The organism is Pseudomonas sp. IT-93MI4 (assembly GCF_949767635.1).
GTDB lineage: Bacteria > Pseudomonadota > Gammaproteobacteria > Pseudomonadales > Pseudomonadaceae > Aquipseudomonas > Aquipseudomonas putida_A.
The window spans coordinates 402,110-459,592 of sequence record NZ_CATKPP010000033.1 but is presented as its reverse complement, the minus strand read 5'-3'; the positions used below and the strand labels follow the sequence as shown (position 1 = coordinate 459,592).

Annotated in this window: 50 protein-coding genes, 3 tRNA genes, 1 other RNA gene and 1 pseudogene (2 of these 55 only partly in view); 39 read left to right on the top strand and 16 right to left on the bottom strand. The window is 59.3% G+C overall.

What is annotated here, in order from left to right; genetic code table 11:
* Window positions 1-231, bottom strand: the 5' portion of a protein-coding gene (locus tag ACM6I7_RS16660) for a hypothetical protein (RefSeq protein ID WP_027614119.1). 693 nt of this gene lie to the left of the window's left edge; only the first 231 of its 924 coding nucleotides appear in the window; its start codon is at window positions 229-231; its stop codon lies off the left edge, out of view.
* A 205-nt stretch (window positions 232-436) separates the two neighbouring features.
* On the opposite strand from ACM6I7_RS16660, the gene ACM6I7_RS16655 reads away from it, so the two are divergent.
* Both ACM6I7_RS16655 and ACM6I7_RS16650 read left to right on the top strand, forming a co-directional pair.
* Entirely contained in the window at window positions 437-1,477 is a 1,041-nt protein-coding gene (locus ACM6I7_RS16655) for an EamA family transporter (RefSeq protein ID WP_414888891.1), read from the top strand.
* An 81-nt stretch (window positions 1,478-1,558) separates the two neighbouring features.
* A complete protein-coding gene (locus tag ACM6I7_RS16650) occupies window positions 1,559-2,188 on the top strand; it encodes a hypothetical protein (protein WP_047291136.1) in 630 nt (209 codons plus the stop codon).
* Between the two features lie 177 nt (window positions 2,189-2,365).
* Here the strand turns inward: ACM6I7_RS16650 and ssrA are convergent.
* From ssrA to ACM6I7_RS16610, 8 genes are all read right to left on the bottom strand, one after another.
* Window positions 2,366-2,755, bottom strand: a transfer-messenger RNA (tmRNA) gene (gene ssrA / locus ACM6I7_RS16645).
* Between the two features lie 96 nt (window positions 2,756-2,851).
* Window positions 2,852-3,127, bottom strand: coding sequence for a hypothetical protein (locus tag ACM6I7_RS16640; RefSeq protein ID WP_027610765.1), 276 nt, complete (start codon window positions 3,125-3,127; stop codon window positions 2,852-2,854).
* Between the two features lie 197 nt (window positions 3,128-3,324).
* Window positions 3,325-3,606, bottom strand: coding sequence for a hypothetical protein (locus tag ACM6I7_RS16635; RefSeq protein ID WP_027610766.1), 282 nt, complete (start codon window positions 3,604-3,606; stop codon window positions 3,325-3,327).
* A gap of 132 nt (window positions 3,607-3,738) precedes the next feature.
* Window positions 3,739-6,549: an FAD-binding and (Fe-S)-binding domain-containing protein gene (locus ACM6I7_RS16630; RefSeq protein WP_414888889.1), complete on the bottom strand. Its 2,811-nt coding sequence runs from the start codon at window positions 6,547-6,549 to the stop codon at window positions 3,739-3,741.
* Window positions 6,546-7,217, bottom strand: a complete 672-nt coding sequence (locus tag ACM6I7_RS16625) for a LutC/YkgG family protein (RefSeq protein ID WP_097090466.1) — start codon at window positions 7,215-7,217, stop codon at window positions 6,546-6,548. The genes ACM6I7_RS16630 and ACM6I7_RS16625 overlap by 4 nt, the downstream gene beginning before the upstream one ends.
* Window positions 7,217-8,671 carry a LutB/LldF family L-lactate oxidation iron-sulfur protein gene (locus ACM6I7_RS16620; protein ID WP_285373938.1) on the bottom strand — a complete coding sequence of 485 codons (1,455 nt, stop codon included), beginning with the start codon at window positions 8,669-8,671 and terminating at the stop codon, window positions 7,217-7,219. Before ACM6I7_RS16620 ends, ACM6I7_RS16625 begins: the two co-directional genes overlap by 1 nt.
* Window positions 8,668-9,492 carry a (Fe-S)-binding protein gene (locus ACM6I7_RS16615; RefSeq protein ID WP_346651667.1) on the bottom strand — a complete coding sequence of 275 codons (825 nt, stop codon included), beginning with the start codon at window positions 9,490-9,492 and terminating at the stop codon, window positions 8,668-8,670. Before ACM6I7_RS16615 ends, ACM6I7_RS16620 begins: the two co-directional genes overlap by 4 nt.
* Window positions 9,493-9,642: 150 nt before the next feature.
* Window positions 9,643-11,337: a lactate permease LctP family transporter gene (locus ACM6I7_RS16610; protein WP_027610771.1), complete on the bottom strand. Its 1,695-nt coding sequence runs from the start codon at window positions 11,335-11,337 to the stop codon at window positions 9,643-9,645.
* A 261-nt stretch (window positions 11,338-11,598) separates the two neighbouring features.
* Between ACM6I7_RS16610 and ACM6I7_RS16605 the strand changes: the two genes are divergently transcribed.
* Window positions 11,599-12,366 (top strand): GntR family transcriptional regulator, encoded by a 768-nt coding sequence (locus ACM6I7_RS16605; RefSeq protein ID WP_027610772.1) that lies wholly within the window; start codon window positions 11,599-11,601, stop codon window positions 12,364-12,366.
* Between the two features lie 103 nt (window positions 12,367-12,469).
* Here the strand turns inward: ACM6I7_RS16605 and smpB are convergent, their stop codons facing one another.
* Window positions 12,470-12,952, bottom strand: a complete 483-nt coding sequence (gene smpB, locus ACM6I7_RS16600; protein WP_003221505.1) for an SsrA-binding protein SmpB — start codon at window positions 12,950-12,952, stop codon at window positions 12,470-12,472.
* Between the two features lie 119 nt (window positions 12,953-13,071).
* On the opposite strand from smpB, the gene ACM6I7_RS16595 reads away from it, so the two are divergent.
* From ACM6I7_RS16595 to ACM6I7_RS16585, 3 genes are read left to right on the top strand one after another with little or no spacing between them, the layout of a single operon-like run.
* Entirely contained in the window at window positions 13,072-14,475 is a 1,404-nt protein-coding gene (locus ACM6I7_RS16595; protein WP_007961408.1) for a sodium-dependent transporter, read from the top strand.
* Between the two features lie 7 nt (window positions 14,476-14,482).
* Window positions 14,483-14,917, top strand: coding sequence for a type II toxin-antitoxin system RatA family toxin (locus ACM6I7_RS16590; protein ID WP_003221509.1), 435 nt, complete (start codon window positions 14,483-14,485; stop codon window positions 14,915-14,917).
* Window positions 14,910-15,224, top strand: a complete 315-nt coding sequence (locus ACM6I7_RS16585; RefSeq protein WP_183784723.1) for an RnfH family protein — start codon at window positions 14,910-14,912, stop codon at window positions 15,222-15,224. Before ACM6I7_RS16590 ends, ACM6I7_RS16585 begins: the two co-directional genes overlap by 8 nt.
* Before the next feature lie 61 nt (window positions 15,225-15,285).
* On the opposite strand, the gene ACM6I7_RS16580 is transcribed toward ACM6I7_RS16585, so the two are convergent.
* Window positions 15,286-15,813: an outer membrane protein assembly factor BamE gene (locus tag ACM6I7_RS16580; RefSeq protein WP_027610774.1), complete on the bottom strand. Its 528-nt coding sequence runs from the start codon at window positions 15,811-15,813 to the stop codon at window positions 15,286-15,288.
* Window positions 15,814-15,910: 97 nt separating this feature from the next.
* Between ACM6I7_RS16580 and fur the strand changes: the two genes are divergently transcribed.
* Window positions 15,911-16,315, top strand: coding sequence for a ferric iron uptake transcriptional regulator (gene fur, locus ACM6I7_RS16575; RefSeq protein ID WP_003221515.1), 405 nt, complete (start codon window positions 15,911-15,913; stop codon window positions 16,313-16,315).
* Between the two features lie 75 nt (window positions 16,316-16,390).
* On the opposite strand, the gene recN is transcribed toward fur, so the two are convergent.
* Window positions 16,391-18,064 (bottom strand): DNA repair protein RecN, encoded by a 1,674-nt coding sequence (recN, locus tag ACM6I7_RS16570; RefSeq protein ID WP_346651665.1) that lies wholly within the window; start codon window positions 18,062-18,064, stop codon window positions 16,391-16,393.
* A 240-nt stretch (window positions 18,065-18,304) separates the two neighbouring features.
* On the opposite strand from recN, the gene grpE reads away from it, so the two are divergent.
* From grpE to ACM6I7_RS16530, 8 genes are all read left to right on the top strand, one after another.
* On the top strand, window positions 18,305-18,871 hold the full coding sequence (grpE, locus tag ACM6I7_RS16565; RefSeq protein ID WP_414888888.1) for a nucleotide exchange factor GrpE: 567 nt from the start codon (window positions 18,305-18,307) through the stop codon (window positions 18,869-18,871).
* A 102-nt stretch (window positions 18,872-18,973) separates the two neighbouring features.
* A complete protein-coding gene (dnaK, locus tag ACM6I7_RS16560; RefSeq protein WP_003221521.1) occupies window positions 18,974-20,890 on the top strand; it encodes a molecular chaperone DnaK in 1,917 nt (638 codons plus the stop codon).
* Between the two features lie 297 nt (window positions 20,891-21,187).
* A complete protein-coding gene (gene dnaJ, locus ACM6I7_RS16555) occupies window positions 21,188-22,312 on the top strand; it encodes a molecular chaperone DnaJ (RefSeq protein WP_003221522.1) in 1,125 nt (374 codons plus the stop codon).
* Between the two features lie 9 nt (window positions 22,313-22,321).
* Entirely contained in the window at window positions 22,322-23,128 is an 807-nt protein-coding gene (dapB, locus tag ACM6I7_RS16550; RefSeq protein WP_003221523.1) for a 4-hydroxy-tetrahydrodipicolinate reductase, read from the top strand.
* A 257-nt stretch (window positions 23,129-23,385) separates the two neighbouring features.
* Window positions 23,386-24,522, top strand: a complete 1,137-nt coding sequence (carA, locus tag ACM6I7_RS16545) for a glutamine-hydrolyzing carbamoyl-phosphate synthase small subunit (protein WP_414888887.1) — start codon at window positions 23,386-23,388, stop codon at window positions 24,520-24,522.
* Window positions 24,523-24,648: 126 nt separating this feature from the next.
* Window positions 24,649-27,870, top strand: a complete 3,222-nt coding sequence (carB, locus tag ACM6I7_RS16540; protein WP_007961429.1) for a carbamoyl-phosphate synthase large subunit — start codon at window positions 24,649-24,651, stop codon at window positions 27,868-27,870.
* A complete protein-coding gene (greA, locus tag ACM6I7_RS16535; RefSeq protein ID WP_003221530.1) occupies window positions 27,867-28,343 on the top strand; it encodes a transcription elongation factor GreA in 477 nt (158 codons plus the stop codon). The genes carB and greA overlap by 4 nt, the downstream gene beginning before the upstream one ends.
* Window positions 28,344-28,371: 28 nt before the next feature.
* On the top strand, window positions 28,372-28,776 hold the full coding sequence (locus tag ACM6I7_RS16530; protein WP_027610778.1) for a hypothetical protein: 405 nt from the start codon (window positions 28,372-28,374) through the stop codon (window positions 28,774-28,776).
* A 9-nt stretch (window positions 28,777-28,785) separates the two neighbouring features.
* Here the strand turns inward: ACM6I7_RS16530 and ACM6I7_RS16525 are convergent, their stop codons facing one another.
* A complete protein-coding gene (locus tag ACM6I7_RS16525; protein WP_003221534.1) occupies window positions 28,786-29,094 on the bottom strand; it encodes a YhbY family RNA-binding protein in 309 nt (102 codons plus the stop codon).
* A 101-nt stretch (window positions 29,095-29,195) separates the two neighbouring features.
* Here ACM6I7_RS16525 and rlmE point away from each other — a divergent pair, with 101 nt between their 5' ends.
* The 17 genes from rlmE to ACM6I7_RS16440 all read left to right on the top strand — a co-directional run bounded on the left by rlmE (window position 29,196) and on the right by ACM6I7_RS16440 (window position 45,215).
* Window positions 29,196-29,825 carry a 23S rRNA (uridine(2552)-2'-O)-methyltransferase RlmE gene (rlmE, locus tag ACM6I7_RS16520; RefSeq protein WP_003221536.1) on the top strand — a complete coding sequence of 210 codons (630 nt, stop codon included), beginning with the start codon at window positions 29,196-29,198 and terminating at the stop codon, window positions 29,823-29,825.
* A 202-nt stretch (window positions 29,826-30,027) separates the two neighbouring features.
* Entirely contained in the window at window positions 30,028-31,935 is a 1,908-nt protein-coding gene (gene ftsH / locus ACM6I7_RS16515; protein WP_027610779.1) for an ATP-dependent zinc metalloprotease FtsH, read from the top strand.
* Between the two features lie 8 nt (window positions 31,936-31,943).
* Complete coding sequence (gene folP, locus ACM6I7_RS16510; protein ID WP_414888886.1) at window positions 31,944-32,795, top strand: dihydropteroate synthase; 852 nt, start codon at window positions 31,944-31,946, stop codon at window positions 32,793-32,795.
* Between the two features lie 16 nt (window positions 32,796-32,811).
* Complete coding sequence (gene glmM / locus ACM6I7_RS16505) at window positions 32,812-34,149, top strand: phosphoglucosamine mutase (protein WP_183784707.1); 1,338 nt, start codon at window positions 32,812-32,814, stop codon at window positions 34,147-34,149.
* A 65-nt stretch (window positions 34,150-34,214) separates the two neighbouring features.
* On the top strand, window positions 34,215-34,970 hold the full coding sequence (gene tpiA, locus ACM6I7_RS16500) for a triose-phosphate isomerase (RefSeq protein ID WP_008088336.1): 756 nt from the start codon (window positions 34,215-34,217) through the stop codon (window positions 34,968-34,970).
* Window positions 34,971-34,974: 4 nt separating this feature from the next.
* On the top strand, window positions 34,975-35,361 hold the full coding sequence (gene secG, locus ACM6I7_RS16495; protein ID WP_414888910.1) for a preprotein translocase subunit SecG: 387 nt from the start codon (window positions 34,975-34,977) through the stop codon (window positions 35,359-35,361).
* A gap of 22 nt (window positions 35,362-35,383) precedes the next feature.
* Window positions 35,384-35,469: transfer RNA gene (locus ACM6I7_RS16490), tRNA-Leu, on the top strand.
* Window positions 35,470-35,566: 97 nt separating this feature from the next.
* Window positions 35,567-35,643, top strand: a tRNA-Met gene (locus tag ACM6I7_RS16485).
* Between the two features lie 138 nt (window positions 35,644-35,781).
* Window positions 35,782-36,240, top strand: a complete 459-nt coding sequence (gene rimP, locus ACM6I7_RS16480) for a ribosome maturation factor RimP (RefSeq protein WP_007915250.1) — start codon at window positions 35,782-35,784, stop codon at window positions 36,238-36,240.
* 47 nt (window positions 36,241-36,287) lie between these two features.
* The gene (gene nusA, locus ACM6I7_RS16475) at window positions 36,288-37,769 is read left to right on the top strand and encodes a transcription termination factor NusA (protein ID WP_003221546.1); all 1,482 of its coding nucleotides are present in this window, start codon (window positions 36,288-36,290) and stop codon (window positions 37,767-37,769) included.
* 27 nt (window positions 37,770-37,796) lie between these two features.
* Window positions 37,797-40,316 (top strand): translation initiation factor IF-2, encoded by a 2,520-nt coding sequence (gene infB / locus ACM6I7_RS16470; protein WP_027610783.1) that lies wholly within the window; start codon window positions 37,797-37,799, stop codon window positions 40,314-40,316.
* Between the two features lie 160 nt (window positions 40,317-40,476).
* Window positions 40,477-40,875, top strand: coding sequence for a 30S ribosome-binding factor RbfA (gene rbfA, locus ACM6I7_RS16465; protein ID WP_047597925.1), 399 nt, complete (start codon window positions 40,477-40,479; stop codon window positions 40,873-40,875).
* Window positions 40,876-40,879: 4 nt separating this feature from the next.
* Window positions 40,880-41,797 carry a tRNA pseudouridine(55) synthase TruB gene (truB, locus tag ACM6I7_RS16460; protein ID WP_024011571.1) on the top strand — a complete coding sequence of 306 codons (918 nt, stop codon included), beginning with the start codon at window positions 40,880-40,882 and terminating at the stop codon, window positions 41,795-41,797.
* Between the two features lie 115 nt (window positions 41,798-41,912).
* Complete coding sequence (gene rpsO, locus ACM6I7_RS16455) at window positions 41,913-42,182, top strand: 30S ribosomal protein S15 (protein ID WP_003221553.1); 270 nt, start codon at window positions 41,913-41,915, stop codon at window positions 42,180-42,182.
* Between the two features lie 193 nt (window positions 42,183-42,375).
* Window positions 42,376-44,481, top strand: coding sequence for a polyribonucleotide nucleotidyltransferase (pnp, locus tag ACM6I7_RS16450; protein WP_007961443.1), 2,106 nt, complete (start codon window positions 42,376-42,378; stop codon window positions 44,479-44,481).
* A 129-nt stretch (window positions 44,482-44,610) separates the two neighbouring features.
* A tRNA-Thr gene (locus ACM6I7_RS16445) sits at window positions 44,611-44,686 on the top strand.
* 229 nt (window positions 44,687-44,915) lie between these two features.
* Complete coding sequence (locus ACM6I7_RS16440; protein ID WP_027610784.1) at window positions 44,916-45,215, top strand: DUF6388 family protein; 300 nt, start codon at window positions 44,916-44,918, stop codon at window positions 45,213-45,215.
* A gap of 51 nt (window positions 45,216-45,266) precedes the next feature.
* Here ACM6I7_RS16440 and nadC read toward each other — a convergent pair whose 3' ends face one another.
* Window positions 45,267-46,115 (bottom strand): carboxylating nicotinate-nucleotide diphosphorylase, encoded by an 849-nt coding sequence (gene nadC / locus ACM6I7_RS16435; RefSeq protein ID WP_027610785.1) that lies wholly within the window; start codon window positions 46,113-46,115, stop codon window positions 45,267-45,269.
* A gap of 291 nt (window positions 46,116-46,406) precedes the next feature.
* On the opposite strand from nadC, the gene ACM6I7_RS16430 reads away from it, so the two are divergent.
* The 6 genes and pseudogenes from ACM6I7_RS16430 to ACM6I7_RS16405 all read left to right on the top strand — a co-directional run bounded on the left by ACM6I7_RS16430 (window position 46,407) and on the right by ACM6I7_RS16405 (window position 52,983).
* Window positions 46,407-48,593, top strand: coding sequence for a DUF1631 domain-containing protein (locus ACM6I7_RS16430; RefSeq protein ID WP_414888885.1), 2,187 nt, complete (start codon window positions 46,407-46,409; stop codon window positions 48,591-48,593).
* Between the two features lie 64 nt (window positions 48,594-48,657).
* Window positions 48,658-49,218: a 1,6-anhydro-N-acetylmuramyl-L-alanine amidase AmpD gene (gene ampD / locus ACM6I7_RS16425; protein WP_115988237.1), complete on the top strand. Its 561-nt coding sequence runs from the start codon at window positions 48,658-48,660 to the stop codon at window positions 49,216-49,218.
* Window positions 49,215-50,054 (top strand): regulatory signaling modulator protein AmpE, encoded by an 840-nt coding sequence (ampE, locus tag ACM6I7_RS16420; protein WP_183784699.1) that lies wholly within the window; start codon window positions 49,215-49,217, stop codon window positions 50,052-50,054. The genes ampD and ampE overlap by 4 nt, the downstream gene beginning before the upstream one ends.
* Before the next feature lie 298 nt (window positions 50,055-50,352).
* A pseudogene (locus tag ACM6I7_RS16415) lies at window positions 50,353-51,444 on the top strand (methyl-accepting chemotaxis protein); the annotation flags it as partial.
* Entirely contained in the window at window positions 51,421-52,350 is a 930-nt protein-coding gene (locus ACM6I7_RS16410; protein WP_414888909.1) for a methyl-accepting chemotaxis protein, read from the top strand. The pseudogene ACM6I7_RS16415 and the gene ACM6I7_RS16410, both read left to right, overlap by 24 nt.
* 243 nt (window positions 52,351-52,593) lie before the next feature.
* The gene (locus tag ACM6I7_RS16405; RefSeq protein WP_336837775.1) at window positions 52,594-52,983 is read left to right on the top strand and encodes a hypothetical protein; all 390 of its coding nucleotides are present in this window, start codon (window positions 52,594-52,596) and stop codon (window positions 52,981-52,983) included.
* Here the strand turns inward: ACM6I7_RS16405 and ACM6I7_RS16400 are convergent, their stop codons facing one another.
* Window positions 52,984-53,760, bottom strand: coding sequence for a TatD family hydrolase (locus tag ACM6I7_RS16400; protein WP_414888884.1), 777 nt, complete (start codon window positions 53,758-53,760; stop codon window positions 52,984-52,986).
* 3 nt (window positions 53,761-53,763) lie between these two features.
* Window positions 53,764-54,759, bottom strand: coding sequence for a catabolite repressor/activator (gene cra, locus ACM6I7_RS16395; protein ID WP_027610792.1), 996 nt, complete (start codon window positions 54,757-54,759; stop codon window positions 53,764-53,766).
* A 306-nt stretch (window positions 54,760-55,065) separates the two neighbouring features.
* On the opposite strand from cra, the gene ptsP reads away from it, so the two are divergent.
* A protein-coding gene (gene ptsP / locus ACM6I7_RS16390; protein ID WP_096795321.1) for a phosphoenolpyruvate--protein phosphotransferase crosses the window boundary here: on the top strand, window positions 55,066-57,483 show its 5' portion. 444 nt of this gene lie beyond the right edge of the window; only the first 2,418 of its 2,862 coding nucleotides appear in the window; the start codon lies at window positions 55,066-55,068; its stop codon lies beyond the right edge, outside the window.

Genomic DNA, 57,483 nt, shown 5'->3' with positions numbered 1-57,483 from the left:
GTTGAAGTAAGCGGAGGTGTTGGACGGTTTGAAGTCGACGGTCAGTATCTGGCCGGCTTTGGCGTTGAATGTGTACTGCGCGGTCTGGTCCCCCTTGATCGACTGTTTGCGCTGGATGCTGTCGGCACTGGTTGTGAACGCGATCGGCTCGACGCGCACGGTGGGGGCGTCGGCCGCATGGACGGACAAGGAAATCAGCGCGGCCAGCGCTACGGCAATCCAGCTCTTCATCTTCAACTCCATTACATCTCGATGTTCGCAGCATAGAGCCTGCTTCGAGTGACCGCCCAGAGATTGCGCGGATTAAATGTTGCTGGATTTGAGCACGTGCCAGAGTTGATGTTCGCTGACACGAATCAGCTGTTCACATAATTCTCACCTGAGTTTTGCGATGATGGGCGTCGGTATTCCATCGGCCCCAGCGAGTGATCCCAGCATGAATGTGAGCGTTCTCCACGCATTGATTGCGGCGGCGCTGTTTGGCGCCAGTACGCCTCTCGCCAAACTGTTGGGGGTACAGGTTTCGCCGATTCTGCTGGCCGGGTTGCTCTATCTCGGTAGCGGTCTGGGCTTGAGCGCCCTGCGTTTTGTCCGCGATCGTGGCTGGAAGCCTTCCGGGCTCGGCACCGGTGAATGGCCATGGCTGCTCGGCGCCATTGGCTTCGGCGGAGTGCTGGCGCCGGTGGCGCTGATGTTCGGTCTGACCCGAACGTCCGGCGCGAGCGCGTCACTGATGCTCAACCTCGAGTCCGTGCTCACGGCGCTGCTGGCGTGGGTGGTGTTCAAGGAAAATGCCGACCGACGAATCGTGATCGGCATGCTCGCCATCGTCGCCGGTGGCGTCGTGCTGTCCTGGCCACAAGAGGCCGTCTCGGCGCAAGACTGGAGCGGCCCGTTGGCCGTCGCTTTCGCCTGCTTCTGCTGGGCCATCGACAACAACCTGACGCGCAAGGTGTCTGCCTCGGATGCACTGTTCATCGCCGGCAGCAAAGGCCTCGTGGCCGGTCTGGTCAACTGCATACTGGCCCTGTTCATTGGCAGCCAACTACCCGCCGCCACCTCGCTGGTGCCGATCATGCTGGTCGGCTTTCTCGGCTACGGCGTCAGCCTGGTAATGTTCGTCCTCGCCCTGCGCGGCCTCGGCAGCGCACGCACCGGCGCCTACTTTTCCACCGCACCGTTTCTCGGCGCAGGCATCTCGATTCTGCTGCTCGGCGAGTCGATATCGCTGATGTTCCTGCTCGCAGCGGCGTTAATGGCCGTGGGGGTATGGATTCATCTGATGGAAAACCATGTTCATGAGCATCAGCACGAACCGCTTGAGCATGATCATCGGCATACACACGATGAGCATCATCAACATACGCATGGGGTTGAGTGGGATGGGGTGGAGCCGCATAGCCATCCGCATGTGCACACGCCGATGCGGCACAGTCATGCGCATTTTCCGGATGTGCATCATCGGCATCGGCATTGATTGAAACTCTGAAGTCTGTCGATTGATGTCATTGTGATATCGTCGCTGTCGATTTCTTCAGTCTTTCATTCGAGTCATTCCATGAAACCAATTTTCCTGTTGTTGCCCATTGCGGCCCTTTTTTCTGCTTTCAGCGTTGCCGCTGCACCTTCGCCGGTGGCGTCGTTTGCCGCTTGTGACGATCACTCCCTGGCAGTCGTGCAATCACCTTTGTTCAAGGATCTGGTGCCGAGCACGGTCGAAAATGGCCAGATCAAATTGTCCGGCGGCACCAAGAGCGATATGGGGCAGCGCTGGATGTTCGCCAAGCCGGTCGAAATTGACGGCATGTCGTTGACCGGCTTCTACGCCGAAGATACAGACCTGATGGGCACTCGCATCATCAGTTGGGGGTTCTACGCCAAACAGACGCCGAATGAACTCCACACCCAGTTGGAAAAAGCGGGCGGGCCGCGTATGGACATGTCGCAGGGACTCTACGCACGCGCGGAAATCTGGTCCCACGGCAAATCCAACTGGCAGCCGGAAGACCCATCCGCAACGGCGGGCAAGCTGGTTGTCGACAGTGCCGAGCGCGTGTTCCTGATCGAGCCTGCTCCGCAAGAGCTGACGACTGGCAGCAAGGGGATGTTTACCTGCTCGATTCAAGGCAAGGTCAATGAGGCTATGCTCAAATCCAGCCGCCCGGATTTGCTCAGCGCGGTTCATTGATTTTGATGAATGCGGGTACGAAAAAGGACGACATCGTGTCGTCCTTTTTTGTGAGTAGGCAGAGCATTGCCGGGGTTATCGAGTTCGATCGCTTGCAGGCTGTGGGCTTGTGTGGCCGGTTTGGCTGATGTCCAGATGCGACAAAGCCCGCACAAGGCGGGCTTTGTCGTCGAGAGTTGGTGGAGCCGGGGGGATTTGAACCCCCGTCCGCCAGTGCTCCGCTGTCGGTACTACATGCGTAGCCGTGTCTATTAAGTTAACCCTCAGCGACCCGACGGGCAGGGTGCTTTGGGCGAGTTGTGTAAGTTTTAGCCGCTTCGTCCACAACGTACTGCACGGCGATTCTGTTCTATATGACAATCATTTCGGGTTTACAGACATCCCCTGATGATTGCTGGGCCCGAAGGCACCAGGAGTGCATGTCAGCTGCAATTAAGCAGCGAGAGCAGCACCGTATTGGTCGTCATTGGCAACTATAAGAAGTTGCAACAGTGGATTTACGACTTCTGTTACCAAGTCGGCATGCACCTAAAGTTTCGTCACCGGCGTCGAATCCTAATCGGCCCCGAACTCATTGCCTCGTACATCAGGTGAGGCAACAAGCCTGCGCAGTGTACGCCAAACGGCCGGCGAGGCCAACCCGAAGGTTGGCCTCGTGGCATATCAATTGCGCGTTGGATTGCGGATTTGCATTTTGGTTATCAAGGAAGAGGTGACCTCAACGCAATCCTTGTCATTGCCGGCCGCCTGCGCGTCTTCAGCTTTTTTCTGCGCTTCCTTGACGTTGTTCATGGACGTCTCGGGAATTGACGGCTGACTGGTAACGAAGTCTTTGATGGTTTGAAGATTCCCGGCACAAAGGTCTTTGTCTGCCGCAAACACCGGCGACGTCAGCAGGGCACCAGCGATGAACAATCCAGCAATTGCAGAATGCTTCATGGGTATCTCCTTGAACGGTTGGTCTCGGTGCTGCCGGACGGTCTGGCGGCGATGCCGAGGTCGTAACAGGCCGTGTATGGTAGTGGGCCTGTTCAATCGACCGCGGCCGCACGCAGGAATTCGGTTTTTTTTACATCGTGGCCCGTCAACCCGAACCGCGCTGCATCACGCCACCTGAAGACTGGTCGTCCCGAGGTTTATTTCTTGGTATCACCCGTCGAGTTCTGGATTACCAGAAGGGTTTGCTGGGTTTCCGCCAGGCAGTCGTCGATCCTGCCCTGAGCCTTGAGGGCCTGGGCTTTGCTGACGCTTGCCGAGACGCGCGAATTCAGATCCGGCGACGTCTGATATTGCGTCTTGGCGCTTTCGATCTTTTGCAGATTCGCCTCGCACAAGTCGGCAGGTTTGCCATCGGCGAACGAAGTAGAAGCCATCATCGAGGCAGTAACGAACAGACCAAACAGTACAGAATGCTTCATGAGTATCTCCTTGCACTGAGGAATCCAGACTCTCGCTGACCGTCAGAGCAGGCCAGCGAAAGGAGGAAAAGCCCCGCGTGTTCGGGGCTTGTTCTGTGGACTACCGCCTCGCTCAAGGGTTCTAACTTTCTTTTAGCAGGCCTTCGCTCGAGTGACCCGATCCACCAGATAGACCAGTCCGTGATAGTCGATGCCGCCGTGCTGCGTCAGGCCGATCTCACAGGTGCGGCTGGTGGAAATGCCTTCGCTGCAATGCTGCACCGCGTCCTTGAGTGTGCGCAGCGAGTGGCTGTTCAGCTCCGGCGTGGTGAAACCCTTATCACCGGCAAACCCGCAACAATGGATGCCTTCCGGGATCACCACGGTTTTGCTGCATTTGCGTGCCAGTTCGATCAGCGCCTGGCTTTCGCCCAGATGCTGCGTGCTGCAGGTCACATGAACTGCAATCGGTGCTTCTTGCGGGGTGAACTCCAGTCGATCGAGAAGATGCGTACGGATGAAGCGCACCGGGTCATACAGATCCAGGCGAACATTTCCCACGTCCTGCACCAGGCGCAAGGTGCACGGGCTGGTGTCGCAATAGATCGGATCGAGTCCACCGCGACTGGCGTGCAGCAGCGCGCTGATCAATTCCTGACGCTTGTGCTCGGCCTGTTCGGCATAGCCTTTGGAAGCAAACGGCTGACCGCAGCAGAGGTTGTCCTGATTGTCCGGGAACACCACTTGGTAACCGGCCTTTTCCAGCAGGCCACGGGTCTTGTCGTACAGCGACATCTGCTCTTTGTCGCCGGCTGCCGGGCCCATCACCCGTGAAACACAGGCGGCCAGATACACAACGCGTGGGCGTTCGTCGGACACGCTCGGGCTGAAGCGAATGGCTTTTTCCGGTTGCGGCATCGCGTTGGTCCACAGCGGCACCTGCCCCTTGGACAAAAGCGTCAGGGTTGCCGACAGCTTCGCCAGGCGCGTTGCGCCAAGCAACATCCGTGCGCCGTTGGCCACGTGCAGGGTGAAGCGTGCGCCTTGCAGGGTCTTGGCGAAATTTCCTTCGATCCAGTCAGCGGTTTTCTGATGCGTGGCGTTACGGGCGCGGAGCTTTTTCACCAGTTCGCCGGTATTGATGCCTACGGGGCAACGCTGCGCGCACAAGCCTGTCGCGGCACAGGTTTCAATGCCTTGGTACTCGTAGGCTTGTTCCAGCTCGGTGGTGTCAACGCCGGCGCGTTTCTTCGCCTGAATGTCACGCCAGATCACGATGCGCTGGCGCGGGCTGAGGGTCAGACCTTTCGACGGGCAGACCGGTTCGCAGAAGCCGCACTCGATGCATTTATCGACAATCTCGTCAGCCGCCGGCAGCGGCTTGAGGTGCTTGAGGTGGATCTGCGGATCTTCGCTGAGCACCACGTCGGGGTTGAGGATGCCGTTGGGGTCGAGCAGACGTTTGAGCTGCCACATCAACTGATAGGCATCGCTGCCCCATTCCAGCTCAACGAACGGCGCCATGTTGCGCCCGGTGCCGTGTTCGGCCTTGAGCGAACCGCCGAACTCCACCGCCACCAGTTGCGCCACGTCGTCCATGAACGCCTGATAGCGTGCGACTTCTTCCGGACTGTTGAAGCCTTGGGTGAAGACGAAGTGCAGATTGCCTTCCAGTGCGTGTCCGAAAAGGATCGCTTCGTCGTAGGCGTGTTTGTCGAACAGCGCGATCAGGCGATTGACGCCGATGGCCAGTTGTTCGACCGGGAAGGTCACGTCTTCGATGATCACCGTGGTGCCGGTTTTGCGCACGGCGCCGACGGCGGGAAAGGTGTCCTTGCGGATGGCCCAAAGCTTGGCGTTCTCGGCCGGATCTTCGGTGAAATCGACCTGTTTCTCCACCGGGAAACGGGTCAACGAAGCCATGATCTGCGCCAGGTGTTCCTGCAGCAAAGTGGAAGAGGCGGCGCGGGATTCGATCAGCAGCGCGCAGGCATTATTCGACAGGTGCTGTACGAAATCCGGCATGCCTGGTTTGTCCTGCACCGAACGCAGACTGCGCCGATCGAGCAATTCCACCGCCGACACCGGTTGGCTTTTCAGCACGGTGACCGCGTTGCAGCAGGTTTCCACATCCGGGAACACAATCAGCGCCGAGGCCTTGTTCGGATGGTCGATCACCGTGTCATAGGTCACCGCGCTGATGAAGCCAAGCGTGCCTTCGGAACCGACCAGCAGGTGGCTCAAGATATCCACAGGCTCGTCGAAATCCACCAGGGCGTTGAGTGACAGACCGGTGGTATTTTTCAGACGATATTTGTGGCGGATTCGCGCAGCCAGTTCGGCATTGGCGCGGGTCTCGCGGCCCAATGTTGCCAGGCGCTCCAGCAGATCGCTGTGGCTGACGCGGAAAGCGGCGACACTGGCGGCGTCTTCGGTGTCGAGACGGGTGCCGTCGGCGAGTACCAGGCGAATTCCGGCCAGTGTGTGATAGGTGTTTTGCGCGGTGCCGCAGCACATGCCGCTGGCGTTGTTGGCGACGATGCCGCCGATCTTGCAAGCGTTGATCGACGCCGGGTCCGGGCCGATCTTGCGCCCGAATGGTGCCAGCCACGCGTTGGCCTGTGCGCCAATCACGCCCGGTTGCAGGCGAATCTGCAGGCCTTGGCCGCGAATCTCGCGAGCGTTCCAGTTATCCCCCAGCACAATCAGCACCGAATCGCTGATCGCCTGCCCGGACAAACTGGTGCCAGCGGCGCGGAAGGTCACCGGGACTTGATCGCGCTGGGCCAGTTTCAGTAGCGCCACCACTTCGTCCTCGGATTCGACGCGGATCACCAGTTTGGGAATCAGCCGATAAAAACTGGCGTCGGTGCCGAAGGCCAAGGTCGACAGCGGATCGTCAAAACGGCGCTCCGCTGGAATCAGTTGCTGCGCATCACGCAGGAAATTCACCGGAAGCGTCATTGGTCCTCCAGGATCAGTACCACCAGGTCTTTCGGGCCATGTGCGCCGTAGGCCAGCACTTGTTCGATGTCGGCGGTTTTCGACGGTCCGGACACCAGCAGCGCATTGGTCGGCATGCCTTGGGCCCACTCGAATTCCTGTTGCACCTGATAGAAGTTGTCGCGGATTTCGCTGGCCTTGAGCAGCGCGAAATGCACCGGCGGCACCAGGCTCATCAGTCGCGGTTCTTCACGGGTGGGCCAGAGGATCAGGCTGCCGGTGGCGGCGATGGCACCGAGGGTGCCAGTGAGGCTGGCCGGGGTGTCGTTGAACAGCTCGGCTTTCCATTCTTCCATCGGCCGGTTGTAGGACTTCAGCGTCGGCAGATCAGGATTATTCGCCCAATGTTGTGTGATGCGCTGCCCGTGGGGCGTAGTCGGTGCGATCAGCAGGCTTGGCAACTGACGGTCACGCAGTAACTGCGCGAGCAGCGTCGGCCAGTCTGCGCCGGTAGTCAGATGGATCTCGGTGTGGACCGCTTCCATCAGTTTTCGCAGTTGCGGGATGCGTTGCTCGGCGCTGTAGGTGTAAGGCTGGGTCACCAGATCGACGTCGAAGTCGTCGGCAATCGGTGTGGTGCCGGTCAGACTTTTCCGTAGCTTGGCGAGGATATTTTGCTTGGCGCTCATCAGCGATCTCCCTGTTTGCCCAGATGCTCGCGGGCCATGTCGTGCAGTGAGCGGGCGGCGGGTTTGGGTGCGCTGTGGTTTTGTGTCCACGGGCCGACATTGCTCGGCGTTAACGCACGCAGGCGCGTGGCGAAGAAACCGAACAACCGATACAACGTCGGCGAGCTGTTGAGTTTCGCCCACGCGTTCCAGATGAAACGTTCCTTGCGCGAATACTTGCTGCCTTGGCCGCGCATCACTGGATGCGGACTGTCCGGGGCTTTGACGTTTTCTTCGCGCAATCGCCGCAGCAGGGCAGGGATCGGAATTTTCACCGGGCACACTTCACCGCAGGCACCGCACAACGACGAAGCGCTCGGGTGATCCGGGACTTTCGCCAGACCGACCATGTGCGGCGTGATGATTTTGCCGATCGGTCCCGGATACACCTCGCCGTAGGTGTGGCCTCCGACGCGGGTGTAAACCGGGCAATGGTTCATGCAGGCACCGCAGCGGATGCAGTTGAGGGTCTGGCGCAGTTCGCTGTCGGCAAAGGCCTGGCTGCGACCGTTATCGAGCAGCACCAAATGCACTTCTTGCGGGCCGTCGAGTTCATGCGCCTTGCGCGGGCCAGAGATCATGTTGACGTAAGTGGTGATCGGAATGCCCAGCGCCGAGCGGGTCAGCAGCGACAACAGCGGCACCACGTCGCGCAGGTTTTCCACGACCTTTTCGATGCCGGTGACGGCGATGTGCACCGGCGGCACGGTGGTGGTCATGCGCCCGTTGCCTTCGTTTTCCACCAGCAGCAGGGTGCCGGTTTCGGCGACGGCGAAGTTGACGCCGGAGACGCCGATGTCCGCTTCGAAGAATTTCTGCCGCAGGACTCTGCGACCGATCTGAATGAGTTGGTCAACGTCCTTGGTGTACTCCACGCCAAGTTTGTCGTGGAACAAGGACGCGACCTGACCGGCATTCTTGTGGATCGCCGGCATAATGATGTGTGAAGGCTTCTCGTGGTCGAGCTGGACGATGTATTCCCCCATGTCGGACTCCAGGCATTCAACACCTTGAGCCTCGAGGAAATGGTTCATCTCCATCTCTTCGCTGACCATCGATTTGCCCTTGATCACTTGCCGCGCCTCGTGAGCGCGGATGATCGAAAGGACGATGCCATTGGCCTCGTCCACCGTTTCCGCCCAGTGCACTGTCACACCGTTGCGGGTCAGGTTCTGTTCCAGTTGCTCGAGCAGGTCCGGCAACTTGGAGAGCGCACGCGCCCTGATCGAGTTGCCCAGGGCGCGCAAGTGTTCTCTTTCGTGGGCATCGCTGAAAGCCGCTGCCCGCTTGGTCATCAGTGAATCCATCGCAGTGCGGAAGTTGTTCCGTAGCTGCTGATCACCCAGGGCGTTGTGTGCTCGGGTGCGGAAATCTTCTTCTACGGCAACCGTAGGAATAATCGTCGAGGTGCTCATAGCGCACCTCCGGTTCGTTGCCACAGAAAGCTGGCGAGATGTTGCCCGCGCAGCGCTTCCTTTTGTTTCTCCAATGCGCCGTTGATGTTCATCAAACAGCCACAGTCGGCGCTCAACACTTTGTGCGCGCCGGAATCCTTCAACGCCCGGGTCTTGTCCGCCACCATCGCGCCGGAAATGTCTGGCATACGGACGCTGAATGTCCCACCGAAGCCACAGCATTCGCTTTCGTGGTCGTGGTTGACCCGTTCCACGTTGCTCAACTGCGCCAACAACTCGCGGCCGTGCAGGTGGGTGTTCATTTCGCGCCGTGCCGAACACGAGGTGTGCAGCGCGACTTTGACCGGCTCGCCGCTGTCCTTGAGCTGCACCTTACAGACGAACAGCAGGAACTCGGCCAGCTCATAGGTGCGGGCCGCGAGGGCCTGCACCTGTTTCAACGTTTGCGGCTCGTCCTTGAACAAGTCGGCGTAATGCTCGCGCAACATGCCCGCGCAGGAGCCCGACGGCACCACCACCGGATAATCCCCGGCAAACAGCGCCAGTTGCGCGCGCGCCACCGTCCGCGCCTGCTCGGTGTAACCCGAGGTGTAGGCCGGTTGCCCGCAGCAGCTCTGCCCTTGCGGGTACTCGACCTTGATCCCTTCGCGCTCCAGCAAGTGGATCGCGTCCATCCCCGCTTCGGGGTAGAACAGGTCGACCACGCAGGTGCCGAACAGATAGACCCGCGACGGTTTCTCGCTGGGGTATTGCCGAGGTTCGGGCAGTGGCGGTGCGACGCGAGTGGCGTTGGGCACAGCGTTGTAAAAAAGCTCGCTCATCAGGCGTGTCTCCGGGTGGGCCCGGTTATCCGTCTGTGGCGGCTGCTGAATATAAAGAGCCTTGCTTTCAGCAGCCTTACAGACCGGGGTGTGAATTGCTGACGCCGGAATCACCAGCCGGCGTCGGTTATTTCCGTTTTGTTTATAGGTTTAGTGCACCAGCATGCCGGTGAACCAGTAGGCCTGGGCCAGAGTGATCAGGCCGACAATCGTGGCAAAGAATAGGCTGTGCTTGAGAGTGAAGCGGAACAGATCCGATTCCTTGCCCACCAGCCCGGTCGCGGCGCAGGCCACGGCGATCGATTGTGGCGAGATCATCTTGCCGGTCACACCGCCGCTGGTATTGGCGGCTACCAGCAGGGTGTCATTGACGCCGATCTGGTGCGCGGTGGTCGCCTGCAGCGAACTGAACAGCGCGTTGGACGAGGTATCCGAGCCGGTGAGGAACACGCCCAGCCAGCCGAGGAACGGAGAGAAGAACGGGAAGGCTGCGCCGGTCGCGGCCAAGACCAGCGCCATGGTCGAAGACATCCCTGAGTAGTTGGTGACGAAGGCAAACGCCAACACCATGCCGATCGACAGAATAGGCCAGCGCAGTTCGTAGAAGGTTTCTTTCAAAGTGGTCAGACCAGTTTTGAAATTGATCTTCAGTACCAGCATCGAGATCAGCGCCGAGAAGAAAATCGCGGTACCGGTCGCGGAAATCGGGTCGAGTTTGAACACGGCCGGGATGGCGGTCGGGGTGGCGACGATCGGAGCAGTCTTGATCACCAGTTGGTCAAGGTGCGGGATGGCAAAGTTGAACACCCAGGCGTACATCGAACCGCCGGCGGCAAACATGGCCTTGAACGGCTTGAGGGTCCAGATGGTTACCAGCACGGTGAGGATCAGGAATGGCGACCAGGCGATGAAAATTTCCCAGAGGCTGTAAGGCGACGCCACGGTGCTGCGCTTCTGGCCGAAACCTCCTGCGCTGGCGGTCACCACCGAGGCCGAAACGGCGCCAGCGATGTGTTGGCCGGCGGCGCGTTTTGGCTGCCAGACTTTGAGGAACAGGGTCAGGGAAATCAGGCTGGCCAGGGCCGAGGTGATGTCCGGCAACTCCGGGCCGATGAAGTTCGAAGTGAAGTACTGGGTCACGGCGAAACTCAGGCCTGCGACCAGTGCTGCCGGCCAGGTTTCACGCACGCCACGCAGGCCGTCCATCATGAACACCAGCCAGAACGGCACGAACAGCGACAGCAGTGGCAGTTGGCGGCCGGTCATGGCGCCGATCTTGAACGCATCGATGCCGGTCACTTGCCCGGCAACAATGATTGGAATGCCCAGTGCGCCAAACGCTACTGGCGCGGTGTTGGCAATCAGGCACAGGCCAGCGGCGTACAGCGGGTTGAAGCCGAGGCCGACCAGCAGCGCGGCGGTAATCGCTACCGGCGCGCCGAAGCCGGCGGCACCTTCCAGAAACGCACCGAAACAGAAACCGATCAGCAACACCTGCAGACGCTGGTCGTCGGTAATCGACAGCACCGAACTGCGAATGACCTCGAACTGACCACTCTTGACCGTCAGTTTGTAAAGGAACACCGCCGCGACAATGATCCAGGCAATCGGCCACAGACCGTAGGCAAAGCCGTAACCGGCCGCGGCGAAGGCCATGTCGACCGGCATGTGGAAGGCGAAAATCGCCACGGCAATCGACAGGGCGAGCGTGATGCTGCCGGCCACGTGACCCTTGAGGCGGAACACCGCCAGCGCGAGAAAGAAGAAAACGATGGGGATGACGGCCGCAAGAGCGGAGACGCCGAGACTGCCGAGCGGGGTATAGAGCTGTTGCCAGGTTTGCATATGGGGTGGCCCCTAATTGTTGTTGGTCAGGCACTGTCAGCGTTCTTGGTTAATTGGTAATACCAATTTACAATCGCTGTTGGCTAGGGTAAAAGCCTTGATGACGGTGTGTCAATTTGTCGCCCTGAAACTTTTGTCGAATAAGCGGTGCAGAGGGCATCTGATCCGGTCGGGCGAATGTGCGCTGACAGGTGTCGGCGGGGCGCCGATAGGCCAGAATAGAGAGCCCGGCGAGCGGTCGGGATCGTGGAGAAATGAGTTATGGGGTTTGATCAGATTCGTCAGCGCCGTTTGTCTGACGATATTGTCGAGCGCCTCGAGGGGATGATCCTCGAGGGCACGCTGAAGTCCGGCGAACGGCTTCCGGCCGAGCGCGCCTTGGCCGAGCAGTTCGGCGTATCGCGTCCGTCGTTGCGCGAAGCGATTCAGAAACTGGCGGCCAAGGGCTTGCTGGTCAGTCGCCAGGGTGGCGGCAATTATGTGGTGGAAACGCTCGGCTCGACTTTCAGCGATCCCTTGCTATTGCTGCTGGAGAGCAATCCCGAGGCGCAGCGTGATTTGCTGGAGTTTCGGCATACTCTGGAGGCATCGTGTGCCTATTACGCAGCATTGCGCGCTACGGACGTGGATCGTGAGCGTCTGACTGCTGCGTTCAATGAGTTGCAGGATTGCTATACGCGGCATGACGAAGTGAGCCGGGCAGAAGAGGGCGCGGCGGATGCGAAGTTTCATCTGGCGATCGCCGAAGCCAGCCATAACGCGGTGCTGCTGCACACCATTCGCGGTCTGTTCGATCTGCTCAAGCGCAACGTGGTGACCAACATTGGCGGCATGTACAAGCAGCGCACGGAAACCCGCGACATGCTGATCTCTCAGCACCGGGAGCTTTATCTGGCGATTATCGAGGGGCGTGCGGAGCAGGCGCGGGAGGTTTCCAGTCGGCACATTCTGTATGTGCAGGAGGTGCTGGAGGAGGTGCGGCAGGAGGTTCAGCGCATGGCTCGGGCGGAGCGGCGCAAGGGGATGTAGCTTTTAGAAGCAAAAAGATCGCAGCCTTCGGCAGCTCCTATACAGGAATGTGTCTTTCCCTGTAGAAGCTGCCGCAGGCTGCGATCTTTTCAGGCAGAAGAAATTATTCTTCTTTGCCCTTGTTGCGCACGGCGCGCTGCAACTCACGACCGGCGTCGCGTTCGCGCTCGGTGTCACGCTTGTCGTATTCCTTCTTGCCCTTGCCCAGAGCGATCTCGCACTTGACCATGTGCTTGCTCCAGTAGAAGGACAGGCACACGCAGGCGTAGCCTTTCTGTTGCACGGCAGCGGCGAGTTTTTCCAGCTCGCGCTTGTTGAGCAGCAGTTTGCGGGTGCGGGTCGGATCGGCGATGACGTGGGTGCTGGCGGTCATCAACGGCGTGATGTGACTGCCGAGGAGCCAGGCTTCGCCATCCTTGAGCAGCACGTAACTGTCGACCAGTTGCAGCTTGCTTGCCCGCAGACTTTTTACTTCCCAGCCGGCCAGGACCAGACCAGCCTCGAAACGATGTTCGATGAAGTAATCGTGTCGCGCCTTTTTGTTCTGCGCGATGGTCCCTGTTGGGTGTTTCTTCTGTTTAGCCATAGGGGCGGCATTATATGGAGATAAACGGTCCTCGGCTACGGTGATGCTGCGTGCTTGAGCACGTTGAGTGAATCCCGGACAATGCGGCCTCTTTTTCTAACGCTTGGGCGTGATATTCAATGTCGACAGACAAGGTTTCTGTCCACGGCAGTTGGGCTAGCCGCTGGGTTTTCATATTCGCCGCGACCGGTTCGGCCGTGGGACTGGGCAGCATCTGGAAATTCCCCTACATGGTCGGGGTCTACGGCGGCGGCGCCTTCGTGCTGATGTTTCTGGCCTGCATCGCATTGATCGGGATCCCGGTCATGCTGGCTGAAACCCTGATCGGCCGCCGCGCACGACAGAGTCCGGCGAACGCCCTGAAGGTGCTGGCGCTGGAAGCCGGGCACTCGGGCAAGTGGTCGTGGGGCGCATTTGCCGGGATGATCACGGCGTTGCTGATCCTGTCTTTCTATAGTGTGGTTGGCGGCTGGTCGCTGGATTACATCATCGACATGGGGCGCGGCGACTTCCAGGGCGCCACGGCGGAGCAGGTCGGCGCTTATTTCGGCAATGTCATCTCCGATCCCTGGCGCCTGACACTTTGGCACACAGTTTTCATGCTGTTGTCGGCCGTGGTGATCGCCAAAGGCGTGGTTGCCGGGCTTGAGCGCAGTCTGCGGATCATGATGCCGCTGCTGTTCGTGATGGTGCTGGTTTTGCTGGGTTACAGCATGACCACCGGGCATTTCATGGAGGGCGTGCATTTCATGTTCGATTTCCACCCGGAAAAAGTCCTCGACGGCTTGCTGCCCGCCATGGGCCATGCGTTCTTTTCCCTGAGCGTGGGCGTCGGCTCGATCATGATCTACGGCGCTTACATGACCAAGGAAGCCTCGTTGTCCGGCACGGTGGTCGGTGTGGCACTGCTCGACACCTTCGTGTCGCTGGTGGCCGGTCTGGCATTGTTTCCGATTGTATTTGCTGGCGGTTTGAACCCTAGCGAAGGCCCGGGCCTGATGTTCGTCAGTCTGCCATTTGCCTTCGGTAACGTGGTTTTCGGCCAGTTGATGGGCGTGGTGTTCTTTGTCCTGGTGGCGATTGCCGCCTGGAGCTCGGCGATTTCCCTGCTCGAACCGATGGTTGCCTATTTGGTTGAGCGCACGAAAATCAGCCGTGGCTGGGTGACTTTCTGGCTGGCGTTCATCTGCTGGTTCGTCGGTCTGGGTACGGTTTTCTCCTTCAATATCTGGAAGGAAGCCAAATTTTTCGTGAACGATGGCGGGCTGTTTCACCTCTACCAATGGGGGGCGGCAGGCGGTCTGGACTTCTTCGGCGTGATTGATTTCTTCACCTCGCGGATCATGTTGCCGCTCGGAGGCCTGTGCTTCGTGCTGTTTGCCGGTTGGGTGATGGGGCGTGAGGCGGTGCGTGACGAGTTGTCGATTCGTAACCCGGCGCTGTTTGCCCTGTCCCTGTTCTTGATGCGCTACGTGGCGCCCATCGGCATTCTGGTAGTGTTTGCCGCTCAGCTCTGGAAGTAACGCTTACATGACGACACATATTCAACGTTCGGCGTTGCTGCCATACCCGGCGCAATTCCTCTACGACCTGGTCAACGACGTCGCGCGTTACCCGGAATTCCTGCCGTGGTGCTCGTCCGCCGAGGTGCTGGAAAGCTCGCCCGAGCACATGCGTGCCAGCGTTGGCGTGGCCAAGGGTGGTCTGAGTCAGCACTTCGTCACGCGCAATACGCTGGTGCCGGGGCAATCGATCGAGATGAACCTGGAAGAAGGCCCGTTCAACCAACTGCATGGCGTCTGGGTCTTCAAGGCGTTGAACGAGAAGGCCTGCAAGATCAGTCTTGACCTGTCTTTCGACTACGCCGGCCCGCTGGTGCGCGCGACGCTCGGGCCGCTGTTCAATCAGGCAGCGAATACGCTGGTGGATGCGTTCTGCCAGCGTGCCAAGCAGATGCATGGTTGAGCCGGTGATCGAGATTGAAGTGGTGTATGCCGCCGTGGATCGTCAGATCTTGCGCACTTTGAGCGTTCCTGAAGGGACGACAGTGCGTGAGACGGTGCTCAAGTCAGGTATTGGCGATGAATTTCCGGAGCTGGACCTGAACGAATGTCCGCTGGGAATCTTCGGCAAGGTGGTGGCTGATTCACAGGTTCGCTTGATTCAGGCAGGGGATCGCATCGAGATCTACCGGCCGCTATTGGCAGATCCGAAAGAGGTTCGGCGCTTGCGGGCGGCCAAGGCTGCCGAAGCCAAGGCGCGAAATCAGTAGATAGGCCAAATCGCAGGCAATAAAAAACCCGGAAATTCCGGGTTTTTTATTGCCTCGCACATTACTGCGGCGAGGTGTCCAGCGGTTCAGGCGTCGGAACCGGAACGGTTTCAACACCGTCCACGTCCTTCTGGATCGAATCCAGCAAGGAACCTGGTTTGGCTGGTTGTTCCGGCTTCGGCTTCTCGGCGTTTTCAGCAGGGGCGGTCACGCTGGTGCCACTGTCCTTGCCGAGAATGGCTTCGTCACGGCTCACGCCCGGCATGAAGTCACCGGACAGGCTGACAAGCTGGTCGTTGGAGTTGAAGTTAACACTCACGCGTTCCTGTTGGCGTTCACCGCCACCAGGTTGCAGGCTGTACAGATAATCCCAGCGATCGGCATGGAACGTGTCGGTCAGCAGAGGGTTACCCATGATAAACCGTACTTGCCGACGGGTCATTCCCGGGCGTAACTGGTCTATCATGTCCTGCGTGACGACATTGCCCTGCTGGATGTCGATTTTGTAAACCCCGGGGAATGAACAACCGGCGAGTGCGAGCAGTCCCACAAAGGTGAAACTGGTTAGCAAGAGCTTGGTGTTTTGCATCGGTGGGCGACTTCCACTATCTTGGCTGGGACAACGTAAACGCCGATCATACCCGCATTAAGAGAAGCTGCGAAGCAGCATCGCGAGAAAGCTGACCATGGTTGAAAATAGCGAACTACGCAAAGCCGGCCTCAAAGTGACCCTGCCACGGGTCAAGATCCTGCAAATGCTCGATTCTACCGAGCAGCGTCACATGAGTGCCGAAGACGTCTACAAGGCGTTGATGGAAGCGGGCGAGGACGTTGGTCTGGCCACGGTTTACCGTGTTCTGACCCAGTTCGAAGCCGCTGGCCTCGTGGTCCGTCACAACTTCGACGGTGGCCACGCGGTATTCGAGCTGGCCGACGGTGGCCACCACGACCACATGGTCAACGTGGAAACCGGTGAAGTCGTCGAATTCGTCAGTCCGGAAATCGAAAAGCTCCAGAAGGCAATTGCCGAGGAGCACGGTGTTGATCTGGTAGATCACAATCTGGTGCTGTACGTACGCAAGAAAAAGTAAGCATGTCGCGCGAATTTCAGGTTCGCGAAACGAACGAAGGCGACCCAAGGGTCGCCTTCGTGCTTTCTGCTGTGCTTAAACTTTTGCGGTAACCACCATTTTTTTTGCGTGAGCCAAAGACTCTTTGGTCAGGTCGATGCCGCCCAGCATCCGCGCCACTTCTTCTATACGGTCGTTCTTGCTCAGCTTGGACACGGCGGTGTGAGTCGCTTGTTCGCCCCGTACCTTGTGCACGAACAAATGCTGATGACCCTGCGCTGCCACTTGCGGCAAGTGCGTCACGGTCAGTACCTGCCCGCGATCGCCAAGACGTCGCAACAACTGGCCGACGATTTCGGCGGTCGGCCCGCCGATACCCACGTCCACTTCGTCGAATACCAGGGTTGGTACCCGTGAGGTCTGCGCGGTGATCACCTGAATCGCCAGACTGATCCGCGACAGCTCGCCGCCGGAGGCCACTTTGGCCAGCGCCTTCAGTGGCTGGCCGGGGTTGGCGCTGACCAGCAGCTCGACTTGCTCCAAGCCGTTGGGTAGCAATTCGTCGCTGCTGTTGGCGCGCAGTTCGATGGTGAAGCGCCCGCCCGGCATGCCCAGGCGCTGGATTTCCTGCTCCACGGCGCTGGCAAGGCTGCCGGCGGCCTGATGACGCAAGTCGCTCAGCTCTCGGGCCTTCTCTTGATAATGGCGCGCGTAGGACGCCAGTTCTTCACCCAGGCGCTCGATGGATTCGTCATTGGCATTGAGGGTTTCGATTTCATCCAGCAACTTCTGCTGCATCTCGGCGACTTCAGTTGGCTGGATCCGGTGCTTGCGGGCCAGGGTGTAAATTGCGTCGAGGCGTTCTTCCAGATACTGCAGGCGCGCCGGATCGGCATCGAAGTTGTCAAGGAAGCGATTGAGTTCGCCCACGGCTTCTTCGACCTGGATCTGCGCGCTGGTCAGCAGGCTGCTGGCTTCGCCCAGTGCGCCAACCGAGTTGTTCACGCTCGACAGGCGATTGAGGCTGGCGGTCAGTGCATTCAGTACGTTGCCGGAATCGCTTTCGCTGCACTGCTCGACCACCTGTCGGCAGATGCCGAGCAGGGTTTCGGCATTGGTCAGATTCTTGTGTTCCTGCTCCAGCTGTTCCAGCTCGTTGTCGCCGAGGCCGAGGTTTTCCAGTTCTTCAAGCTGGTAGCTGAGCAGTTGGTGGCGCGCGCGTTGTTCGTCGCCAGAATTGGAGAGGCGCTCCAGCTCCTGGCGGGTTTGACGCCAGCGCTGCGCGGCGAGTTGAACCTGGCGGGCCAGATCGGTAGCGCCGGCGTATTCGTCGAGCAGGCGCCGGTGAGTGTCGGTCTTCAGCAGGGACTGGTGTTCGTGCTGGCTGTGGATATCGATCAGCAGCTCGCCGAGGGCCTTGAGATCGCCGAGCGGGCAGGGCGTGCCATTGATATAGCCGCGTGAACGGCCTTCAGCGGTGATCACCCGACGCAGGATGCACGGACCATCGCTTTCAAGATCGCGCTCGGCCAGCCAGGCATGGGCTTCGGGAATGTCGACCAGGTCGAAGGTGGCCAGGATATCGGCCTTGTCGGCGCCTGGGCGAACTACGCCGCTGTCGGCGCGATCGCCGAGGGTCAGGCCCAGGGCGTCGAGCATGATCGACTTGCCGGCGCCGGTTTCCCCTGTGATCACGCTCATCCCGCGATCGAGTTCGAGATCGAGATGTTCAACGATGGCGTAGTTATGTACGGACAGGTGCACCAGCATAAAGGCCGCTCCCAGGCTTTAGGTCTGGTTATTTATACAGTGTTTTGTTTCAGGCTGACAATGCCCTCGCTTAGCTCGATTTGCTTGATCCGATCAAATGCTTAGTCCGAGCGGGAATGACAATGCAGCACTTTTTTGTAGGGTTAATCATTGCAGGCCCTTGAAGCCTGATTTTGCGGCCCCATATATCGGGGCAGAAGCGCGAGTACTGCTCGCGGACGTAATTGAAAGGAGAATTCTATGGCTGACGAACAGACAGTAGATACGCAAAATCCAGAAGCCAATCAGGCGCCCGAAACTTCGGGTGACGACCTGGCGACCCGTGTACAAGTGCTCGAAGAGCAGTTGGCCGCCGCGCAGGATCAGTCGCTGCGCGTAGCTGCCGATCTGCAGAACGTCCGCCGCCGTGCCGAGCAGGATATCGAGAAGGCGCACAAGTTTGCGCTGGAAAAGTTCGCCGGTGACTTGCTGCCAATCGTCGACAGCCTGGAGCGCGGTCTCGAACTGTCGAGCCCGGACGACGAAAGCATCCGTCCGATGCGCGAAGGCATCGAGCTGACCCTGAAAATGTTCCACGACACCCTCAAGCGTTACCAGCTTGAAGCGATCGATCCGCATGGCGAACCGTTCAATGCCGTTCACCATCAGGCGATGGCCATGCAGGAAAGCGCCGACGTCGAACCGAACAGCGTTCTGAAGGTGTTCCAGAAGGGCTACCAGCTCAATGGCCGCCTGTTGCGTCCGGCCATGGTTGTGGTCAGCAAGGCGCCGGCGCCAATTTCGCCTTCGATTGACGAGAAGGCTTGAAATTAGCCGCAAGGCCCCCATTTAGAAGTCAAGCGTTTAAGTATTACCGCAGTTAGCCACCACTGCTGCGGCAACAAAATCCAAAGTTTCGGGAGAGTGAACATGGGCAAAATTATCGGTATCGACCTGGGGACTACCAACTCCTGCGTCTCCGTGCTGGAAAACGGCGTAGCCAAAGTTATCGAAAACGCCGAAGGCGCGCGTACCACGCCGTCGATCATCGCTTACGCCAACGATGGTGAAATCCTCGTTGGTCAGTCGGCCAAGCGTCAGGCAGTGACCAACCCGCACAACACCCTGTACGCGGTGAAGCGTCTGATCGGTCGCAAGTTCGACGAAGAAGTCGTACAGAAAGACATCAAGATGGTCCCGTACAAAATCGCCAAGGCTGACAACGGCGACGCCTGGGTTGAAGTGAACGGCCAGAAAATGGCGCCGCCACAAATCTCGGCTGAAATTCTGAAGAAGATGAAGAAGACCGCCGAAGACTACCTCGGCGAGCCTGTGACCGAAGCGGTGATCACCGTTCCGGCCTACTTCAACGACAGCCAGCGTCAGGCGACCAAAGACGCCGGCCGCATCGCCGGTCTGGACGTTAAACGTATCATCAACGAACCAACCGCAGCTGCTCTGGCTTACGGTATGGACAAGGCCAAGGGCGATCACACCGTGATCGTTTATGACCTGGGTGGCGGTACTTTCGACGTTTCCGTGATCGAGATCGCTGAAGTTGACGGCGAGCACCAGTTCGAAGTGTTGGCCACCAACGGTGACACTTTCCTCGGCGGTGAAGACTTCGACATTCGTCTGATCGACTACCTCGTTGACGAATTCAAGAAAGAAAGCGGTATGAACCTCAAAGGTGACCCGCTGGCCATGCAGCGCCTGAAAGAAGCCGCTGAGAAAGCCAAGATCGAGCTGTCGTCCGCTCAGTCGACCGACGTCAACCTGCCGTACATCACTGCAGACGCTACCGGTCCTAAGCACCTGAACGTGAAGATCTCGCGTGCCAAGCTCGAAGCGCTGGTTGAAGACCTGGTTCAGCGCACCATCGAACCTTGCCGTATCGCCATGAAAGACGCCGGTATCGACGTTGGCGCGATCAACGACGTGATTCTGGTCGGCGGTCAGACCCGTATGCCGCTGGTGCAGAAGCTGGTGACCGATTTCTTCGGTAAAGAAGCTCGTAAAGACGTGAACCCGGACGAAGCGGTTGCCATGGGTGCTGCGATTCAGGGCGCCGTTCTGGCCGGTGACGTGAAAGACGTTCTGCTGCTCGACGTCAGCCCGCTGACCCTGGGTATCGAAACCATGGGTGGCGTGATGACCGCGCTGATCGAGAAAAACACCACGATTCCTACCAAGAAATCGCAAGTGTTCTCGACTGCCGACGACAACCAGGGCGCTGTGACCATTCACGTTCTGCAAGGTGAGCGTAAGCAAGCCGCACAGAACAAGTCCCTGGGCAAGTTCGACCTGGCCGACATTCCACCAGCTCCACGTGGCGTGCCACAGATCGAAGTGACCTTCGACATCGACGCTAACGGCATCCTGCACGTTGGTGCGAAAGACAAGGCGACCGGTAAAGAGCAGAAGATCACCATCAAGGCCAACTCCGGTCTGTCGGATGAAGAAATTCAGAAGATGGTTCGCGATGCCGAGCTGAACGCCGAGGAAGACCGCAAGTTCGCTGAACTGGCTGAATCCCGTAACAAGGGTGATGCACTGGTTCACTCGACTCGCAAAATGGTTACCGAAGCGGGCGACAAGGTCAGCGCTGAAGAGAAGACCGCGATCGAAGCCGCTGTGGTTGCACTGGAAGCCGCTGTGAAAGGCGACGACAAGGCTGCCATCGAAGCGAAGATCGAAGAGCTGTCGAAAGTCTCGGCTCCGGTCGCTCAGAAGATGTACGCCGAACAGGCTCAGCCTGCTGAAGGCGCGGCGCCGCACGACGAGAAAGCTGAAAAGGCTGACGATGTTGTCGATGCCGAGTTCGAAGAAGTCAAAGACCACAAGTAAGTTGTTGGTCGGCCGGTTGACTGCCTTGCGGCGGTGACTGGTAGGATGTCGCCGCGCGGGAGCTTGCTCCCGCGTTGGCGTATCTGGAATACACGAATTTTTACAGCATGCGACAAGGTTCGCCTGCTGCTGGTATGGCCGGGAATGCTCCTGCTTTTCGCGCCGCAAGTACCAAAAGAAACAAAGACCAGGATCGTTGAATTGACGTGAGTTGGGTCCGGGCCTGTATTGGGGCTCAACGAGTTTGGCCATCCTCAGGAGGGGTTTGCCGAACGTCCTCAAGAGTGCAAAAGACTTATGGCAAAGCGTGACTATTACGAAGTATTGGGTGTAGAGCGTGGTTCAAGCGATGCAGACCTGAAGAAGGCCTATCGTCGTCTGGCGATGAAGCATCACCCGGACCGTAATCCCGATGACAAAGCGTCGGAAGAGCTGTTCAAAGAGGCCAACGAGGCCTACGAAGTATTGTCCGATTCGAGCAAGCGCGCGGCGTACGACCAGTACGGTCATGCTGGCGTCGACCCAAGCATGGGTGGCGGTGGCGCCGGTTTCGGCGGGCAGAACTTCTCCGACATCTTTGGCGATGTCTTCAGTGACTTCTTCGGTGGCGGTCGTGGCGGTTCCCGTGGCGGCGCCCAGCGTGGCAGCGATCTGCGCTACACCCTGGAGCTGAATCTGGAAGAAGCGGTGCGCGGCACTACCGTGAATATCCGCGTACCGACACTGGTCAATTGCAAGCCATGCGATGGTTCCGGCGCGAAGAAAGGCTCGTCGCCATCGACCTGCCCGACCTGCGGCGGCATCGGTCAGGTGCGCATGCAGCAGGGCTTCTTCTCGGTGCAGCAGACCTGCCCGCGTTGCCATGGCCAGGGCAAGATCATTTCCGATCCGTGCGATTCCTGCCACGGCGACGGTCGCGTCGAAGAGTACAAAACACTGTCGGTCAAAGTGCCGGCTGGCGTTGATACCGGCGACCGCATTCGTCTGTCCGGCGAAGGCGAGGCGGGTACTCAAGGTGGCCCGACTGGCGACCTGTACGTGGTGATCAACGTGCGCGAGCACGACATCTTCCAGCGCGACGGCAAACATCTGTTCTGCGAAGTGCCGATCAGCTTTGTTGATGCGGCGCTCGGCGGCGAGCTGGAAATCCCGACCCTCGACGGTCGCGTCAAACTGAAAATCCCTGAAGGCACCCAGACCGGCAAGCAGTTCCGTGTACGCGGCAAAGGCGTGGCGCCCGTGCGGGGCGGTGGTGCGGGCGACTTGATGTGCCGTGTAGCGGTGGAGACCCCGGTCAATCTGAATCGTCGTCAGCGCGAATTGCTCGAAGAATTCCGCAGCTCGCTGGCGGATGACAACAGCCACTCGCCAAAAACCACCGGTTGGTTCGATGGTGTGAAGCGCTTCTTCGGCGATCTGTAAGGAGTCGGCATGCGACGTATAGCTGTGATGGGCGCCGCCGGGCGCATGGGCAAGATTCTGGTCGAGGCCGTGCAGCAGCGCGCGCCGCTGACCGGTCTGACCGCGGCGATCGTTCGTCCCGGCAGTACGCTGATCGGGGTGGATGCCGGTGAGCTGGCTTCGCTGGGTCGCATCGGTGTGCCGTTGTCCGGCAATCTCGAATCGGTGGCTGAAGAGTTCGATGTACTGATCGATTTCACCCTGCCGGAAGTCATGCTGAAAAACCTCGCGTTCTGCCGCAAGGCCGGCAAGGCCATGGTCATCGGCACCACCGGGCTCGACGCTGCGCAAAAGCAGCTGCTGGCCGAGGCGGGCAAGGATATTCCGATCGTGTTCGCGGCCAACTTCAGTGTTGGGGTCAATCTGTCGCTGAAGCTGCTCGAAATGACCGCCCGGGTGCTGGGCGACGATGCCGACATCGAAATCATCGAGGCGCATCACCGGCACAAGATCGATGCGCCTTCGGGCACGGCGCTGCGCATGGGTGAAGTGATCGCCGATGCGCTGGATCGTGATCTGCAGAAGGTTGCGGTCTATGGCCGTGAAGGCCATACCGGCGCGCGAGAGCGGGAAACCATCGGTTTCGCTACCGTGCGTGGTGGTGATGTGGTTGGCGATCACACCGTGCTGTTCGCCTGTGAGGGCGAGCGCCTGGAGATCACGCACAAGGCTTCCAGTCGCATGACATTCGCCAAGGGTGCTGTGCGTGCGGCGTTGTGGCTGGATGGTCGCGAGCCGGGTCTGTACGACATGCAGGACGTGCTCGACCTGCATTGATTGACTGTTTTACCCAGCGCAAACGCCCGGTTTGCGCTGGTTTTTCTACACCGCGCGACGGCCTGTCGCATTCTCCGGCCTTTTAGGCTCTTTAGCGGTGGACCAAAAAAGCCTTTTTCTGTAAGCTACAGCTTTAGTGTGTCCACTAAAAGCGCGCAGAATAATTCAGTGAAGAAGCGGGGTGACGTGTCCATACGTCACTCCGCTTTTTTACAACCTGCGATTGCCCTTTCATGCGTTATTTACGGGAGGTCTTCTTGACTAAGCCAGCCATACTCGCCCTTGCTGATGGCAGCATTTTTCGCGGCGAAGCCATTGGAGCCGACGGTCAAACCGTTGGTGAGGTGGTGTTCAACACCGCAATGACCGGCTATCAGGAAATCCTTACCGATCCTTCCTACGCCCAGCAGATCGTTACCCTGACTTACCCGCACATCGGCAACACCGGCACCACGCCGGAAGACGCCGAGTCTGACCGCGTATGGTCCGCTGGCCTGGTTATCCGTGACCTGCCGCTGGTAGCGAGCAACTGGCGTAATACGATGTCCCTGTCCGACTACCTGAAAGCCAACAACGTTGTGGCAATCGCTGGTATCGATACTCGTCGCCTGACCCGCATCCTGCGTGAAAAAGGCGCACAGAACGGCTGCATCATGGCCGGCGACAACATCTCCGAAGAAGCTGCAATTGCCGCCGCGCAAGGCTTCCCGGGCCTGAAGGGCATGGATCTGGCGAAAGTCGTCAGCACCAAGGAAAAGTACGAATGGCGCTCCACTGTCTGGGACTTGAAGACCGACAGTCACGCGACCATCGAAGCGTCCGAGCTGCCATATCACGTGGTCGCCTACGACTACGGCGTCAAGCTGAACATCCTGCGCATGCTGGTCGAACGCGGCTGCCGCGTCACCGTGGTTCCGGCGCAAACTCCGGCTGCCGACGTGCTGGCACTCAAGCCGGACGGCGTGTTCCTGTCCAACGGCCCTGGTGACCCGGAGCCTTGCGACTACGCGATCAAGGCGATCAAGGAAGTGCTGGAAACCGAGATTCCGGTCTTCGGTATCTGCCTCGGTCACCAGCTGCTGGCTCTGGCCTCCGGCGCCAAGACCCTGAAAATGGGTCACGGCCACCACGGTGCCAACCACCCGGTACAGGATCTGGACACTGGCGTCGTGATGATCACCAGCCAGAACCACGGTTTCGCGGTTGACGAAGCGACCCTGCCAGCCAACGTACGTGCGATTCACAAATCGCTGTTCGACGGCACCCTGCAAGGCATCAAGCGCACCGACAAGAGCGCGTTCAGCTTCCAGGGCCACCCTGAAGCGAGCCCGGGCCCGAACGATGTGGCGCCCCTGTTCGACCGCTTCATCAACGAGATGGCCAAGCGACGCTAAGCGTTCGCCTTGAGACTGTAGCGAGAAGCCCTTGAGGGCGGCCCCGACACCGGTGGCGCCCCTCAGGGCTTCAGAAATCGATCAAGACGGCTTGCCGACTGACCTGCGGATTTGAGTGACAAACCCATGCCAAAACGTACAGACATTAAAAGCATCCTGATTCTCGGCGCTGGCCCGATCGTTATCGGCCAGGCCTGCGAATTCGACTACTCCGGCGCCCAGGCCTGCAAAGCCCTGCGCGAAGAGGGTTACCGCGTCATCCTGGTGAACTCCAACCCGGCCACCATCATGACCGACCCGGACATGGCCGACGCGACCTACATCGAGCCGATCAAATGGCAGACCGTGGCCAAGATCATCGAAAAAGAGCGTCCGGATGCCGTGCTGCCAACCATGGGCGGCCAGACTGCTCTGAACTGCGCCCTGGACCTGGAGCGCGAAGGCGTTCTGGAAAAGTTCGGCGTGGAAATGATCGGCGCCAACGCCGACACCATCGACAAGGCTGAAGACCGTTCGCGTTTCGACAAGGCCATGAAGTCGATCGGCCTGGAATGCCCGCGTTCCGGTATCGCCCACAGCATGGAAGAAGCCAACGCCGTCCTCGAGCGTCTGGGTTTCCCGTGCATCATCCGTCCGTCCTTCACCATGGGCGGCACCGGTGGCGGTATCGCGTACAACCGTGAAGAGTTCGAAGAAATCTGCGCCCGCGGTCTGGACCTGTCGCCGACCAAAGAGCTGCTGATCGACGAGTCGCTGATCGGCTGGAAAGAATATGAAATGGAAGTTGTCCGCGACAAAAAGGACAACTGCATTATCGTCTGCTCGATCGAGAACTTCGACCCGATGGGCGTGCACACCGGTGACTCGATCACCGTTGCTCCGGCACAGACCCTGACCGACAAGGAATACCAGATCCTGCGTAACGCCTCGCTGGCGGTACTGCGCGAGATCGGCGTCGAGACCGGCGGTTCCAACGTGCAGTTCGGTATCTGCCCGGACACCGGCCGCATGGTCGTGATCGAGATGAACCCGCGTGTATCGCGCTCCTCGGCACTGGCCTCGAAAGCCACCGGTTTCCCGATCGCCAAAGTCGCGGCCAAGCTGGCTGTGGGCTACACCCTCGACGAACTGTCGAACGACATCACCGGCGGCAAGACCCCGGCGTCCTTCGAACCGTCGATCGACTACGTCGTCACCAAGCTGCCACGTTTCGCTTTCGAGAAATTCGCCAACGCTGACGCACGCCTGACCACTCAAATGAAGTCGGTCGGCGAAGTCATGGCCATCGGTCGCACCTTCCAGGAATCCCTGCAGAAAGCCCTGCGCGGTCTGGAAGTCGGTGTTTGCGGTCTGGACGAGAAGCTCGACCTGAGCAACCCGGAAAGCATGAGCATCCTCAAGCGCGAGCTGACCGTACCGGGCGCCGAGCGTATCTGGTACGTGGCGGACGCCTTCCGCGCCGGCATGACCGTCGAAGACATTTTCGGCATGAACATGATCGACCCGTGGTTCCTGGTGCAGATCGAAGATCTGATCAAGGACGAAGAGAAGGTCAAGACCCTCGGTCTGTCCGCCATCGACCGCGATCTGATGTTCAAGCTCAAGCGCAAAGGCTTCTCCGATCAGCGTCTGGCCAAGCTGCTGGGTGTGACCGAGAAGAACCTGCGTACTCACCGTCAAAAACTGGAAGTGTTCCCGGTCTACAAGCGCGTTGACACCTGCGCTGCCGAGTTCGCCACCGACACCGCGTACCTCTACTCGACGTACGAGGAAGAGTGCGAAGCCGCGCCGTCCGGTCGCGACAAGATCATGATTCTGGGTGGCGGTCCGAACCGTATCGGCCAGGGCATCGAGTTCGACTACTGCTGCGTACACGCCGCCCTCGCACTGCGCGAAGACGGCTACGAAACCATCATGGTCAACTGCAACCCGGAAACCGTTTCCACCGACTACGACACTTCCGACCGTCTGTACTTCGAGCCGGTAACCCTGGAAGACGTGCTGGAAATCTGCCGCGTCGAGAAGCCGAAAGGCGTAATCGTCCAGTACGGGGGCCAGACGCCGCTGAAACTGGCGCGTGCCCTCGAAGCCGCTGGCGTGCCGATCATCGGTACCAGCCCTGATGCGATCGACCGTGCCGAAGACCGTGAGCGCTTCCAGCAAATGGTTGAGCGCCTGAACCTGCGTCAGCCGCCAAACGCCACCGTGCGCAGCGAAGACGAAGCCGTTCGCGCTGCCGCGAAAATCGGTTATCCGCTGGTGGTTCGCCCGTCCTACGTACTGGGCGGCCGCGCGATGGAAATCGTTTACAAGGAAGACGAACTCAAGCGCTACCTGCGTGACGCGGTGCAAGTGTCCAACGACAGCCCGGTGCTGCTCGACCACTTCCTCAACTGCGCCATCGAGATGGACGTAGATGCGGTCTGCGACGGCAAAGACGTGGTGATCGGCGCGATCATGCAGCACATCGAACAGGCGGGCGTTCACTCCGGTGACTCCGCGTGCTCGCTGCCGCCTTACTCGCTGCCGGCGCACATCCAGGACGAGATGCGCGAACAGGTCAAGAAAATGGCCCTGGAACTGGGCGTTGTCGGCCTGATGAACGTGCAACTGGCGCTGCAGGGCGAAGACATCTACGTCATCGAAGTCAACCCGCGCGCTTCGCGTACCGTGCCGTTCGTGTCCAAGTGCATCGGTGTCTCCCTGGCAATGATCGCGGCTCGCGTCATGGCCGGTAAGACTCTGAAGGAAATCGGCTTCACCAAGGAAATCATCCCGAACTTCTACAGCGTGAAAGAGGCGGTGTTCCCGTTCGCCAAATTCCCTGGCGTTGACCCGATCCTCGGCCCAGAGATGAAGTCCACCGGTGAAGTGATGGGCGTCGGCGACACCTTCGGTGAAGCATTCGCCAAGGCCCAGATGGGCGCCAGCGAAGTGCTGCCGACCGGCGGTACCGCGTTCATCAGCGTGCGTGACGATGACAAGCCGCTGGTTGCAGGCGTGGCCCGTGATCTGATCAACTTGGGCTTCGAAGTGGTCGCCACTGCCGGCACTGCCAAGCTGATCGAAGCTGCAGGCCTGAAAGTGCGCCGTGTGAACAAGGTGACCGAGGGGCGTCCGCACGTGGTCGACATGATCAAGAATGACGAAGTCACTCTGATCATCAACACCACCGAAGGCCGTCAGTCGATCGCTGATTCCTACTCCATTCGTCGTAATGCCCTGCAGCACAAGATCTACTGCACCACCACCATTGCTGCGGGCGAAGCTATCTGCGAAGCGCTGAAGTTCGGTCCCGAGAAGACCGTGCGCCGCTTGCAGGATCTACACGCAGGATTGAAGGCATGATCAAATACCCAATGACCGTCCAGGGCGCGAAAGCCCTGGAAGAAGAACACGCTCACCTGACCAAGGTCGTTCGTCCAAAGCTCAGCCAGGACATCGGTACCGCTCGCGAGTTGGGTGACCTGAAGGAAAACGCTGAATACCATGCTGCCCGCGAACAGCAAGGCATGGTCGAGGCGCGGATCCGTGACATCGAAGGCCGGATTCAGAATCAGGTCATCATCGACGTCACGACTATCCCGCACACCGGCAAAGTGATCTTCGGTACTACCGTCGAAATCGCCAACGTCGAGACTGATGAGAGCGTCACTTACCACATCGTGGGTGAGGATGAGGCTGACTTCAAACTCGGCAAGATTTCGGTCGGCTCACCATTGGCCCGTGCCTTGATCGGCAAGGAAGAGGGTGATGTGGTTGCCGTGAAAACGCCGAGTGGCGTTATCGAGTACGAGATTGTCGAAGTCCGTCACATCTGAAGGCAGGCGCCCGCTACGTGCGGGCGCCATGCTTTGGCAGCTGACCCAGATGTTGTGGGTCGGCGGCTTCTGGTTGATACATCTCGGTTTGCGACCGGTGTTGGGCAAGATTGGCCTGGCACCGTTGCTGATCGATGAAGTTGCCGATGCATTCGAAGTGCCGGTGGCGGGTTTTGCCGCGGCATGCGTGATTTTTCAGGCTTTGGTGCTGGTACAGGCCGATGGCCTTGCCAGTCTATGGCGGGATTTTCGCGGGCAGGTGTTGCTGATGGCGTTGTATGCGTGTGCGATGTTTATTGCAGTGCGTGTCGGCTGGCCGCAAGCGCAGCGCTGGCAGGAGTTCAGTTTTCTGCTGTTGGGCTTCTCCGGTGTGGTGTTGGTGTTGCAACCGCTGCCGGGATGGAGTGGCAGGGTGCGCGAAGCACACCCTTGACCCTTGTCATCACTTGAAGCGATGAACGTTCGACAGCTGCTTGTTGACGCTGAAGTTCTTGCGATAAACCAGTGCCATCTTGCCGATGACCTGAACCAGGTCAGCCTTGCCGACCTTGCACAACTCTGCAATGTGCGCCAGGCGCGACTCGCGATCGAGGATGTTGAGCTTGATCTTGATCAGCTCGTGATCCGCCAGTGCGCGTTCGAGTTCGGCTAATACACCTTCAGTCAGACCGTTGTCCGCCACCGTCAAAACCGGCTTCAGGTGGTGGCCAATGGATTTGTACTGTTTCTTCTGCTCTGGAGTGAGCGGCATAATCTGACCCTTTCGTCTGGATTCTGTAAAATGGCGGCCATTTTACCCGAGGGTTCGTGGATCCGCCCAATTAATCACGACCCTAATCATCGAGGTGCCCAATGGCGCGTTCCAAGACAAGCCTTGGTTGGCTGAAACGACATGTCAACGATCCTTATGTGAAGCAGGCGCAGAAGGATGGCTACCGTTCGCGTGCAAGTTACAAGCTTCTGGAGATCCAGGAGAAATACAAGCTGATCCGTTCCGGCATGAGCGTTGTCGACCTGGGCGCAGCGCCCGGCGGCTGGTCGCAGGTCACCAGCCGGCTGATTGGCGGTCAGGGCCGTCTGATTGCGTCGGACATTCTGGAAATGGACAGCATCCCGGACGTGACTTTCATCCAGGGTGACTTCACCGAGGACGAAGTGCTCGCGCGAATCCTTGAGGCCGTGGGTAATTCGCAGGTGGACCTTGTGATTTCCGATATGGCCCCCAATATGAGTGGTACGCCTGAAGTGGATATGCCGAAAGCCATGTTCCTTTGCGAACTGGCGCTTGATCTGGCGGAACGGATACTCAAGCCGGGTGGCAATTTCGTGATCAAGATCTTTCAGGGTGAAGGTTTCGATGTTTACCTGAAGGATGCTCGCAAGAAATTCGACAAGATCCAGATGATCAAGCCGGATTCTTCTCGAGGCAGCTCCCGCGAGCAATATATGCTGGCTTGGGGTTACCGCGGTGGTAACGAGTAAAACGAGGTTTTTTGCCGGGGCGATAGGTTTTTCGTATTTTGCCCCGCGTGCATAAGCGAATATTGTGTAGAAAGTGTTTCACAAAGGGTTACAGACGGCGCCTGCCAGAGTTGTAGGTAATGTAGTAAGTTAGGCCGGTGAATATCATGCGAAGCGCGCGCCAGTAGCGGAGCTTGCTTCAGAGGGTAGTTAATTGAACGATATGGCAAAGAATCTGATCCTGTGGTTGATCATCGCGGCAGTCCTCGTGACGGTGATGAACAACTTCTCCAGCCCTAACGAGCCGCAGACCCTCAACTATTCCGACTTCATCCAGCAGGTCAAGGATGGCAAGGTCGAGCGCGTAGCCGTTGACGGCTATGTGATTACCGGCAAGCGCAACGATGGCGACAGCTTCAAGACCATTCGTCCGGCGATCCAGGACAATGGCCTGATCGGCGACCTGGTCGACAACCACGTTGTGGTTGAGGGCAAGCAGCCTGAACAGCAAAGCATCTGGACTCAACTCCTGGTGGCGAGCTTCCCGATCCTGGTGATCATCGCGGTGTTCATGTTCTTCATGCGCCAGATGCAGGGCGGTGCTGGCGGCAAGGGCGGACCGATGAGCTTCGGCAAGAGCAAGGCACGCCTGCTTTCCGAAGACCAGGTGAAAACCACCTTGGCTGACGTTGCAGGTTGCGACGAAGCCAAGGAAGAGGTCGGCGAACTGGTTGAGTTCCTGCGTGATCCCGGCAAGTTTCAGCGCCTGGGTGGTCGTATTCCTCGCGGCGTATTGATGGTCGGCCCTCCGGGGACCGGTAAAACCTTGCTGGCCAAGGCGATTGCCGGCGAAGCGAAGGTTCCGTTCTTCACTATTTCCGGTTCCGACTTCGTTGAAATGTTCGTGGGTGTTGGCGCAAGCCGCGTTCGCGACATGTTCGAGCAGGCCAAGAAGCATGCGCCGTGCATCATCTTCATCGACGAAATCGACGCCGTCGGTCGCCACCGTGGCGCCGGCATGGGTGGCGGTCACGACGAGCGTGAGCAGACTCTCAACCAGTTGCTGGTAGAGATGGATGGCTTTGAAATGAATGACGGCATCATCGTGATCGCCGCTACCAACCGTCCTGACGTACTCGACCCTGCGCTGCTGCGTCCGGGCCGTTTCGACCGTCAGGTCGTTGTAGGTTTGCCGGATATCCGTGGTCGCGAGCAGATCCTCAAGGTTCACATGCGCAAAGTGCCAATGGGTGACGACGTTGCCCCGGCCGTTATCGCACGTGGTACCCCGGGCTTCTCTGGTGCCGATCTGGCCAACCTGGTCAACGAAGCGTCGCTGTTCGCTGCACGCAGCGGCAAGCGCATCGTCGAAATGAAAGAGTTCGAACTGGCCAAAGACAAGATCATGATGGGCGCCGAGCGCAAATCGATGGTCATGTCCGAGAAAGAGAAGCAGAACACCGCTTATCACGAAGCGGGTCACGCTATTGTCGGTCGCGTCGTACCTGAGCATGATCCGGTCTACAAGGTTTCGATCATTCCACGTGGTCGTGCGCTGGGTGTGACCATGTTCCTGCCGGAAGAAGATCGCTACAGCCTGTCCAAACGTGCGTTGATCAGTCAGATCTGCTCGCTGTACGGTGGCCGTATCGCCGAAGAAATGACCCTTGGTTTCGACGGTGTGACCACCGGCGCTTCCAACGACATCATGCGTGCCAGTCAGATTGCGCGGAACATGGTGACCAAGTGGGGTCTGTCGGAAAAGCTCGGTCCGCTGATGTACGCCGAAGAAGAGGGTGAAGTGTTCCTCGGTCGCGGTGGTGGCGGTCAGAATGCAAGTTTCTCCGGTGAGACTGCCAAGCTGATCGACTCCGAAGTGCGCAGCATCATTGACCAGTGCTACGGCACGGCCAAGCAGATCCTCACGGACAACCGTGACAAGCTGGATGCCATGGCTGATGCGCTGATGAAGTACGAAACCATCGATGCCGAGCAGATCGACGACATCATGGCGGGTCGTACGCCTCGCGAACCGCGTGACTGGACCGGTGGCACGGGTACGCCCCCGCCTCCAGTGATTCAGGATGAGCGCCCGGAAACACCGATCGGCGGTCCGGCTGCTGACGTTTAAGGTTTGAAATGACTTCTGTACAGTCCCTGACCCGGTTGCCTTGCGGCAATCGGGTTCTTGATTTGGCCCAGACGCATGTCATGGGTATTCTCAATGTCACTCCCGATTCCTTTTCCGACGGTGGCCGGTACAACCAGCTCGACGTGGCTTTGCGTCACGCCGAAGCCATGGTGGCTGCTGGTGCGACGCTGATCGATGTCGGCGGCGAATCGACCCGGCCTGGCGCTCGAGCGGTTTCGCCGTTGGAGGAGTTGGAACGCGTAGCTCCGATCGTGGAGTTGATCAATCGCGAGCTGGATGTGGTCATCTCGGTCGATACTTCGACGCCAGCGGTGATGCGTGAAACGGCGCGCCTGGGTGCCGGGTTGATCAATGATGTGCGCTCGCTGCGCCGCGATGGCGCGCTGGATGCCGCAGCCGCGACCGGGTTGCCGGTCTGCCTGATGCACATGCTCGGCGAGCCGGGCGACATGCAGGACAATCCGCACTATCAGGACGTTACCCGGGAAGTGGGTGAGTTTCTGGCAGAGCGCATGACTCAATGCGCGGCGGCGGGTATTCCTGCCGAACGGATCATTCTTGATCCCGGTTTCGGTTTCGCGAAAACCCTGCAGCACAATCTAAGCTTGTTCAAGCATATGGAAGCCCTGCATGCGCTGGGGCGTCCGCTATTGGTCGGTGTCTCACGCAAAAGCATGATCGGCCACGCATTGAACCGCCCCGTGGGTGAGCGTCTTTATGGTGGTCTGGCTCTCGCGGCACTGGCATCGATTAACGGAGCGCGTATATTGCGCGTCCATGATGTGGCGGAAACGGTAGACGTGGTGCGCATGCTCGCGGCCGTGGAATCAGCCGAATAAGAATGATGGAGCACTTATGAGCAAGAAATACTTTGGTACTGACGGTATTCGTGGTCGTGTCGGTGAATATCCGATCACTCCGGACTTCATGCTCAAGCTCGGCTGGGCGGCAGGTATGGCCTTTCGCAAGATGGGCGCCTGCAAGGTGCTGGTCGGCAAGGACACGCGCATCTCTGGCTACATGTTCGAATCGGCACTTGAAGCAGGCCTGACCTCGGCTGGTGCGGACGTGATGCTGCTCGGTCCGATGCCGACGCCGGCGATTGCCTATCTGTCGCGCACGTTTCAGGCTGAAGCCGGGATCGTGATCAGTGCTTCGCACAATCCGCATGACGATAACGGCATCAAGTTTTTCTCCGGCAAGGGCACAAAGCTGCCTGATGAGCTGGAGCTGATGATCGAAGAGCTGCTCGATACCCCAATGACTGTGGTTGAGTCGAGCAAGATCGGCAAGGTGTCGCGCATCAATGACGCCTCCGGCCGCTACATCGAATTCTGCAAAAGCAGTGTGCCGACCGGTACCAGTTTTTCCGGTTTGAAGATCGTGATCGATTGTGCGCACGGTGCGACCTACAAGGTTGCTCCGAGTGTGTTCCGTGAGCTGGGTGCTGAAGTGGTCGTGCTGTCGGCGCAGCCCAACGGTCTGAACATCAATGACAATTGCGGCTCGACCCATATGGGTCAGCTGCAGGCCGCGGTTCTGGCCGAGCACGCTGATCTGGGCATCGCCTTTGATGGTGACGGTGATCGGGTGTTGATGGTTGATCACACTGGCGCCATCGTTGATGGTGATGAGTTGCTGTTCATCATTGCGCGCGATCTGCACGGGCGGGGCAAATTGCAGGGCGGCGTAGTCGGTACGCTGATGAGCAACCTGGGTCTTGAACTCGCGCTGGCAGAGCTCTCGATACCATTCATTCGTGCCAATGTCGGTGACCGTTATGTGATCGCCGAACTGCTGGAGCGCGACTGGCTGGTAGGCGGTGAAAACTCGGGGCATATCGTCTGCTTCAATCACACCACCACCGGTGATGCGATCATTGCTGCGCTCCAGGTGCTGATGGCACTGAAGGCCCGCAATGAAGGTCTTGCGCAAACGCGTCAGGCCTTGCGCAAGTGTCCTCAGGTGCTGATCAATGTGCGTTTTGGTGGCGGTGAAAGTCCGCTTGAGCATCCGGCGGTCAAGGAAGCCAGTGCGCGTGTCACCCAGGCAATGGCGGGGCGTGGCCGGGTACTTCTGCGCAAGTCTGGTACAGAGCCTTTGGTGCGCGTGATGGTCGAAGGTGAGGATGAAACTCAGGTTCGCAGCTACGCCGAAGAACTGGCAAAACTGGTAAGTGAAGTTTCTGCCTGATTCGGCTTGCCAGCCATGATTGTGTTGGGTAACATCTGCGCCCACTTTGACCGACGAGGTACAGCATGCGTCGCCCTATGGTAGCTGGTAACTGGAAGATGCACGGTACCCGCGCCAGCGTCGCTGAGCTGATCAACGGCCTTCGTCATCTGGCCTTGCCAAGCGGTGTTGATGTCGCGGTATTCCCGCCTTGCTTGCATATCAATCAAGTGATTGATGGCTTGAAAGGCAAATCGATTTCGGTCGGTGCGCAGAATTCTGCGGTGGAATCCATGCAAGGTGCATTGACCGGTGAAATTGCACCGAGTCAGTTGGTGGATGCAGGTTGTTCCCTGGTGCTTGTCGGGCACTCCGAACGCCGCCAGATAATGGGCGAGCGAGACGGGATGCTGAATCGCAAGTTCGCAGCGGCACAGGCATGTGGCTTGATTCCGGTGTTGTGTGTAGGGGAAACCCTCGAGCAGCGCGAAGCCGGAAAAACTCTTGAAGTTGTCGGGCGTCAGCTGGGCAGCATCATCGAGGAGCTGGGTGTTGGTGCCTTTGCCAAGGCAGTCATTGCTTACGAGCCTGTCTGGGCCATTGGTACCGGACTGACTGCAACGCCGCAACAGGCTCAGGATGTGCATAAAGCCATTCGCGAGCAGTTGGCGGCAGAGAATTCTGAAGTCGCACGAGGTGTGCGGCTTCTATACGGCGGCAGCGTGAAGGCGGCCAATGCGGTCGAACTGTTCGGCATGCCGGATATCGATGGGGGGCTCATTGGTGGAGCTTCCCTGAATGCAGATGAGTTCGGTGCGATTTGTCGCGCCGCGGGAAACTGAAAAAATGCTGGAAACAGTCGTAGTCGTTTTTCATCTGCTGGGTGCATTGGGCGTAGTTGCTCTGGTTTTGCTGCAGCAGGGTAAGGGTGCGGACGCTGGCGCGTCTTTCGGAGCAGGTGCTTCAAATACTGTGTTCGGAAGCCAAGGTTCCTCTACCTTTCTTAGTAAGTTTACTGCTATACTTGCCGCCGGTTTCTTCATAACCAGCTTGGGGTTAGGTTACTTTGCTAAAGAGAAGGCTCATCAGCTGACTCAAGCAGGTTTGCCAGATCCAGCAGTGTTGGAAGTACCTAAGCAACAACAACCGGCTTCTGATGATGTCCCGGTGCTTCAAGAGCCAAAGTCGGCTACTCCAGCGACTGACGTACCTCCAGCTCAAGAGCAGAAGTAAGAAGGGTTTCAAACGTAGTTTTGCCGAGGTGGTGGAATTGGTAGACACGCAACCTTGAGGTGGTTGTGCCCATAGGGTGTAGGGGTTCGAGTCCCCTTCTCGGTACCAATTAGTCAGGAGAGCCCGCTGTTGCGGGCTTTCTTGCAGGTGGAAGGTTACATTGACCCTATAAGGGATCGGTCGTATACTTCCGCCCCAGCTTTGTCGCGGGGTGGAGCAGTCTGGTAGCTCGTCGGGCTCATAACCCGAAGGTCGTCGGTTCAAATCCGGCCCCCGCAACCAGTTTAAGGAGCCCCTTTTCAGGGGCTTTTTGTTAGCTGGACACTTTCTACGCCGATGTTCGACGGCGTTTCAAGGATGGGCGTTTCGCCCATTTTTTTATTTTGCAGCGCATGCATTTACATGCACGAGGGGGTTCAGGTGTCGAGCAAGCTAGAAGAGTTGCAGGCCTTGTTGGCCCCGGTGGTCGTGGCCCTAGGCTATGAATGCTGGGGTATCGAGTTTTCGGCTCAAGGTCGTCACTCGATGTTGCGCGTTTATATCGATAAAGAGGGTGGCGTGCTGGTGGACGATTGCGCCATTGTCAGCCGTCAGATCAGCGGTGTCCTGGATGTTGAAGATCCGATCTCCGTTGAATACACCCTCGAAGTTTCCTCGCCTGGCATGGAACGCCCACTGTTCACTCTTGAGCAGTTTGCAAAATTTGCCGGTGAACAAGTGAAGATCAAGCTGCGCTCGCCTTTTGAAGGTCGACGCAACTTTCAGGGCCTTCTGCGCGGTGTAGAAGAACAGGATGTCGTGGTGCAGGTAGATGACCATGAATTCCTGTTGCCGATCGATATGATCGACAAGGCCAACATTATTCCCAGTTTTGACTGAGACGCGGATCCCGCGGATCCAATGGCTTGCGAAAGGCGAGGCGTACGATGAGCAAAGAAGTACTGCTGGTTGTTGAGTCGGTATCCAATGAAAAGGGCGTACCGGCAAGCGTGATTTTTGAAGCGCTGGAGCTGGCTCTGGCCACTGCTACCAAAAAGCGTTTTGAAGACGAAGTTGACCTGCGTGTGGAAATTAATCGCCACACCGGTTCCTACGAGACTTTCCGTCGCTGGACAGTCGTCGAAGAGAATGATCTCGACGATCCTGCGATCGAAACCTGGCCAAGCAAGGTTGCCGAAACGCATCCGGGCGCCAAGGTCGGCGACGTCGTCGAAGAAAAGATCGAATCCATCGAGTTCGGCCGCATTGCAGCACAGACCGCCAAACAGGTCATCGTGCAGAAAGTGCGTGAAGCCGAGCGCGCTCAAGTGGTCGACGCCTATCGCGAGCGCCTGGGAGAAATCATCTCCGGCACCGTGAAGAAAGTCACCCGCGACAATGTGATCGTCGATCTGGGTAACAACGCCGAAGCGTTGCTGGCCCGTGAAGACATCATTTCTCGCGAAACCTTCCGTGTCGGTGTGCGTCTGCGTGCACTGCTTAAGGAAATCCGCACCGAGAACCGCGGCCCGCAGCTGATCCTGTCGCGTACCGCGCCGGAAATGCTGATCGAGCTGTTCCGTATCGAAGTGCCGGAAATCGCTGAAGGCCTGATCGAAGTCATGGCGGCGTCCCGTGATCCGGGTTCGCGTGCCAAGATCGCTGTCCGTTCCAAGGACAAACGCATCGACCCGCAGGGCGCGTGCATCGGTATGCGCGGTTCGCGCGTCCAGGCCGTGTCGGGCGAGTTGGGTGGCGAGCGTGTCGATATCGTCCTGTGGGACGATAACCCGGCGCAGTTCGTGATCAATGCCATGTCGCCGGCAGAAGTGGCGGCCATTATCGTTGACGAAGATGCCCATGCAATGGACATCGCCGTTGGCGCAGACAATCTGGCTCAGGCCATCGGTCGAGGTGGTCAGAACGTGCGTCTGGCGAGCCAGTTGACTGGCTGGACCCTGAACGTGATGACCGAATCGGACATCCAGGCTAAACAGCAAGCAGAAACCGGCGACATCCTGCGCAACTTCATCGACGAGCTGGAAGTCGACGAAGAACTGGCTCAGGTGCTGGTAGATGAAGGCTTCACCAGCCTGGAAGAGATTGCCTACGTACCGTTGGAAGAAATGCTCAACATCGACGGCTTTGACGAAGATATCGTCAACGAGCTTCGCGCTCGTGCCAAGGATCGTTTGTTGACCAAAGCCATCGCTACTGAGGAAAAGCTGGCAGACGCCCATCCGGCCGAAGACCTGCTCTCGCTTGAGGGTATGGACAAGGATTTGGCGATGGAACTGGCGGTGCGCGGCGTAATTACCCGCGAAGACCTGGCCGAGCAGTCTATTGACGACCTGCTCGACATCGACGGCATTGACGATGATCGTGCCGGCAAGTTGATCATGGCCGCCCGAGCCCACTGGTTCGAGTAATTAGGCGCGGCCTGAGGAGAGAAGTGCATGACGCAAGTCACGGTGAAACAACTGGCCGATGAGGTCAAAACACCGGTAGAGCGCCTGTTGCAGCAGATGCGTGAGGCAGGTCTGCCGCACACCGCCGCCGAAGAAAATGTGACTGACAGTGAGAAGCAATCCCTGCTGACTCACTTGAAGAGCAGCCACAAGGCGAAAGTGGAAGAACCACGCAAGATCACGCTGCAGCGTAAAACCACCAGCACCCTGCGTGTGGCTGGTAGCAAGAGCATCAGCGTTGAAGTTCGCAAGAAGAAAGTTTTCGTACAGCGTAGCCCGGAAGAAATCGAAGCCGAGCGCAAGCGTGAACTGGAAGAGCGTCGCGCAGTAGAAAATGCTGCTCGTCAGAAGGCTGAAGAAGAAGCCAAGCAGCGCGCTGAAGAAGAAGCGCGTCGCCAGCCTGCTGCTGCGCCGTCCGCTCCTGCCGAAGCTGTTGCAGCACCTGCGCCAGTCGCTGAACCAGTGCGCGACGCCGCGCCGGTTGCTGCTGCGCCGGCTGCCGACACTCGCAAGCGTGACGAACAGCGCCGTCCGGACAAGCCACGTGCCGACGATAACAATCGTCGCGGCGGTGGTGGCGATGGCGAGCGCAAAAACGCTCCGCATCGCGCATCGGTCAAAGAAAAAGCGCCGGCTCCACGTGTGGCGCCACGCACTACCGACGAAGAAAGCGATGGCTTCCGTCGTGGTGGTCGCGGCAAGGCCAAGCTGAAAAAACGCAACGCTCACGGTTTCCAGAACCCTACCGGTCCTGTCGTGCGTGAAGTGAAGATCGGCGAGACCATCACTGTTGGCGATCTCGCTCAGCAGATGTCGGTCAAGGCTGCTGAAATCATCAAGTTCATGTTCAAACTGGGCACTCCAGCGACCATCAACCAGGTACTCGATCAGGAAACTGCTCAACTGGTAGCTGAAGAGCTGGGCCACAAAGTGACCCTGGTCAGCGACACCGCCCTGGAAGATTCCCTGGCCGAGTCCCTGAAGTTTGAAGGTGAGGCAGTTTCCCGTGCGCCAGTCGTGACCGTAATGGGCCACGTTGACCACGGTAAGACTTCCCTGCTCGACTACATCCGTCGTGCCAAGGTAGCAGCGGGCGAAGCCGGCGGCATTACCCAGCACATCGGTGCGTACCACGTTGAAACCGACCGCGGCATGGTGACGTTCCTCGATACCCCTGGTCACGCTGCGTTTACCGCAATGCGTGCCCGTGGTGCCAAGGCGACCGACATCGTGATCCTGGTGGTTGCGGCGGACGACGGCGTGATGCCGCAAACCATCGAGGCTGTTCAGCACGCTCAGGCGGCTGGCGTTCCTCTGGTGGTTGCGGTGAACAAGATCGATAAGCCGGGTGCCGACCTCGATCGCATCCGCAGCGAACTGTCGGTTCACGGCGTGACCTCCGAAGACTGGGGCGGCGACACTCCATTCGTACCGGTCTCGGCGAAAATGGGTACCGGCGTTGACGAGCTGCTCGAAGCGGTTCTGCTGCAGGCCGAAGTACTCGAACTGACCGCCACTCCATCGGCTCCTGGCCGTGGTGTAGTCGTCGAATCGCGTCTGGACAAGGGCCGTGGCCCGGTAGCCACTGTTCTGGTTCAGGACGGTACGCTGCGTCAAGGCGACATGGTGCTGGTCGGCTCGAACTATGGCCGCGTGCGCGCCATGCTCGACGAGAACGGCAAGCCGATCAAGGAAGCAGGTCCGGCCATTCCGGTCGAGATCCTGGGTCTTGACGGTACGCCGGACGCTGGCGACGAGATGAGCGTGGTTGCCGACGAGAAGAAAGCCCGTGAAGTGGCTCTGTTCCGTCAAGGCAAGTTCCGCGAAGTCAAACTGGCTCGCGCTCACGCCGGCAAGCTGGAAAACATCTTCGAAAACATGGGCCAGGAAGAGAAGAAGACGCTCAACATCGTCCTCAAATCCGACGTCCGTGGTTCGCTGGAAGCTTTGCAGGGCGCTCTGAACGGCCTGGGCAACGACGAAGTGCAAGTGCGCGTAGTCGGTGGCGGTGTCGGTGGTATCACCGAATCCGACGCCAACCTGGCACTGGCTTCCAACGCTGTACTGTTCGGCTTCAACGTGCGTGCCGATGCTGGCGCACGGAAGATCGTCGAGCAGGAAGGTCTGGACATGCGTTACTACAACGTGATCTACGACATCATCGAAGACGTCAAGAAAGCCCTGACCGGCATGCTCGGCAGCGATGTTCGCGAGAACATCCTGGGTGTGGCCGAAGTGCGTGATGTGTTCCGTTCGCCGAAGTTTGGCGCGATCGCCGGTTGCATGGTGATCGAAGGTGTTGTGCACCGTAACCGTCCGATCCGTGTACTGCGTGAAGACATCGTTATCTTCGAAGGCGAGCTGGAATCCCTGCGCCGCTTCAAGGATGACGCTTCCGAAGTACGTGCCGGCATGGAATGCGGTATCGGCGTGAAGAGCTACAACGACGTCAAAGTCGGTGACAAGATCGAAGTCTTCGAGAAGGTTCAGGTTGCTCGCAGCCTCTGACTCGCGCACTTCAAGGGCCACGCCGAGCCGCCGCATGCAGATGCGCGCCACGGCGTCAGGACTCTAAACGCAACGCCCGGTCTGGCTTTTGTCAGGCCGGGCGTTTGCCGCTTTCAGACCTTGCGGGTTTCACCGTGGGGCAGTAACAGGTAACAAAATCATGGCAAAAGAATACAGCCGTACCCAACGTATCGGCGATCAGATGCAGCGTGAGCTGGCCCAGCTGATCCGTCGTGAAGTCAAAGATCCGCGCGTCGGCCTGGTCACCATTACCGCTGTGGAAGTCAGCCGTGACGTCGGTCACGCGAAGATCTTCATCACCGTGATGGGGCAGGACAACGCTGAAGACATCGCGCAAAGCATCAAGGTGCTCAACGCTGCCGCAGGTTTCCTGCGCATGCAGCTGGCCCGTGAAATGAAGCTGCGCAGCGTGCCGCAATTGCACTTCCACTACGACGAAAGCGTCGTGCGTGGCGCGCATCTGTCGGCCCTGATCGAGCGCGCCGTGGCTGAGGACAATCAGCACGTGGTCGCTGCACCTGAAGACACCAAGGAGTAATTCGGTGGCTCAGGTCAAACGTATCCGTCGTAACGTCAGCGGTATCATCCTGCTCGACAAGCCTCTGGGGTTCACCTCCAACGCCGCGTTGCAGAAGGTTCGCTGGTTGCTCAACGCCGAGAAGGCCGGTCACACCGGCAGTCTCGACCCGCTGGCCACCGGTGTCTTGCCGCTGTGCTTTGGTGAGGCAACGAAGTTCTCGCAATACCTGCTCGATTCCGACAAGGGTTACGAAACCCTGGCGCAACTGGGCAAGACCACTACCACGGCGGACGCCGAGGGTGAGGTTTTGCAGGAGCGCCCGGTGACCGTTGGTCGCGCCGATGTCGAAGCGGTTCTGCCGAAATTTCGTGGGCAAATCAGTCAGATACCGCCGATGTACTCGGCACTCAAGCGTGACGGTCAGCCGCTGTACAAGCTGGCCCGTGCAGGCGAAGTAGTGGAGCGCGAACCGCGTTCTGTTACTATTGCGCGCTTGGAATTGCTGGCCTTCGAAGGCGATACTGCGCGTCTTGCGGTGGATTGCAGCAAGGGCACCTATATCCGCACCCTGGTGGAGGATATCGGTGAGCAACTCGGTTGTGGTGCGTACGTCGCGGAACTGCGTCGTACCCAGGCCGGGCCTTTCACCCTGGCGCAGACCGTGACCCTCGAAGAGCTGGAAGCGGTACATGCCGAAGGCGGCAACGAAGCGGTCGACCGCTTCCTGATGCCATCGGACAGCGGCCTGCAGGATTGGCCGCTGCTGCACTTCTCCGAAGCGAGTGCGTTCTACTGGCTCAACGGCCAGCCGGTACGTGCCCCGGATGCTCCGAAGTTCGGCATGGTACGGGTACAGGATCACAATGGTCGCTTCATCGGTATCGGTGAAGTGAGCGAAGACGGGCGCATCGCGCCGCGTCGACTGATTCGGTCAGAATGACCGAACGAGTGTGGCTGTTAACAGGCACGGTCACTACTCATTTATAGATACAGGGATTTGTCCCTGGCCTGTTGAAACTGTTTTTGAAACAGTTTCCTGATAAAAGGATTGCCTCATGGCTCTCGACGTTCAAGAAAAAGCTCAAATCGTTGCCGACTACCAGCAAGCTGTTGGTGATACTGGTTCGCCAGAAGTGCAAGTTGCACTGCTGACCGCCAACATCAACAAACTGCAAGGTCACTTCAAGGCCAACGGTAAAGACCACCACTCCCGTCGTGGTCTGATCCGCATGGTAAACCAGCGTCGCAAGCTGCTGGATTACCTGAAAGGCAAAGATCTGAGCCGTTACAGCGCTCTGATCGGCCGCCTGGGTCTGCGTCGCTAATCAGCGATTGCGCTATGAGGTTGGTTGTCTGTCAGGCATCAGCGGTTTTCCGTTGGTGGCTGGCAGGCTCCCAGCCTCAAGTTTTATCTGCACTACCGTTTTACCCGGACAGTCAGCGGGCCGATTCCCGACATTGCCCAAGAATTTCGCAAGAAACCAGTTCCCCCAAGAGCCACAAAGAAGGTAGGACACCGTGAACCCGGTAATCAAAAAATTCCAGTTCGGTCAGTCGACCGTTACCCTCGAGACTGGCCGTATCGCCCGTCAGGCCTCCGGCGCAGTATTGGTCACCGTTGACGACGACGTCAGCGTATTGGTGACCGTAGTCGGTGCCAAGCAAGCCGATCCAGGCAAGGGCTTCTTCCCTCTGTCCGTTCACTACCAGGAAAAGACTTACGCTGCCGGTAAGATCCCTGGCGGTTTCTTCAAGCGTGAAGGCCGTCCTTCCGAGAAAGAAACCCTGACTTCCCGACTGATCGACCGTCCGATCCGTCCGCTGTTCCCGGAAGGCTTCATGAACGAAGTGCAGGTTGTCTGCACCGTCGTTTCCACCAGCAAGAAGACCGATCCGGACATCGCTGCGATGATCGGTACCTCGGCTGCCCTGGCCATCTCGGGCATTCCGTTCGACGGCCCGATCGGCGCCGCTCGCGTCGCTTTCCACGAAAGCACCGGCTACCTGCTGAACCCGACCTACGAGCAGCAAGCTGCTTCGAGCCTGGACATGGTCGTTGCCGGCACCTCCGACGCCGTACTGATGGTTGAATCGGAAGCCAAAGAGCTGACCGAAGACCAGATGCTGGGCGCGGTACTGTTTGCTCACGACGAGTTCCAGGTGGTGATCAACGCCGTCAAAGAACTGGCCGCTGAAGCTGCCAAGCCAACCTGGACCTGGGCTCCTGCTCCAGAAGCCACCGAACTGCTGGGCGCGATCCGTGCCGAGTTCGGCGAAGCGATCTCCCAGGCTTACACCATCACCGTCAAGGCTGACCGCTACGCACGTCTGGGCGAGCTGAAAGACCAGGTCGTTGCCAAGCTGTCCGGCGAAGAAGGCCAGCCTTCTGCTGCTGACGTCAAAGCCGCTTTCGGCGAAATCGAATACCGCACCGTTCGCGAAAACATCGTTAACGGCAAGCCACGTATCGACGGCCGCGACACCCGCACCGTACGTCCGCTGAACATCGAAGTCGGCGTTCTGCCGAAGACTCACGGTTCGGCGCTGTTCACCCGTGGCGAAACCCAGGCTCTGGTAGTCGCGACGCTGGGTACCGCCCGTGATGCACAGCTGCTGGACACCCTGGAAGGCGAGAAAAAAGACCCGTTCATGCTGCACTACAACTTCCCTCCGTTCTCGGTGGGCGAGTGTGGTCGCATGGGTGGCGCTGGTCGTCGTGAAATCGGTCACGGTCGTCTGGCCCGTCGTTCGGTTTCGGCCATGCTGCCAGCCGCTGACGTGTTCCCGTACACCATCCGTGTGGTTTCGGAAATCACCGAATCCAACGGTTCGAGCTCGATGGCTTCCGTTTGCGGCGCTTCCCTGGCCCTGATGGACGCTGGTGTGCCAATGAAGGCTCCGGTTGCCGGTATCGCCATGGGTCTGGTTAAAGAAGGCGAGAAGTTCGCCGTCCTGACCGACATCCTGGGTGACGAAGACCACCTGGGCGACATGGACTTCAAAGTAGCCGGTACCGCCAAAGGCGTTACTGCGCTGCAGATGGACATCAAGATCAAGGGCATCACCGAAGAGATCATGGAAATCGCTCTGGGCCAAGCCCTGGAAGCGCGCCTGAACATCCTCGGCCAGATGAACCAGATCATCGGCCAGTCGCGTACCGAACTGTCGGCCAACGCTCCGACCATGATCGCGATGAAGATCGACACCGACAAGATCCGTGACGTTATCGGTAAAGGTGGCGCGACCATCCGTGCGATCTGCGAAGAAACCAAGGCTTCGATCGACATCGAAGACGACGGCTCGATCAAGATCTTTGGCGAAACCAAGGATGCCGCAGAAGCTGCTCGTCAGCGCGTTCTGAGCATCACTGCAGAAGCCGAGATCGGCAAGATCTACGTTGGCAAGGTTGAGCGCATCGTCGACTTCGGCGCATTCGTCAACATCCTGCCGGGCAAGGACGGTCTGGTACACATCTCGATGCTGAGCGACGCTCGCGTAGAGAAAGTCACCGACATCCTGAAAGAAGGCCAGGAAGTGGAAGTGCTGGTACTGGACGTGGACAACCGCGGCCGTATCAAGCTGTCCATCAAAGACGTGGCAGCGGCCAAGGCTTCGGGCGTTTAATCAGCCCACAGCTTTAGCGCAATGAAAATGCCCCGCCGTGAAAACGGCGGGGCATTTTTTTGTCTGCGAAATACCGGGACAGGCTTTGAAGTTGCCGGACTTCAAGACCGGTGCTAGGTTTAGCCCACCGCCCGTGTAGCTCAGCCGGTAGAGCAGCGCACTCGTAACGCGAAGGTCGCAGGTTCGATTCCTGTCTCGGGCACCATCCCCTCGCGCAATCCCGCGATTTATGTCTCCCAGGTCAAAGTTTTTGTGCGAGAGATGTAAAGAGCCGTGTAATTCGTCATGCAAACGTCCTATATTCGGTGCCTGCATGAGCATCGCTTAGCAGTTTTCAGATGATCCCGAATGGTTCCGAAGGCCGGACAATCCGCGTCAGAGAGATCCTTGATGATCCAGATCCATCCTCCATTCTTACGATCAGCGAGAACGCCATGACCGAATTAACTCAAGAGCAACGTCACGCACTAGCGCTGGAAAAATACATTCAGGACGTCCCGGACCTGAAAGAAGAGATCAAGGACCTGAGTCCTGATGATCAGAAAGACCAGATCCAGTGGGCATTCGAGGACGAAGCCGAAGCCCAGGGCTTGCAGCCGTGGGAGCTGACGCTCAAGTACACCAGCACCCCTGAAGAGTTTGAGGCCAAGCGCCTGGAGCTGCACAAGGAGGCGGCCGAGGTGTTGGGCGTCGAGTGGGACGAGTACTGCGAGATGAACAATCTGGTGGTCTGAAACAAAAACGCCAGCCTCAACCGGGCTGGCGTTTTTTATTGCGTGACAGCCTCAGAGGCTCAGACGCATCGACAGGTCCACCGCCTTCACATCCTTGGTCATCGCACCGATCGAGATGTAGTCCACCCCGGTCTCAGCGATCGGCAGCAGTGTGCTTTCATTGATACCGCCGCTGGCCTCGAGTTTGGCCTTGCCGCCGTTCAGGCGCACGGCTTCGCGCATGTCATCCAGGCTCAGTTCGTCGAGCATGATGATGTCGGCGCCGGCAGTCAGCGCTTCCTTCAGCTCTTCCAGACTTTCCACTTCGACTTCCACCGGTTTGCCCGGCGCGATCTTGTGCGCGGCGGCGATGGCCTGCGCGATGCCACCGCTGGCGGCGATGTGGTTTTCCTTGATCAGGAACGCGTCGTAAAGGCCGATGCGGTGGTTGTGGCAACCACCGCAGGTCACCGCGTATTTCTGCGCCAGACGCAGGCCCGGCAAGGTCTTGCGGGTATCCAGCAGCTTGACCTGGGTTTGCGCCACGAAGTCCGCCAGGTATTGCGCACGCGTGGCCACGCCGGACAGCAGTTGCAGGAAGTTCAGCGCGCTGCGTTCGCCAGTCAGCAACGAACGGGCCGGGCCCTCCAGATGAAACAACGGCTGGTTGGGTTTGACCCGTTCGCCGTCCCGTACCTGCCAGTGCACCGCGACGCGCGGATCGAGCTGGCGAAACACCGTGTCGACCCACGCCGTGCCGCAGATAACCGCCTCGTCGCGAGTGATGATGGTGGCTTTGGCCAGACGTTCGGCCGGGATCAGTTGTGCGGTGATGTCGCCGCTGCCGACATCTTCGAGCAACGCACGGCGCACGTTGGCTTCGATTTCGGCGGTCAGATCGGCGAGACGTAGATTCGGCATAACGGGCTCCACAAACTAAGTGCGCCGATTATAGGGGCATGGCGAGAGCCAACCCAAGGCGAGAACGCGCGTGCCTGACTGCAGCTGGTCGATTTCCTGTGAGCAAAGCGCGGTTTTTCGTGGTCACTGCAAGGTGCGACGGCATAGGGGAAACCCTGACGGCTATAGCGCCGGGGACAAGTTTTGCAAGATAATCCGCCTTGCATTTGACGTCATAGCTTTGACGTCTCCCGCTCCCACAGGGACCTGTGTTGTAACTGACCAGTGAAATCACCGTTTCAGGAGGCTTGGATGCACAACGACGGGAATGTAGTGCCTTTGCACAAGGCCGCTACCGATCAGGCGAATCATTCGCCGCTCGCCCGCCTGCCTGTGATTCTGCTTCAGGTCCGCGACAAGGCCGCCCAGCAACTGCGCCACGGCTTGCAGGAATTGTTCGATAACGCAGACGACACCCTGTTCGAAATGGCTGACCGGGCGCGTAATGACGTCGAACAGAACATCTTTTTCGAAGCCATGCGCGACCTGCGCCTCAAGCGCAAAAACATCGAACGGGGTTTTCTCGAGCAATTCTTCGAAGCCTTTGTCGCGCTGATTCAATACGAAGTCGTGCAACCCGCGTTGCCCGGCACGCTGATATTCGAGGATTCGGCACCGCGTACCGATGACATGGAACGCAGCGTGGCGGTCGAGACCATGGTCGGTCGTGTGCTCAAGCGCGACGGTTTTGCCCTCGATCAACTGACCGCGCGGCTCAACGCGTTGCTGGGCAAGGATTTCGATAACCAACACAACCCGCTCGGCCCGGCGATGCTCTGCGAGTTCTTTCTGCAGGCCGGACGTAACCTGGGCGTGGAGATCAAGGTCAAGCTGATCCTGCTCAAACTGTTCGAACGCTACGTGCTGGCCGATACCGAGCAGTTGTATGCCGAAGCCAATCAATTGCTGGTCGCCACCGGCGTGTTGCCTGAGTTGAAACCGACCCCCGCACGCCGCGCAATCGAGCGTGCGGCAGCAAGCATCAGCAGCGAAGAGAGTGACGAACCCGCGCCCGCCGACGAAGGCGTGCAGGAAGTCTTCGCCGCGTTGCAGGAACTGCTGCTGCACGTGCGCGGCAGTGTCGCGCCGACCCTGGAGCCGAGTGCGGCGGCGCAACCGATCAGCACCCGCGATCTACTGCGCCTGCTTTCACACTTGCAGCAATACGTCCCGGCACTGGCGGCGCAGGACGATTTCGATCTGCGCAATCAGCTTGAGCAGCTGCTGACGCGGGTCAGCGTGAGGAGCGGCAAATCACGCATTGTCGACGGCGCGGATGAAGACGTGATCAACCTGATCGCCATGGTCTTCGATTGCATCCTCGAAGACCGTAACCTCCCGGATTCGCTCAAGGCGTTGATCGCGCGTTTGCAGATTCCGATGCTCAAGGTGGCAGTACTCGACAAGAGCTTCTTCAGCCGCAGCAGCCACCCGGCGCGGCGCCTGCTCAATGAAATCGCCGATGCCGCCATGGGCTGGGGCGATTGCAATGGCGAGGCGCGTGACAGCCTGTATCTGCGCATCGAACAAGTGGTGCAGCGCCTGTTGAGTGACTTCGTCGACGACCCGGCGATTTTCTCCGAGTTGCTCGCCGATTTCCTGGCCTTCACCAGTGATGAGCGGCGGCGCAGCGAATTGCTCGAACAGCGTTTGCGCGATGCCGAGGAAGGGCGGGCGAAAACCGAACTGGCTCGGCAGCGAGTCGAGCATGTGCTGAACCAGGCGTTGCTGGGTAAAGTCCTGCCGCCGTCGGTGGTGACCTTTGTGCGTGATGCGTGGAGCAAAGTGCTGCTGCTGACCTGCCTCAAACATGGCGACCACTGCGCTGAATGGCAGGCCGATGTGCAGACCATGGAGCAATTGATCTGGAGCGTGCAGCGTCACGACGAAGCGGACGCCGGTCTGCAGTTGCTGGCGCTGGTGCCAGGGTTGCTCAAATCATTGCGTGATGGCCTGAGCAGTTCGGCGTTTGATCCGTTCGCCACCAGCGAATTTTTCAGCGAGCTGGAAGCGCTGCATGTGCGGGTGCTTGAACCGCTCACCGAGCAGCCGCCGGCCGATGCGCCGGCGTTGGTGGAGGTGTCGCAGCACATCACCCTGCGTAGCGCCGACGAGGGCGCGATCGGCGTGAATGCCAGCGGCCTGGCGCATGACGACCCGGGGCTGCGTCAGTTGGTGCAACTGCGCCTGGGCAGTTGGGTGGCGTTCCAGGAAGATGACGAGCACAGCCTGCGCTGCAAGCTCGCAGCGATCATCGAAGCCACCGGCAAATACGTGTTCGTCGACCGCACCGGGATGAAGGTGCTGGAGCGCAGCCGCGTCGAGCTGGCCCTTGAGTTCCGCCGTGGCGCGGTGCGGGCGCTGGATGACACCTTGCTGTTTGATCGGGCGCTGGAATCGGTGCTCGGCAATCTGCGGCGACTCAATCGCGGCAAGTGATCGCGCGCCGGGGGCCGATCACGGCATACTGGGCGCCAACACAGTCGGCGTTGAAGGAATCGGTATGCAGTTGGATCCCGCTAGCGGGTGGTGTCACGGGGTACAGATCTGCCCATCGCCCAACTTCAATGAACGCCCTGCGGGCGAAATCTCCCTGTTGGTGATCCACAACATCAGCCTGCCGCCGGCGCAGTTCGCCACCGGCAAGGTGCAGGAATTTTTCCAGAATCGTCTGGATGTCACCGAGCATCCCTATTTTGCAGGGATTGCCGACCTGCGCGTCTCGGCGCATTTTCTGATCGAACGTGACGGCACCGTCACCCAGTTTGTCTCCTGTCTTGAGCGGGCGTGGCATGCTGGCGTGTCGATGTTCGAAGGTCGGGAAACCTGTAACGATTTTTCCGTGGGCATCGAGCTCGAAGGCACTGATGATCTGCCCTTTACCGATGCGCAGTATCAGGCGCTGATCACGTTGACGCGTCAGCTGCAAACAGCATTTCCGGCTATCACCGGCGCCCGTATCTGCGGGCACAGCGACATCGCACCCGGGCGCAAGACCGATCCTGGCCCGGCATTCGACTGGGCGCGTTACCGCGCAGCCCTGGCACAAGAGGAAGGACAATGAGTTTTCTGGTGTTACTGCTGGCGGTCTGGATCGAGAAATTCTCGGCCCTGCGCCATCGGGTTCAACGCGATGGCGGATGGATCCGCGAACTGCACAAACTCGAAACCAGCGCGCGCCTGGCCCAGCGACCATGGCTGGTGCTGACGATTCTGGTGTTGCTGCCGGTGGCGCTGCTTGCCTTGTTGCTGGTGGTACTGGAACCCGTCGCTTACGGCTTGCTGGCGCTGCCGGTGCATTTGCTGGTGGTGATTTATGCGCTGGGGCGCGGTGATCTGCTCGGCGGCCTCGGGCCGTTTCGTGACGCCTGGCGCCGTGAAGACCTCCAAGCCGCCGCGCATGTGGCCAAGCGTGATCTGGATATTTGCGCCGACAGTGGTGAGCAATTGCTGGATCGGGTCCAAGGGCACCTGTTGTGGCAGGCCTATCAAAGTTTCTTCGCGGTGATCTTCTGGTACTTCGTGCTCGGTCCGGTCGCGGCGCTGGCTTATCGCTTGCTCGCATTGGCGGAAGAACACAGCCAGAACCCGGCGCTCGCCGAACGTGCCGGACAGTTACGTCACGCCTTTGACTGGTTGCCAGTGCGCTTGCTCGCCGCCAGTCTGGCTCTGGTCGGCAATTTCGTCGCGGTCAGCCGGGTGATGTTGCATGAGCTGCTGAACTGGAACATCAGCGCCGCGCAGCTGATCAACAAGGTCGGGCTGGTAGCGGGTGAGATCCCGCCGCCGGTAGTCGGCCCTGAAGGCATCAACACCCTCGACTGCCTGTGGGAACTGCTGCTGCGCGCGGCGGTGCTGTGGTATGCCGGGTTTGCCTTGTGGACAGTCTTGATCCACTGATACTCGCCCGTGAAATTCATTGTGGTGAGGGGATTTATCCCCGATGGGGCGCGCAGCGGCCCCAATATCTTAATGGGGCTGCTGCGCAGCCCATCGGGGATAAATCCCCTCGCCACAGGTCAGTGACCGGCGCAGCGTAGTCGTTAACCTTAAGTTACAAAACCTCTCCCCGATTTGAGCTATACAGAGACAGCGCCCGATAGTGGCTTTCTGCTGTCGCCCCGCGCCTGCCAATAAAAACAAGAAAAGCCAAGGGAGACTTCCAGTGAAGAGCTTGCTCTATCCCGCCGTCTCGCTGATGAACCGTCTGAGCTTCGGCATGAAGTTCAGCTTGATCAGCGTGCTGTTCCTGGTGCCGATGCTGGTGACCAATTTTTATCTGGTGCGCGATTCCTATCGCGAATTCCAGGGCACCCGGGTCGAATTGCAGAGCCTCGATCTGCTGGGCAGCAGCCTGAGCCTGCGCCGGGATCTGGAAACGCTGAACAATCTGGTGCAGATCAACGTCACCCTCGGCCAGTCCGGCAAAGCCGACAACCTCGAAGCGCAGATCAACAGACTGGAACAAACCGTACTGGCGCGCTTGCAAGCTCTGCAGGCGATGACCGACGATCCCGAACAGATCAAACTGTTCGACGGCAAACGCGATGAAATGATCAGCGCGTTCAAGGCTCAACAGGCGGAAAGCTCCCTGCAAAGCAAAAGCGCGATGATCGGCAAACTGCTCGGCAATGCGCAGATCTTCAGCCAGATCGTCACCAGTCAGGCCGGTCTGAGCCGCGACAACCAGAGCGACATCCGTCAGCTCAGCGATCTGCTCACCAACATCACTCCGGCCGTGACCCAGACTCTCGGCGAAGGTCGGGCCATCGGTTCGTATTCGTTGGGGCAGGGCTTTCTCAACAGTTCGTCGAGCAGCCGTTTCGACGAGTTGCTGGCGCAGATCGAAAAGCTCCAGGCTGAATACGCGTTGAAACTGCAGGACGCCCTCGACTCCAGCCAGGCCGCGCGCGCCAGTCTCAGCGCGCCGGCCGACAGCAGCAAGGCTTCGCTCAAACAGGCCAGTGAACTGTTTGAGGCGAAAGTCGTGGTGGCCGAGACCCTCGATACCCCGTGGCAGGCGTTCTACGATCAGGTCACCGGGCTGATGGCGCAGACCTACCAGCTCAATGACGCGACCCTGAAATTCCTCGATACCCAACTGCAGCAGCGCCTGGCGCAAAACCGCACGCACATGGTGTTGCAGGCGGTGGCGCTGGCGGTGGTGTTCGTGCTGATTTTCTATCTCTACGGCGGGTTCTACGCCTCGACTCGCACCACGCTCAAGCGCCTGGGCGCGATGATGGACAAGGTCGCGGCCGGTGACATGACGGTCAATTTCAAGGCCAACAGTCGCGATGAACTCGGCGAGTTGGGTGAGGTGTTCAACGGCACCGTGAGGAAAATCCACGACCTGATCGAACGAGTCGGGCAGACCGTGGCTGAGGTCGAGCGCCAGGCCGGGCAGGTGGAAACTGTTTCCGCGCAAAGCAATCAGGCGGTGGCCGGGCAGCGCACGCAGATCGAGCAAGTGGCGACCGCGATGAACCAGATGTCGGCGACCTCGCTGGAAGTTGCACGCAGCGCAGCGGCAGCGGTGAGCAGCGCGCACAGCGTCAACGATGAAACCGTCAGCGGTCGCACACTGGTGGAGTCGCAGCAGGGCAGCATTGCTGCGCTGGCCAGTGAGATCGATCAATCGGTGCTGGTGATCAACCAGTTGGCCAGCGACAGCCAGTCGATCAGCCGCGTGCTGGAAGTGATCAAGAGCATTGCCGAACAGACCAACTTGCTGGCGCTCAACGCCGCCATCGAAGCAGCCCGGGCCGGCGAGCAGGGCCGGGGATTTGCGGTGGTGGCGGACGAAGTGCGTACGTTGGCCAAGCGCACCCAGCAATCGACCGAAGAAATCGAGCAGATGATCGCCAGACTGCATGGCGGCGTGGGCGCTGCGGTGAAGGCCATGGGCATTAGCCATCAGATGGCCAACGGCACGGTCGGGCAGTCGGAAAAGGTCCAGCAGGCGCTGGAAAACATCCTCGGCGCGGTAGGCATGATCGTCGACCAGAACCAGCAGATCGCTGCCGCCGTGGAGCAACAGACTGCGGTGGCCCATGACATCGACCAGAACATCGTCGAGATCAATCGCGCTGGCGAGCGCACGGCCCAAGGGGCGCACCAGACGGAGGAAGCCAGCCGAGCGTTGTCAGCGCAGGTGGTGGAACTGAAACAGCTGATCAGCGCGTTCCGCGTCTGATCGAGCGCGAATGCTGTAGGAGTGAGCGTGCTCGCGATAACGGTGTGTCAGTCAACTCAATGGTTGGCTGATACACCGTTATCGCGAGCAGGCTCACTCCTACAAGGGCGGTAATGTCAGAACATTTTGTAATGCATTGATGCTTACGCTTGTAAGCCAATTCCTGTTTTCTTTCGACGGCTGGCTTTTCGTCATTAATGAGCCAGTATCCGAGTTCTGCTGATTGCGTCGAGGAGGCCGCTCATGTCCGTTGCAACCCTGGGAATCCAGGGCCGTTGTGCTCATTGCCAAACCCTACAGGTACTCAAACCCTGGCAACTCAACGCCATCGCAATCAACGAACCGTTCACTTGCGCGCACTGCCAGGAAGCTCTGGAGCTGCGCTGCCCTAAACAGATCAAACGCTTCAAGTCCCTCGATTCGCTGGGATTGCTGCGCTTCAGCGCGTCGGTAACCGTGTGCACTGCGCTGCTGGTGGCGTTGGTCATGGAATGGATCGGGCTGCTCAGCGTGACTGAACAGTTGAATGCGTCGTTGATCGTGATTTTTATCTACTTCGCACTGGCACGCTTTGTTCGTCAACGTCAGCACATGACCTTGATTCTCGAAGCGGCCAAGGTCCACGGCGACTGATTACCAACCGAACACTTCGCAGCTGTTGGCGGTGCTGGCGGCGGCCAATTGTTCCGGGCTGATCTTCATCAGTTCGGCGAGCGCCGCACAGATCGCCGGCAAGTGCGTCGGTGTATTGCGTACTCCGGGAAACATTGCCGGCGCCATGTCCGGAGAGTCGGTCTCGAGCACGATCGAATCCAGCGGCAGATCCGCCAGCACCCGATGCATGCGCAACGCCTGCGGCCAGGTTGGCGCGCCGCCCAGACCCAGTTTGAAACCGAGCTTGATGTATTCGCGTGCTTCTTCGCGGCTGCCGGCGAACGCGTGGATGATGCCCGCGCGCTTGAGCTTAAAGCGCTTGAGCGTGGCGATCACCGCGGCGTGGCTGCGGCGCACGTGGATCAGCGCCGGCAGTTCGAAGTCTGCCGCCAGTTGCAGCTGCGCGTCGAACAGCGCCTGCTGGCGTTCGCGGTCGAGGGTCTCGATGAAGTAATCCAGGCCGATCTCGCCCACCGCACACAGTTGCCGATGGCCGCGCAGCCGCGTCAGCCAGTCGCCGAGTGCGCGTAGATCTTCGGGTTGATGCTGATCGAGGTACACCGGGTGCAGACCAAATGCTGCGTACAGATCCGCATCGCTCTGCACCAGCTCCCATACCCGCTGCCAATTGCCCTGATAAACCCCCAGCACCACCATCCGCCGCACCCCGAGGGCGCGGCTTTCGGCGAGCAACGCCGAGCGATCGGCGTCGAAGTCGGGGAAGTCGAGGTGGGTGTGGCTGTCGATCAGCTCCACGGTTCAGTCCCGATGAATACGCTGCTTGAAGGTCCGCGCGATGGCCTGCACGCCAGGCTTGTATTGCGATTGCTCGACGGCGGCCAGCGCCAGTTCCAGCGCCTTGTCGGCGATCAACTGGTGCTGCTGGGCCATGGCGTTGACCGGCAGCGGCAGGAAGTCCAGCAACTGCGTGTCACCGAAGGTGCCCAGGCGCAGCGGCCGGGATTTGAGCGGGAAGTCATGCAGCGCATCGAACACGCCCTGCAACAGCACGTAGGAAGTAGTCACCAGCGCATCCGGCAAATGCCCCAGGCGTTGCAGGAGTTCTTCCATCAATTGCTTGCCGCATTCGCGGCTGAAGGACTCGGCGTGCTCGATCAGCACTTCGCCTTTGAACTCGACCAGCGCCTGCTTGAAGCCCGCCGCACGTTCCTGACTGATGCTCAGCTCCGGACGCGCGCCGAGCAGCACGATCTGTTTCGGCTGCGGATCGAGCAGGCTCTGGGTCAGGTGCAGGCTGGCTTCGCGGTCATCACTGATCACCGAGCAGAAGTGCTCGGGTTCCATGACCCGGTCGATGGCGATGATCGGCAAGCCCTTGGCCTGCAACTGGCGGTAGCTGTCGTCACCGGCCGGCAGGCAACTGGCGACGATCAGCGCATCGCAACGGCGCGCCTTGAACAGTTGCAGCAACTGGCGCTCGCTGTCCGGCGCATCGTCGGAGCTCGCAATCAGTAACTGATAACCCCGCGCCCGCGCGCCTTGCTCCAGCAGTTTGGCGATCCGCGCGTAACTGGGGTTTTCCAGATCCGGCAGAATAAAGCCCAGCGTGCGGGTGTGCCGACTGCGCAACCCGGCCGCTTGCGGGTTGGGGGTGAAGCCGTGCTGTTCGACGACCGCACGCACCCGCTCGACCGTGGCGTTGCTGATGCGTTGCTGTTCGGCCTTGCCGTTGATGACGTAGCTGGCGGTGGTCACGGACACTCCGGCCAACCGCGCGATATCACTGAGTTTCAACCCGGGATTTCCTTGTTTTTTCGAGCTTGCCGCCACATTTTCGCCAATCCTACCCGATTCGGGCAGACGACTATTGTCGCAGCGCATCCGACAAGTTGGACTTCAAGGATGAGACATTATCGAGTAACGTGCCGATCAATCTAGATTAAACGTTTCAGCAAGCGTATTTTCTACGTTTTAGACGCCTTTGGCCGGTTCTGCCGTGAAACCGCCAAAACTGCCGCTGAAAAGCAGGTTGACCAGCGCCTAAGCTGTGACCATTCAAAACAATATCCTGGCGCATCCATGTGCCAAAAAGGAGATCGCATGCTCGAGCTCACTATAGAGCAGATATCCATGGGCCAATCGGCTGTGGATAAACCCGCCGCCCTGCAATTGCTTGCCCATCATCTGGTGGCCGATGGCCTGGTCGCCGATGGCTACCTCGCTGGATTGCAGGCCCGGGAAGCCCAGGGCTCGACCTTTCTCGGCCAGGGTATCGCCATCCCCCACGGCACCCCGGAGACCCGCGATCAGGTATTCGCCACCGGCGTGCGGCTGATGCAGTTTCCCGAGGGCGTGGATTGGGGCGATGGCCAGATCGTTTACCTGGCGATCGGCATCGCCGCCAAATCCGACGAACACCTGCGTCTGCTGCAACTGCTGACCCGCGCCCTCGGCGAGACCGATCTGGGTCAGGCCCTGCGTCGCGCCAGCTCGCCGGAAGCGCTGCTGAAACTGCTGCAAGGCGCGCCACAGGAACTGGCGCTGGATGCGCAGATGATCGGCCTCGGCGTGTCGGCTGACGATTTCGAAGAACTGGTCTGGCGTGGCGCGCGTCTGCTGCGGCAGGCCGATTGCGTGAGCAACGGGTTTGCCGGCGTGTTGCAGCAAGTCGAGGCGCTGCCGCTGGGCGATGGCCTGTGGTGGCTGCACAGCGAGCAAACCGTGAAGCGCCCGGGGCTGGCGTTCGTCACCCCGGACAAACCGATGCGCTACCTCGGGCAGCCGCTCAGCGGTCTGTTTTGTCTGGCCAGTCTGGGTGAGGCGCATCAGGCGCTGCTCGAACGTCTGTGCGCGCTGCTCATCGAAGGACGCGGTCATGAATTGGGCCGCGCCACCAGCAGCCGCAAAGTCCTTGAAGTGCTCGGCGGCGAACTGCCGGCCGATTGGCCGAGCGCACGTATTGCCCTGGCCAACGCCCACGGTTTGCATGCACGTCCGGCGAAGATTCTTGCGCAACTGGCGAAGAGTTTTGACGGTGAAATCCGCGTGCGCATCGTCGACAGCGCGGACAGCGCCGTGTCGGTAAAAAGCTTGAGCAAGCTGCTGAGTCTCGGCGCCCGTCGTGGTCAGGTGCTGGAGTTGATCGCCGAACCGAGCATCGCCGCCGACGCCTTGCCGGCGCTGCTGGCCGCTATCGAAGAAGGCCTCGGCGAAGAAGTCGAACCGTTGCCGGCCGTGAGTCAGCAACGCGAAGCCATCGCTGATATCGCCGAAGTGCTGATCGCCCCGGCGTCCGGCGCGCAGTTGCAGGCGATCCCTGCTGCACCGGGCATCGCCATTGGCCCAGCGCACATTCAGGTGCAACAGGCTATCGATTACCCGTTGCGCGGCGAGTCTGCCGCCATCGAGCGCGAGCGCCTCAAGCAAGCGTTGAGCGATGTGCGCAGTGACATTCAGGGCCTGATCGAACGCAGCAAGGCTAAAGCCATCCGCGAGATCTTTATCACCCACCAGGAAATGCTCGACGACCCGGAACTGACCGACGAAGTCGACACCCGTCTCAAGCAAGGCGAAAGCGCCGAAGCGGCGTGGATGGCGGTGATTGAAGCAGCGGCCAAACAACAGGAATCGCTGCAGGACGCGTTGCTCGCCGAGCGGGCGGCGGACCTGCGTGACATCGGGCGCCGGGTGCTGGCGCAACTTTGCGGTGTGCAGACGCCGAACGAGCCGGAGCAGCCATACATTCTGGTGATGGACGAAGTCGGCCCATCCGACGTGGCGCGGCTCGATCCGGCCCGAGTTGCAGGGATTCTCACCGCGCGCGGCGGCGCCACCGCGCACAGTGCAATCGTCGCCCGTGCTCTCGGGATTCCTGCGCTGGTCGGAGCTGGCGCTGCGGTGTTGCTGCTGGAACCGGGCACGCCGTTGCTGCTCGACGGCCAGCGCGGTCGCCTGCACGTCGACGCCGATGCCGCGACCCTGCAACGTGCCGCCGAAGAACGCGACACCCGCGAGCAGCGTCTCAAGGCTGCCGCCGAACAACGCCATCAACCGGCGCACACCACTGACGGTCACGCCGTGGAAGTGTTCGCCAACATCGGTGAAAGCGCCGGCGTTACCGCTGCGGTCGAGCAGGGCGCCGAAGGTATTGGCCTGCTGCGCACCGAACTGATTTTCATGGCCCACCCGCAGGCGCCGGACGAAGCCACTCAGGAAGCCGAATACCGCCGCGTTCTCGATGGCCTCGCCGGGCGACCGCTGGTGGTGCGCACCCTTGATGTCGGCGGCGACAAACCGCTGCCATATTGGCCGATCGCCAAGGAGGAAAACCCGTTCCTCGGCGTGCGCGGCATTCGCCTGACCTTGCAGCGTCCACAGGTCATGGAAGCGCAATTGCGCGCCTTGCTGCGTTCGGCGGATAACCGGCCGCTGCGGATCATGTTCCCGATGGTCGGCAGCGTCGAAGAATGGCGTCAGGCCCGCGACATGACCGAGCGCTTGCGCCTGGAAATCCCGGTC

Coding starts and splice junctions, on each gene's coding strand:
- ACM6I7_RS16430 (WP_414888885.1), top strand. CDS start 46,407: ATGCACAACGACGGGAATGTAGTGCCTTTGCACAAGGCCGCTACCGAT.
- dnaJ (WP_003221522.1), top strand. CDS start 21,188: ATGGCAAAGCGTGACTATTACGAAGTATTGGGTGTAGAGCGTGGTTCA.
- nusA (WP_003221546.1), top strand. CDS start 36,288: ATGAGCAAAGAAGTACTGCTGGTTGTTGAGTCGGTATCCAATGAAAAG.
- ACM6I7_RS16440 (WP_027610784.1), top strand. CDS start 44,916: ATGACCGAATTAACTCAAGAGCAACGTCACGCACTAGCGCTGGAAAAA.
- secG (WP_414888910.1), top strand. CDS start 34,975: ATGCTGGAAACAGTCGTAGTCGTTTTTCATCTGCTGGGTGCATTGGGC.
- ACM6I7_RS16635 (WP_027610766.1), bottom strand. CDS start 3,606: ATGAAGCATTCTGTACTGTTTGGTCTGTTCGTTACTGCCTCGATGATG.
- ACM6I7_RS16530 (WP_027610778.1), top strand. CDS start 28,372: ATGCTTTGGCAGCTGACCCAGATGTTGTGGGTCGGCGGCTTCTGGTTG.
- fur (WP_003221515.1), top strand. CDS start 15,911: ATGGTTGAAAATAGCGAACTACGCAAAGCCGGCCTCAAAGTGACCCTG.
- grpE (WP_414888888.1), top strand. CDS start 18,305: ATGGCTGACGAACAGACAGTAGATACGCAAAATCCAGAAGCCAATCAG.
- ampD (WP_115988237.1), top strand. CDS start 48,658: ATGCAGTTGGATCCCGCTAGCGGGTGGTGTCACGGGGTACAGATCTGC.
- greA (WP_003221530.1), top strand. CDS start 27,867: ATGATCAAATACCCAATGACCGTCCAGGGCGCGAAAGCCCTGGAAGAA.
- carB (WP_007961429.1), top strand. CDS start 24,649: ATGCCAAAACGTACAGACATTAAAAGCATCCTGATTCTCGGCGCTGGC.
- ACM6I7_RS16625 (WP_097090466.1), bottom strand. CDS start 7,217: ATGAGCGCCAAGCAAAATATCCTCGCCAAGCTACGGAAAAGTCTGACC.
- ACM6I7_RS16525 (WP_003221534.1), bottom strand. CDS start 29,094: ATGCCGCTCACTCCAGAGCAGAAGAAACAGTACAAATCCATTGGCCAC.
- rlmE (WP_003221536.1), top strand. CDS start 29,196: ATGGCGCGTTCCAAGACAAGCCTTGGTTGGCTGAAACGACATGTCAAC.
- ACM6I7_RS16620 (WP_285373938.1), bottom strand. CDS start 8,671: ATGAGCACCTCGACGATTATTCCTACGGTTGCCGTAGAAGAAGATTTC.
- ACM6I7_RS16615 (WP_346651667.1), bottom strand. CDS start 9,492: ATGAGCGAGCTTTTTTACAACGCTGTGCCCAACGCCACTCGCGTCGCA.
- folP (WP_414888886.1), top strand. CDS start 31,944: ATGACTTCTGTACAGTCCCTGACCCGGTTGCCTTGCGGCAATCGGGTT.
- infB (WP_027610783.1), top strand. CDS start 37,797: ATGACGCAAGTCACGGTGAAACAACTGGCCGATGAGGTCAAAACACCG.
- nadC (WP_027610785.1), bottom strand. CDS start 46,115: ATGCCGAATCTACGTCTCGCCGATCTGACCGCCGAAATCGAAGCCAAC.
- ACM6I7_RS16640 (WP_027610765.1), bottom strand. CDS start 3,127: ATGAAGCATTCTGCAATTGCTGGATTGTTCATCGCTGGTGCCCTGCTG.
- ACM6I7_RS16630 (WP_414888889.1), bottom strand. CDS start 6,549: ATGACGCTTCCGGTGAATTTCCTGCGTGATGCGCAGCAACTGATTCCA.
- ACM6I7_RS16650 (WP_047291136.1), top strand. CDS start 1,559: ATGAAACCAATTTTCCTGTTGTTGCCCATTGCGGCCCTTTTTTCTGCT.
- recN (WP_346651665.1), bottom strand. CDS start 18,064: ATGCTGGTGCACCTGTCCGTACATAACTACGCCATCGTTGAACATCTC.
- ACM6I7_RS16590 (WP_003221509.1), top strand. CDS start 14,483: ATGACGACACATATTCAACGTTCGGCGTTGCTGCCATACCCGGCGCAA.
- ACM6I7_RS16585 (WP_183784723.1), top strand. CDS start 14,910: ATGGTTGAGCCGGTGATCGAGATTGAAGTGGTGTATGCCGCCGTGGAT.
- dnaK (WP_003221521.1), top strand. CDS start 18,974: ATGGGCAAAATTATCGGTATCGACCTGGGGACTACCAACTCCTGCGTC.
- ftsH (WP_027610779.1), top strand. CDS start 30,028: ATGGCAAAGAATCTGATCCTGTGGTTGATCATCGCGGCAGTCCTCGTG.
- ACM6I7_RS16595 (WP_007961408.1), top strand. CDS start 13,072: ATGTCGACAGACAAGGTTTCTGTCCACGGCAGTTGGGCTAGCCGCTGG.
- smpB (WP_003221505.1), bottom strand. CDS start 12,952: ATGGCTAAACAGAAGAAACACCCAACAGGGACCATCGCGCAGAACAAA.
- ACM6I7_RS16405 (WP_336837775.1), top strand. CDS start 52,594: ATGTCCGTTGCAACCCTGGGAATCCAGGGCCGTTGTGCTCATTGCCAA.
- ACM6I7_RS16580 (WP_027610774.1), bottom strand. CDS start 15,813: ATGCAAAACACCAAGCTCTTGCTAACCAGTTTCACCTTTGTGGGACTG.
- dapB (WP_003221523.1), top strand. CDS start 22,322: ATGCGACGTATAGCTGTGATGGGCGCCGCCGGGCGCATGGGCAAGATT.
- ACM6I7_RS16605 (WP_027610772.1), top strand. CDS start 11,599: ATGGGGTTTGATCAGATTCGTCAGCGCCGTTTGTCTGACGATATTGTC.
- tpiA (WP_008088336.1), top strand. CDS start 34,215: ATGCGTCGCCCTATGGTAGCTGGTAACTGGAAGATGCACGGTACCCGC.
- ACM6I7_RS16410 (WP_414888909.1), top strand. CDS start 51,421: ATGACGGTCAATTTCAAGGCCAACAGTCGCGATGAACTCGGCGAGTTG.
- ampE (WP_183784699.1), top strand. CDS start 49,215: ATGAGTTTTCTGGTGTTACTGCTGGCGGTCTGGATCGAGAAATTCTCG.
- ACM6I7_RS16610 (WP_027610771.1), bottom strand. CDS start 11,337: ATGCAAACCTGGCAACAGCTCTATACCCCGCTCGGCAGTCTCGGCGTC.
- ACM6I7_RS16655 (WP_414888891.1), top strand. CDS start 437: ATGAATGTGAGCGTTCTCCACGCATTGATTGCGGCGGCGCTGTTTGGC.
- glmM (WP_183784707.1), top strand. CDS start 32,812: ATGAGCAAGAAATACTTTGGTACTGACGGTATTCGTGGTCGTGTCGGT.
- rbfA (WP_047597925.1), top strand. CDS start 40,477: ATGGCAAAAGAATACAGCCGTACCCAACGTATCGGCGATCAGATGCAG.
- rpsO (WP_003221553.1), top strand. CDS start 41,913: ATGGCTCTCGACGTTCAAGAAAAAGCTCAAATCGTTGCCGACTACCAG.